This window comes from Sedimentibacter acidaminivorans (assembly GCF_017873955.1).
Lineage (GTDB): Bacteria > Bacillota > Clostridia > Tissierellales > Sedimentibacteraceae > Sedimentibacter > Sedimentibacter acidaminivorans.
The window spans coordinates 57672-115342 of record NZ_JAGGKS010000007.1 but is presented as its reverse complement, the minus strand read 5'-3'; the positions used below and the strand labels follow the sequence as shown (position 1 = coordinate 115342).

Below are 57671 nucleotides of genomic sequence, written 5' to 3'. Positions count from 1 at the left end.
TAGGATTAACAAGTACAATATGAGATTTATCAAAATTTAAATTGCACTCGTATTTTTTAAAAACACCTATTACATAGCAATTTTCCTTAGCTCCTATACGATTAATTTGTTTATCATTTACTTCTATTTTGATATTATTATTTTCACAAATTTCAAAAATATTTAGCGAACTAGAATCTACTTTATAATTAGAACTCACTAAAATTTTAATTACATCACTAGGTCTGGTACTGATTAGTTCTATTGTTGGAAACATACCAAATGTATATGAATATTCAAAAGATTTTTTATATGTTTTTAAAGATATTTCCATAATTAAGACTATCTCCTTGTTTTTATTTACATTATAATATTATACTCAGTTATTTTCAAATTTTATTTTTAATCATTTCATTTTTATATATTTTTTTCCTAAAAAATTTGTGTATATATATTGTTTTAAAATCACATAATAGATTTATACAATTATGATATAATCCTTATTTATTAAGGATGATATTTATTAATTGATACATTTAATAGCATTAAAGGAGGTTTTATAATGGCAAATTTAACAGAGAAAGAGTTATCTGCATTAGAAGACTTATTAAGTCTTGAGGAAGCAAATGTAAAAAAATACAACATGTTAACTAGTCACGTCCAAGACACAGCATTACAACAAAAACTTCAAAACATATCCAATACACACCAACAACACTTCAATACTTTATTTAATCATTTGAACTAGGAGGTAAGTATGAATTTAAACTTAAATAATAATAATATGGCTAGTAATAGTAGTTATGGAGAAAAAGAAGTCCTCAACGAAGCATTATCAACAGAAAAATCATCAACAGGAACTTATAACACATTTGTTAACGAATGTGCCAATCCTCAATTAAGAAGTGATTTAATGCAAATTCTAAACAACACCCACAAAATGCAAGCAGATATTTTCAATGAAATTCAAAGCAAAGGCATGTATCAACTATGTCAAGCACAGCAACAAAAGATATCTCAAGCAAAACAAAAATACTCTCAACAAGTAAAATAATGTTATAATCCTCACAAACAAGCTGAATTCAAACTCAGCTTGTTTTTAAAATAACCCTATTGATTTAAATATTAATATAAAACCAAAAATAGTAAAAGCACTTAACGTTGTACTAACAAAAACAATTTGTCCGGCTAATTCATCATTTGAATTGTATTGTTGTGCCATAATAAAACTTGAAACCGCAACAGGAGATGCTACCATCGCTAGTAAAGCCCCCAGTTCAACACCCCTAAATCCTAACAAAATTGCTATAGAAAAAACAACTATTGGAATCAAAACAAGCTTACCAAAACATACAACTAAAACATTTTTTAAATTTTTATATAATTTTCCTATTCTAAATTCTCCTCCAAGAAGCATCAAAGCAAGTGAAGTTGCAATTTTAGAAATATCATAAATTGTTTTTTCTAATGAGGATGGAAGCTTTATATTTAATAAAGAAAATACAATTCCTAAAAGAGAACCCACTATCATGGGATTTTTCATAATACTAATAATTGTACTTTTAATTTCTATTTTATCTTTTGAATAAATATCAAGAACTATAACTGCGAAAAAGTTATACATAGGAACAACTACTGCTATAAGCATTGATGTAATTCCTGCACCAACGTCTCCAAAAATATTTGTGCAAATGGGAATTCCAAAAAGAACAAAATTACTCCTAAATAAACCTTGTATCAATACACCCCTGTTTCTATTGTTCTTTTCAAATCTAGGCACAATTATAAAAAGTAATGCAATAGTTATTAAAACTATAGCAACTGCAAATATAACAAGTTTTCCATTAAAAGAATACGATAAATCAGTACTATAAATGTTATAAAATAATAATGTTGGTAACAAAACCTTAAAAACAAAGGAATTAGCTGGTTTAAGGAATTTGTCATCAAATATATTAATTTTTCTTAAAAAAACTCCTAGACACATAATTAAAAACATTGGTAAAACTACGTTAATCGAGAATATTAAATTTTCCACGTCACTATCCTTTCATGCTTAATCTGTCAAATATAAATATATAAGTTTAATAGTATTCTCAATACCATCAATATGGGTTCTCTCCATGCCATGAGAAGCATTAACTCCAGGTCCTATTAATCCACCCTTTACGTTATTCCCACCTTTAAGCGATGCTGAAACATCTGAGCTATACATGGGATATATATCAACTGCATACCCTAGTTTATTTATTTTTGCAATTTCTATAAGTTTACTAGTTATATCATAATCATATGGACCAGAACCATCTTTAGGGCAAATGGAAACCTCTCTTTCTGTACATGCTAAATCAAGACCTACACATCCCATGTCAATTCCTATCAATTCATCTATATCTTCAGGAATATTTGAACATCCATGCCCAACTTCTTCATAGGTAGAAATAATTATTTTCACTTTATAATTTGGCTTTTCATTAAGTCTTTTGAAAACTTCAATTATGCTAAGTGCACAAGCAGTTCCTGCCTTGTTATCTAAATATCTTGATTTTACAAACCCCGACTTAGTTATCTGAAATTTAGGTTCAACTGAAATAAAATCACCTGTCATTATGTTAAGTTTTTCAACTTCACTTTTATTACTAACAATTTCATCTAACCTGACCATCATATTTTCTTCTATTCTTTCCTTTTTTGCTGCATCAGGATAAACATGAATTGATGGTGAATTACAAAGGATAGTACCTGTGTATATTTTGCCACATCTTGTATGTATGTTGCAGTACTCTCCATCAAGAGTTGAAAAAATATTACCTCCTATAGTAGATATCCTTAAAGTTCCATCACTATTTACAGATCTAACCATAGCACCTAACGTATCTACATGAACTGGAATTCCAACGCAATAACTGTTATCTTTTCCTTCAATTTCTAGAATTAAGTTTCCTTTATTATTTTTTTCAAACTTACATCCAAGATTTTTAGATATGGATTCTATGTGACCAACAATATTTTTACAATAACCAGATGGACTTGGTATATTTATTATTTCTTCTAATGTATTAATTGTAAATTCTCTATTTAATTTAACCATTATAAATCCCCCAATTTCATTATCTTTGTTTATTATACTACCATGCGCATAATTTGCACAGTACTTTATTGTTTTCATTTGCAATATTCTTTTCATAGATATATAATAATAATAATAATTAAAATGTATATTGGAGGGTAATATATGGAAAATTTAAAATTAAAAGATTTCTTGGATTATAAGTATTTATCAGGATTAGAATTATCTCCTAATAAAAAGTTTGGTGCTTTTGTTGTTAATTCATCTGATTATGATGAAAATAAATACTTATCCAATATTTGGATTTATAATTGTCTTTCAAATGTATACAAAAAACTTACAACAATGAATAATGAAAAAAACTTTATATGGCTAAATAATGATATTCTTTTATTTCCTAGTACTAGAGATGAAAAATTAAAAGAGAAGATTAAAGAGGGTGAGCAATGGACATCTTATTATTCAATTAATATCAACGGCGGGGAAGCTGAAGAATACATGAGAATACCAATGGTAGTATCTGATATTCAAATTATAGCAGAAGACAAATTTTTAATAACTGCAATTTACGACCACTATGGAATTAATTTACATTCACTTATAGGTGATGAAAAAACAAAAGCTATCGATATTATAAAAGAAAATAAGGACTATGAGGTTTTGGATGAAATCCCATTTTGGTCTAATGGAGAAGGTTTCACTAATAAAAAAAGAAACAGACTTTATCTTTATGACAAAGGAACTAACAGTTTAACTCCTATATCTAAGCAATTTGAAAATATAACCTTATGTAGTGTAAGAGATGGAGTGGCTCTTTACATATCAGAAAATTTCACCAACAAAAAAGAGCAAACTACAGGACTTTTCATGTATGATTTATATTCTAAAGAAGCTACTTGTGTAATTGAAGATGGTGAATACAGCATTGACTTTGCTGAATTCATAGGAGATAACATAGTATTTTGCGGTTCTCTCATGGACAAATTTGGTATAAATCAAAATTGTAACATTTATAAAATTGAAAATGGTGATATAAAACTTTTACTTGAACATGATTTTGGTATGCATAATTCAGTAGGCTCTGATTGTAGATTAAGCGGCGGAAAAGATGTGAGAATCTACAATAACTCTATATATTTTGTTTCCACTGAATCAAAAAGTTCTTTTATTAAAAAATTATCACTTGATGGAACAGTCGAAAAATTAACTAAAGACAATGGCTCAGTAGATTGTTTTGATATTTGCGATGATGGAATATTGTTTATAGGACTTAGAGGAAATAAACTTCAAGAATTATATACTTTAAAAGCAGGTATAGAAACTCAAATGACAAAATTTAATGAAATAATTATAGAAACAAAAAATATAATTAAACCTGAATTTATTGAGTTTATAAATGACAACAACACAATCGAAGGATTTATATTAAAACCTGTTGATTATGATAAAAACAAAATGTATCCTGGTATTTTAAACATACATGGAGGCCCTAAAACAGTGTATGGCTCTGTTTTCTTTCATGAAATGCAATATTGGGCTAATGAAGGTTACTTCGTATTTTTCTGTAATCCACGCGGTAGTGATGGCAGAGGTGATGAATTTGCAGATATTAGAGGAAAATATGGCACAATTGATTATGATGATTTAATGAAGTTTACTGATTTAATTCTAGAAAAATATCCTCAAATTGATCCTACACGTATAGGTGTGACTGGTGGTTCATATGGTGGATTCATGACAAATTGGATAATTGGTCATACTGATAGATTTAAATGTGCTGCTTCTCAAAGGAGTATAGCAAATTGGATTTCAAAATTTGGTACAACTGATATTGGTTATTATTTCAATACAGACCAAAATCAATCTTCTCCTTGGGATAATGTAGAAAAAATGTGGTGGCATTCACCTATTAAATATGCTAATCAAGCTGTAACCCCTACATTATTTATTCACTCTGAAGAAGATTATAGATGCTGGTTAGCTGAAGGGCTTCAAATGTTTACTGCACTTAAATATCATGGTGTTGATGCGAGACTTTGTTTATTTAAAGGTGAAAACCATGAACTAAGCCGAAGTGGAAAACCAAAACATAGAGTTAGAAGATTGGAAGAAATAACCAATTGGTTTGAAAAATATTTGAAATAGACATTATTTTAATTGGGGTTTTTCAAAAGCCTGAGGTACGCATACGCGTACCTTTTTATCTACAATATAAAAAATATTTATTTTACATTTTTTAGTATATGTAAAATTTTATAACCGTGTTCTTCTAGTTTTTTCTCTAATTCATCAGTGACAATTGAATTAGTTCTAATTACTACATCACTCTTTCCATCATCATGTCTGTACGTTCCTACATGTGTAATATTAGAATTAAATGATTCAAATATTTCTGCTATATCAGCTAGTGCTCCTGGTACATCTAATGCCTCTACAGTAATTCTACTACCTTCATCCCTAAATCCTAAGAGCTCTATAAACGCATCAAATATATCACTCTCTGTTATAATTCCGACAATTTTATTATTATCTACTACTGGCAATGTACCTATTCTATTCTCTCTCATAATGAGGGCGGCTTCCTCTAATAAAGCATCCGGTGATATAGTTATTGCATTTTTAGTCATTGCATCACTTACCTTAGTTTTAGACAATAAATAATTTAATTCATAAATGCTTAATGTTGTTGCCTTAGTAGGTGATACCTTCTGTAAATCACTATGCGTTAATACTCCAACAACTTTTTCACCATCAACAACGGGTACCCTTTTAAGGTCGTGTTCTCTCATCAATTCAATAACTTCATTTATAGGTGAGTTAAATGCTATAGTATATGGATTTGCAGTCATTCTACTTTTTACATACATGTTATTCGCCTCCTAGATACGCCTTTTGTATTTCATCGCTTTTCGATAGTTCTTCACCTGTTCCACTTAACACAATTGAACCTGTTTCAATTACATATGCTCTATGCGCAATGGACAATGCCATTCTAGCATTTTGTTCTACTAATAATATAGTAGTACCAGTACTATTTATATTTTTGATTATTTCAAATATTTCTCGAACTAAAAGTGGTGCAAGTCCCATTGATGGTTCATCTAAAAGTAGTATTTTAGGTCTAGACATTAATGCCCTACCCATAGCAAGCATTTGTTGCTCACCACCTGACAATGTACCTGCAGTTTGTTTTTTCCTTTTTCCTAAAATCGGAAATAAATCATAAACATGGTCTATATCCTTTTTTATTTCATTTTTATCTTTTCTTAAAAATGCACCTAATTCTAAGTTTTCAAGTACACTCATTTCCGGAAAAATTCTTCTACCTTCAGGAACCTGCGAAACTTTCATTTCTACCCTTTGATGAGCAAGAAGATTAGTTATATTTGTACCTTCAAGAATAATATCACCAGATGTAGCTTTATTTAACCCAGAAATCGTACGAAGTGTAGTAGTTTTTCCTGCTCCATTGGCACCAATTAAAGTAACTATCTCGCCTTTATTTACTGTTAAATTAACATCCTTTAGGGCGTGTATAACTCCATAATGAACATTAAGATTTTTTATTTGAAGCATCGCTTACATCCTCCCCTAAGTAGGCTTCTATAACCCTTTTATTTGCTCTTACTTCAGATGGAATCCCTGAAGCAATCATCATTCCATAATCCAAAACATAAATACGCTCACAGATTTTCATAACCAAAGACATATCATGCTCTATCAACATAACAGTAAGGTCAAATTCTTTCCTAATTTGTGCTATAGTATCTGTAAGATTTTTTGTTTCGTTTGGGTTCATGCCAGCAGCTGGTTCATCTAAAAGTAAAATCGAGGGTTTGGTAGCTAATGCTCTTATTATTTCAAGATGTCTTTGCTCCCCATATGGTAGATTTTTAGCCAATTCCCCTTTTTTATTTGATAAATGAAAAATATCAAGCAATTTGTCTGCTTCCTCTAACATTCGCTCTTCTTCTTTATAAAATTTATTAAACCTAAGAAAAGCAGCTGGTAATTTATAATCTATATTTTGATGCATAGCAATTCTAATATTGTCCATAACTGTTAAGTCTTTAAATAATCTAATATTTTGAAATGTTCTTGCTAATCCTGCTTTGGTTACATTATATGGTTTAAGACCACCCAGTTCTTTGACGCTACCATTTAAATCTAACTTAATGCTACCTGTTGTAGGCACATACACACCTGTAAGCAAATTGAACAAAGTAGTTTTTCCAGCACCATTTGGCCCTATAAGTCCAACTAGCTCTCCCTTTTCAACATACATATTTACATTAGAAACAGCAGTGAGTCCACCAAAGGACTTGGTTAATTTTTCAACTGAAAGTAATGACATATCGGCACCTCCCTACTTTACTTTACTACTTTTTTTACCGAATTTAAACATATCGCTAATTTCTTTTGTACCCATGAGACCTTGAGGTCTAAACAGCATGATAACAACTAAAAGGAGCGCGTAAACAATCATTCTAACTTCTGAATATGATTGTAAAAATGTCGTTAATACTGCAAGAAGTATAGCTGCAATCACTGAACCTGTAACACTTCCCATTCCACCTAATACCACTATTACTAAAATATCAACAGATTTTTGAAAACCGAAAATATTTGGCTTAATAAAATAAAAATATGATGAATAAAGTGCACCTGCAACTCCTGCAAAAAAAGCACCTACAGCAAAAGCCATAACCTTATACCTAGTTGTATTAATTCCCATAGCTTCAGCAGCAATTTCATCTTCTCTAATTGAAATACATGCACGACCTTGTGATGAATTAATAAAATTATTTATCAATAAAATGGAGGCTGTAGTAAAGAAAAACAACCATAACCAATTTGTAAACCTTGGGATTCCATTTAACCCAGCAGCACCATTTGTTATTTCCATATTTAAAAATATAACACGTATTATTTCAGCCATTCCTAATGTAGCAATTGCTAAATAATCTCCTTTAAGTCTAAGGGTTGGTATACCTATTATTATTCCAACAACTGCTGCTGAAATTGCTCCAGAAACTATACCTATTAAAAGTCCAGTAGTAGAATTCATCTGTAAATTAATAATTGCACAAACATAAGCACCTATTGACATAAATCCCGCATGTCCCAAAGAAAACTGTCCTGTAAAACCAGTTACTAAATTCAAGCTAACTGCAAGAATAATATTAATACAAATTGTTGCAATTGTTATTTCATAAAAACTATCTATAATACCTGTTGATATAAGGACTTGAACAACCACATATGTTATTACTATTGCAATCAGAATCATTATGTTCTTTTTTGTTAATACCTTCATAAGCTATACCTTCTCTTTCGTATTCTTTCCAAGAAGACCAGATGGTTTCAGAATCAATATTATAATTAAAAACGCAAAAACGGCTGCATCTCTGTACATAGAATTACCATATCCAGAAACTAAGGTTTCCATAACTCCAATAGACAGTCCACCAATCATTGCACCAGGGATACTTCCAATGCCACCAAAAACTGCTGCAACAAATGCCTTCAGCCCTGGCATTACACCCATTAATGGATCGATTGAATTATAATATATTCCTACTAAAACTCCACCAGCTCCAGCTAATGCTGAACCAATTGCAAATGTAAATGAAATTGTTTTATCAACCTTTATTCCCATAAGCTGAGCAGCATCCTTATCTGCTGAAACAGCACGCATAGATTTTCCAATCTTTGTTTTATTAACAATAAATTGAAGTATTATCATGAGAACAACAGAAGTAACTACAATATATACTTGTTGCATATTAATAACTATATTTCCTAAGTTAATAGCCTTATCTGACAAGAGCTTTGGATAAGACCTAACTTCTGCTCCTACGAAAAACATCATTACGTATTCCAAAAGCAATGATACTCCTATAGCCGTTATTAATACCGCTATCCTAGAAGAATTTCTAAGCGGCTTATACGCTATTCTTTCAACAACTATTCCTAAAACTGCACATGACGCCATTGATATAATAAGTGCTGGAAAAAAACCTAAATTTGCATATGTAGTTACTGCAAATCCAACATATGCACCTATCATATAAACATCACCATGAGCAAAATTAATAAGTTTTATTATTCCATAAACCATTGTATAACCTAAGGCAATTAAGGCATATATACTACCTAACGAAATGCCATTTACCATTTGTTGTAAAAATTGTTCCAAGGCTTTGCACCTCCATAACCTTATAATTTATCAATTTAAACAATTAAGTTAGCAAGACAATTCTCACTAACTTAATTATTATAATATTTCTTCAATTTAAATTTTGAGAATACTGTTATTTTGGATCTACTTTAACGCTTGTTGCTTGTACACCATTTTCCAAACCAATAACCACTATTGACTTAATAGGATTGTGGTCTGCACCCATGCTGAACGAACCCGTTACACCAGCAAAATTTTCTGTTGACGCAAGAGCATCTTTAATTGCAACTGGATCATTAGAACCAGCACGCTTAATTGCATCAGCAATGTATTTTCCAAGGTCATAACCAAGAGCGTTAAATGCATTAGGTTCTGAACCATTTTTTTCAGTATATGATTTAATAAAATCTTGAACCATTGGATCTTGATCTATTGATGAATAATGATTTGAGAAGTATACATCATTCAACGCTTCAGCACCAGCAAGTTCTAATAGTACTGGCGAATCAAAACCATCAGCACCAAGTATTGGAGCTTTGATTCCTAAATCACGAGCTTGTTTAATAACAAGTCCTGCTTCTTGATAATATCCTGGAAGAAAAATAACATCAAAATCTTGTCCTTTAATTTTTGTTAAAATAGCATTAAAATCTTTATCCTTAGCTACATATCCTTCTTGAGCAACTATTGTTCCACCAGAAGCTTCAAAAGTCGAAACGAAATTTTCTGCTAATCCTTCTGCATAATCACTTGATTTATCTTGTATAATAACAGCTTTCTTTGCACTAAGGTTACCTGAAGCAAAATTTGCCATTGTTACACCTTGGAAAGAATCATTGAAGCAAAGACGAAATACATATTCATTAACATTGCCTTTTGCATCAACAGTTACCCCTTCATCAGCAGTTGCTGAAGCAGATATAACTGGAATTTTATTTCCCATAGCTACAGGGATAGTTGCCATAAAATTACCTGAAGTTGCAGGTCCAAGACTAGCAACAACTTTTTCTTTTGTCATAAGTCTAGTTGCTACAGTAGTAGCTTCTGCTGAATCTGATTTATTATCAATCTGTACTGGTACTATTTGCATTCCGTTAATTCCACCAGAAGCGTTAATTTCATCAAACGCCATCATAATACCAGTTACAGATGCTTCTCCATAAGACGCAACATCACCTGATAATTCATAATTTATACCTACCTTAACCTCTTTTGCAGCATTATCAGCATCTGAACTTCCACCATTTGCATCATCTTTACTACATCCAGATAATAATCCCACTACTAATATTGCTGATAGTAATGTTAAAAGAATTTTTTTCATTTTGAATAATACACCACCTTGTTTTTTTGAATTTGAAATTTATATTAATACATTTTTATAATTTTGTCAACAACAATTTAATTAATATTTTCGTTTATCTTTAAATTAAAAATAATTATACGTCAAATATTAAAATTATAAAATTTTATTTATTTATACAATTTAAGCCTTTGTGAAACATACTTATGTACTTATATCAAATACATTTTTGATGTATTGTATAGAAATCAAAAAGCTTCTCAGGAATAACCCAAGAAGCTTTTTGATAATACACGATAGTAAGTATTGAATGTTGGTTACTTATTAGCAGCCACAATCATCATTGTTTCCTAATACACAATATAAAACGATTAAAAGCAAGAAGAAAAATAATAATGAATCTCCTTCCATTCCTCCAATGCCGCCTACTAATCCATTATCTCCCCCACAGAAGCAAGCAAACACTACTAATAAGAGGAAAAACCACAACAAACTATCTCCATTATCTCCATACCCTAATATATTTTGAAACATTTATGTTACCTCCTAATTATTTATTTTCTATATATTATTCTTAACCCCATATAAATGTTACTTGATTATTCATCATTTAATAATTTTAAAATATTTTTTATTTTTTCTACAAAAGAATTATTATCAATTATTGGGTAATTTCGAGGGTTAGAGTTAGTTCTATATATCTTATGATTTTTATTATTGTTTCGATTTCTAAAATTACTTCCATTATGATTTACTTCATTTATATTTTTCAATATATTAATGAAAATATCAGCATTTTTCTTTGTCATGTCATCACTATTTTTAGAAATATACTTAATAATATTTTGAGCTCTATCTAACGGTGGCATATTATCCAACTGCCCTTTGAGATTTTGGTCATACGAGTTATCTTTTATTCTATTAATTCTATATAATATATCTATAACATCTTGCATTTTCAACAAAGAATTTAAGTCTGTTTCTTTTTTATGCAACATAACCACCTCATTTACATTTTAATTTATTATATGACTTAAATTGGTTAATGTAACCATTTTATTTACTTAATTTACCTTACAAACTGTATAAAAATGTATAAAATATTTTGGGTGATTTTTTTAATTTATAAGTTTTTAATTAATAAATTTTATATTTCAGAATTTTTTTCTTATTTGTATTTGTTTTTCTTATACTTTAGTATATAATGTTATTATATGTTTTTATGAAGGAAGGATATTTATATGAGGGTACTACTAAATTCAATATTAATAATTTTAATAGGTTTTTTATCATCTACTTATTCTTTAAAACTATCACCGATTGATTATAAAGGTTCTATTGAGATTGAAACACCTAAAGATACTAGCACATTAAATTTAAACATTGAAAATAATAACAAAATATTATTAAATCCAGAATCTATTGTTATAAAACATATTTCTCAAGAAGTTGAAATTATAAAAAACTACAACAACAATATTTTTACAGCATCAATTTATCAGGATGACAAATTAATGCGTGATAACATTAATGATTTAGAGCTTGTATCAATAACCCCATCAGATACTGAATTTACAATAACTAAAGATAATCCAATGATTACAACTATGGATATAAGTCAAAAAAATTTAGATTTAGATGATGGTACATACAAAATAATATTTTCATCTAATCTAATTAACAATTTAGATAATTCATCTATTTCTATTCAAGTTACTTATGATACAGGTGGGTCTTATGTTTCTGCTTTGAATTCAGCTTTACCTAATACCAAGGGATTAACTTTATACTTTACAACTGAAAATAGAGATATATTAATCCCCGTTACAAGATTTGTTGTTGAAGATAAGTCATTAACAAGAATGGCAATTGAACAACTTCAAAATGGTCCTACAAATATTAATATGAAAACTGTTGTCGGTGATGTATCAAACTGTACATATAACAATGGTAATATATTAATTGATTTACCAAGCAGCTATTTACAATATAACAATTCAAGTACTGAAGGTTTATTGTCATATCAAGCTTTTATTAAATCAATATTTGCAGTTGATAGATATTGGCCTATATACAATATTTCATTCACCGTAGACAGAAAGGAAATAGAAAATTACTTCTATGGAATAAACAATTTAAAAAATCTTCCAAATGAAGAAAATAATTATTTAATTTATTTAGCGTATAAGATAAACGATAGGTATTATTTGTTTGATTCAAAGGTAGACATGAAAAAGTCAGGAATCACAGATAATGATATGTTAGAAATTAAAGCACAAAAATTATTTGATGTATATTCAAATACAGATTTATCTTATGCAAGAAGTCCTGTTCCAAAAAATATAAAACTTCAAAATACAAAAATTGAAGGAAGCACTTTAATACTAGATTTTAACGATGAGTTTTTAAATTCTTATAAGGGAAAAAATGATTTAAGATCAATGATGGTTGAATCCCTTATATACACATTTACAACTATCCCTACTATTGATAGTCTAAAAATAACAGTAAATAGCAAACCATTGACAAACTTTATCAAGGATAAAGATTTATCAGGAATTTTAATTCCTCCTGAATTTATAAATCCTGAAACTGTTTATTAATTAATTAAATAATTTGATGTATAAATATTTCACAAGGAGGATTTATGAATTGGTTTAGAAATTTTATGATAGGAAGAAATGGTATAGATCAACTTAATATGGGAATTTTAATATTTGGAATGGTAATAACTTTTATAGGTGATATTTTAACTTCATCTATATTAATGCTAACAACATATTTCATATTTGGTATATGCATATTTAGAATGCTTTCCACAAATATTTCTTCTAGAAAAAAGGAAAATTATAAATTTCTTGAATATTGGAACCCAACGCGTTCATGGTTAAAAATAAAATATAATATGGTAAGAGGAAATAAAATATATAAATATTTCAAATGCCCTAACTGTAATAAAATTCTCCGAGCACCAAAAGGAAAAGGAAAAATTATAGTCACATGCCAACAATGTAAAACAAAATTCACAAAAGAAACTTAACAATTGTAATAATTTACATTTTAATTATTAAACTCACCCTGCGATATTTGATATTGCAGGGTGAGCATTTTTATGTGTACTTTTTATCTTTATTTTTACTCATTAATTATTTTATGCCCAATAGAAGTTTTTTTAAATGCTGCAACAAAAATTATTGCTACTATTATTCCAAATATAGACTGGATAATATTTCCTGGTATATCCATGATTGTTGAAATGAAACTTCCAACCATAACAGATCCAACAACATAATACGAAATTATCTGCCATACACTTCCTACCAAGGCGCCTGCAACCCATTTAAATCTACTATTTCCAGGAATCTTCTTTATTATATAACCCATAATCAAAACCATAATTCCTTTGATTATAAAAGTTGGTATTGCATAGTGACTATATCCACCTAGCAAATCAGCTAATGATGCTCCAATGCTACCTGCCCATGCACCATTTTTACTGCCTAATAAAATAACAGCAATAAATATAAAACCATCACCTAAATGAACATATCCGTTTGTTACTACAGATGGAACCTTAATTGTGAAAGTTGCAACGCATATAAGAGCCGCAAGCAATGATGTATAAATCATATTTTTAATTTTTTCATCATTCATATCTCTACCTCTTTCAAATATTTATAACATAAATATTATGTCTAAATTTATTATATATAATTCTGTACCTTTTAAAAGATACAGTTTTACACTTTTTATTAATGTCAGATTTTAAGACAAATAAAAAAGGTAGGATTTACCTACCAATTAAATCATTTTAAAACTGTGCACCCTTTTGTCGACAAAAATTCACAAGCGCTACTCTAATAGTTAGCTCAAACCCAGCTACCTCGCGGCACACAGGATGGTCTACTTACTGCTGCTTCCTTCCGGACCTGACAGGGTTCATAGGATCCTATTGCGCAAGACCAAGCTCTCAACACCACTTGTTAAAGTCAGACCTCACAAATTTAGCCTCTAAAAGGGAATTCCACCTTGCTATAGCGGGTTGCAAGTACAGGGCACCGCTACCTCCCCATGTAGCACAGTATAGCTATGTTAACATAAATCAAACCAACTGTCAATGTCAATTATTTCAAAACTTCTAAGGTTTTTTCCTCCTCGAATTGTTTTGTATATAACATGTAGTAATACCCTCTTTTAGAAATTAAGCTTTTATGTGTGCCTTGTTCTACTATTTTTCCATCTTTAACAACTAATATTATGTCCGCTTTTTTAATCGTTGAAAGCCTATGTGCAATTATAAATGAAGTTCTACCTTTTAACAAATATTCTATTCCATCTTGTATAAGCTTTTCTGTATGAGTATCGATTGACGAAGTAGCTTCATCAAGTACAAATATTTTAGGATCTGCTAATATTGCCCTTGCAAATGATATAAGCTGCTTTTCTCCAGTTGAAAGCCTATCACCGTTTTCACCTACCTCTGATTCGTATCCATGTTCAAGTTTATCAACTATGGTATCTGCTGATACTATTTGTGCAGCCTTTTCAACTTCTTCATCTGAGGCTTCAAGCTTTCCATAACGAATATTTTCTCTAATTGTTCCAGAAAATAAATGTGGATTTTGAAGTACATATCCTAAATTAGAATGTAACCACAGCTGCGACCTCTCTTTATAATTTTTACCATCAATTAATATTTCGCCCTGTGTTGGTTCAAAAAACCTACATGCTAAGTTTACAAGTGTACTCTTTCCAGCACCAGTTTCACCAACTATTGCTACATTAGTCCCTGCTGGAATTTTTAAATTAAAATCTTTTAGAACTTCTTCATCACCATCTGGATATTTAAAAGTTACATTTCTAAATTCTATTTCGCCTTTTATAGTTTCCCAGTTTTCTTTTTTGGGATTAATATTATCTCCATATTTTTCAATTACTTCTTCTGTATCTTTAATTAGCGGTTCCTTTTCTAGCAGTTCCGTTACCCTCTCTATATTTGCCTGCAATGATACAACTTCAGCGAATATCCTTGCAAGCTGTTGGATTGGCTCAAATATACCTATTGCATATGATAAAAAAGCAGATAAAGTACCCAAGAGAATCATATCATTCATTGCTAAATATCCACCTCTTGATAACACTATAGCTGTAGATGCTGAGCCAAAAAATACTATAATGGGAATAAACACCGCATTTAGTCTTGACATTTTTAAAGAATTTAATTCCATCAAATCTGTAACCTTAGTAAAACCATGTAGATTTTTGTCTTCTATTACTAGAGTCTTTGTTGTTCTTGCACCAGTTATTCCTTCGTTAAATTCACCAGTCATTTTAGAATTTATTTTTCTTATTTTTCTATTTGTACTAAGTAATTTTTTTTGAAAATAAACCGTAACAATAGCCATTATTGGAACTACAACAATTACTAAAAGTGCTAGCTTAACATTCAATAATAACATAGTTATAAATACGCCTATAACATAAGTTAATGACCAAAATATATCTACTAACCCCCACGCTATCATCGAACCAATTTTATTTGTATCACTCAATACTCTTGACATAATATATCCAACAGGTGTTGTATTGAAATATGATAAGGATAAAGTTTGTAAATGAGTGAATATTTCTTCTCTTAGGTCATAGCCCATGCGCATTTCAACTATAATTGCAAGTCTTGCAAAAATAACAACCGTCATTACCTGAATAATCAAAGATAAAGAATATATTATAATAAATTTATTTAGTCCTACTGTGGTCATTGGAACTATAAAATTATCAACTGCATGTTTTTGAAACAAAGGCATTAATATATCAATAAATGCAGATACAAGCATAAAAAGAACTATTCCTATCATCATTTTCGTATAAGGCTTAAAAAATCTATTTAACTTGAACCATACCCTTAAATTAAACGAATTCTTACTATTGTCTTCTTCTTCATAATAAGACACAAAATCACCTCATTTCTATTAACTATTAGTTATTAACTCAAACTACTATCATCTGATATATTCATTTGAACATCATATATGCTCTTATAAATCCCACTATGATTAATTAAATCCTCGTGAGTTCCTAAATCCACAACCTTTCCTTTGTCTAAAACTAGAATCATATCAGCTTGCATCAATGTAGTTATTCTATGGGAAATCAATATCGTTGTAGAATTTTTTCTGCTTTCTTTTAATGCTGATCGAATTTTCGAATCAGTTTCAGAGTCAACAGCTGATAGAGAATCATCAAAAACCATTATTGGAGTTTGTTGCAAAAGCATTCTAGCTATTGCAACACGTTGCTTCTGACCTCCTGATAATGTAACACCTCTTTCACCAACAACAGTGTCATATCCCTTTGAAAAGTTCTCTATAGCTTCATCAACATGAGCTATTTCCGAAATATGCTTTATTTCATCTATTTCAGCATCTGGATTTACTATGCTTATATTTTGCTTTATCGTCCTAGAAAACAAAAATGGTTCTTGAAGTACCATTCCTATATTACTTCTCAAATAATCCCTCTTTATTTTTCTTATATCAACCCCACCTATTGTTATAGTACCACTATTTTCTGGCAAATCATACAATCTATTTAATAGGTGCATCAGTGTAGTTTTACCAGACCCAGTACCTCCTAATATAGCAAAAGTGGTACCAGCTTTTATTTTAAAGCTAATGTCACTAACTACAGGAACAGGTCCTTCATACTTAAATGAAACATTTTTAAATTCAATATCTTTATTCATGTCTACAGAAATATTATCAGGCTCATCATCTTCTACAGGTTCATTCAACACTTCACAAATTCTAGTAACTGAAACCTTTGTCTTACTCATTTCACCTAATATACGTCCAAAACTTCTTACTGGCCATGCCAACATTGAATTATATGAAACAAACACCAAGAACTCTCCTAATGTTATAACACCATTTGAAGCTTGAATTACACCAACGCATATAATTGTCATAACTTGAAATCCTGTTACTAAATCTCCTAGTCCCCAATAATATCCCAACTGATATCCTAGTTTAACCCACAAATCGGAAAAGTCCCTATTTTTCTTTGAAAATCTTTCTATTTCATATTTTTCTCTACCAAACGCCCTAACAACTCTAACTCCCGTTAAATTTTCTTGTGCCGCCGAAAAAAGGTCCCCTTCGGCTTCATCTGCTACTAAAAACTTTCTAGATAAAATACCATAAAAGATTGACGAATATATTATAATTATCGGTACAAAAATAAGTACAATTGACGTGAGTTTGAAATTCATAGAAAACATCAATGTTAAAGATACAATTATAAGCATTATTGTTCTAAACATTTCTGCTAATTGAGTAGAAATAAAGTTCCTAACCACCTCAACATCTGACGTTGATCTTTGTATTATATCCCCCGTTTGATTTTTTACATGCCAATGATATGGAAGTTTTTGTATATGTTCGTACAGCCCATTTCGTATATTTTTTATTATTCCTTCCGAACCCTTTGCTATAGTAACCCTTCCAATATAATCACATATGCAAGTAATTACAGCTAAAATCAGCACTGCTACTGCACTAATCCAGATGTTTTCCCTTAATCCTTGTCTACCACCAATTGAATCAATGAGATTCATAATAGGGGAAATAAAATTCATTGGTTTATCCCCAATAACTGAGTCAACTGTAATTCTAATAACTTGTGGGGTTATAAAATTAACAAAAACTCTCAATACAGTTGCAACTGCAGATATAAATAAAAACTTCTTCAAACCATCCGCATACGAAAATAATATTTTATAACTCAATTTATTTTTACCTTTCATTACGTATGCCCCCTTACCAAAAAATCCCAAAGCTTAAATACCTTGGGTTGTATAATATGCATTACTACTAGATCTAATTAGTATTCATTTAAAATGCACTACCTTATTTTTAGATTACTTATTCATTTTATTATACTTTCTAATTACTGTCAAATGAAATATATCTTTCTTCTGGTATTAGTCAATTTAAATAAAAAAACCCTATAATATAGATTAAATGATATCTACAATAGGGTATTAAATGATATATACAGAAAAGCAAAATATATTATTCCTTAATAAGCTTTTCAAAATTTTCACTGTATTTTATTTCTCCATTATTATATACCCACATAGCCTCTGTATCAGGTAAACTGTCAATTAGCTCTTTGCCCTGCTCATAAGGCATGCTAAATATTGCTGTAGAAAGACCATCTGCCTTGCCAGAATCTATACAAATAATCGAAACTGATGCAAAATATTCTGATGGGTACAATGTTTCTTGATTAATTATATGATTGTATCTCTTACCATTTACCGTATAATATCTTTCATAATTTCCACTTGTAACCAAAGATTTATCAGATAAATATACAAGTTTTAAAACATTACTTTCACTTTCCTTATTAGGGTTTTGGATACCTACACTCCATTGTTCGTTTGTATCTGCCTTATTTCCTAATCCTCGAACATTTCCACCCACACTAATTATTGCTGAAACTAATCCTTTTTCCTTTGCTAATCTGCTAACCTGCTCAGTTGCATATCCCTTAGCAATTGCTCCAACATCAAGGCGCATATCAGGATCACTAAGATAAACAGTTGAATTATTTTCATCAACAATAACACTATTTATATCTGTATGCTCTGCTGCGTCTTTTAACTTATCTATAGAAGGCAATTTTGCATTTTCTGGATCTTCTATACCTTCAGTACGATATTCATGCCATATACTTAGTACTGAACCTAGAGCTATATTTGTTTTTCCACTTGTCTCTACATACTCGTCTTTAGCAAATAGTATTAAGTCAATTATTTTTTTATCAACTTTTATTGGCTTTATTCCTGCATTATCATTTATTGTTTTAATATTGTTAATTCCCTCATAATCATTATAAATATCATATAGTTCATGATACTCTTTTAGATCATCATATATTAATTGTGAATATTCTGTAAACTTTTCTTCGCTTTCTGCAAAACCTACAATTGTTGTAACCGTGTCGAATAAAGAAAGAAACTGAGCTTCATAACGAGTTGGTTCCTTTTTATTACAAGCTGATAGATTAAGTAACATTATAATTACAATTAAAATTGCAGCAATTTTTTTTAACAAACTTTTCACCTCAAAAATAAGGGGTAGCAATACTACCCCTCACAATTTATTTATTACTTTGCATTTGCCTGTGCTTTTTTTATTGTTTCTTGGAATTCACCAATTCCTACTGTTACAGAAGCCATTAAATCAGCATCTGTAGTATGACCATCTTCATCTACAGCTATACCTTCAACTTCTTCAACTGTTTTTCCAACAACATATTTTGAGAACGCATCTGATTGTTCAAACCATTCTTTACCGATTTTAGAAGCTTTTTTCATTCCATATTCATCACCTAATTCAACTTTAGATTTTAAAGGTGCTGCTAAATCAGTAGTAATTTTACCTTCTGTAGTGAAATTTATATTGCTTTGAGAAGCTTCAATGCTACAGCTTGTTATTACACCATCAGCATCAAAAGTTGTTGCTGTGTAATAAGTATAAGCTTGAGCTACTCCTTCTGCATCTGCTGCAGCATCTTTAGACTTTGCTATAGAAGTAGAAACTCCTAATCCAAGCTCATCACTTGATTTAGCGCCTAAATCTTGAGCATTAGCAACTGCTTTTTCAATTCCATCTATATATCCACCAATTTTAATTGAAACTGATGCAGCTAAATCAGCATCTGTAGGAACTCCATCTTCTGTTACAGCAATTCCTTTAATTTCTTCAACTGTTTTACCTATTACATAATCAGCTAAAGCATTAGCTTGCTCATTCCACTCTTTTCCTATTTTAGATACTTTGCTAATTCCATATTCAGTACCAAGCTCTTGTTTTGATTTAAACTCACTTGCTTTATCAGTAGTTATTTTACCTTCTGTAGAAAAGTTAATTTTTGTTTGTGCAGTATCTATAGCCGCTTTAACAATTTTTCCTTCATTATCTACAGTAACTGCAACTACTACTGAATCAACTTGTGCTAATCCTTCTTTGTCTGCAGCAGCATCAGTTGATTTTCCAATCGATGATATAACTGCTATACCAGTTTTTACTGAATCATCAGTAGCTGGTGTTTCTGTTGCTGGTGTCTCTGTTGCTGGTGTTTCTGTCGCTGGTGTTTCTGATACTGGCTTTTCTGAACTACATCCAACAAATACAAATAAAGACATAGTTAAAACCAATAATAATACTAATAACTTTTTCATTAAATTCCTCCATAAAATGTTTAATTTTTATATAAATTCGGTTATAACCCGATATATATACATGATTTATAGTACTCTAAAAGACTTATTTAAAATCGCAATTAATCTTCCTTTTTTACTAGGTGTAATTTCTAATTCATTTATTAATCCTAAAGCCTTATTATAATACTTTTTTGATAACAGATGAGTGTAATTAAGACCACCTGACTTTACAACAGCCTTATTAATATCATCTCTTGTTACCTCCTTGTTCCTTGCCTTTTCTTTAAAGCCTAACATATTTTTAAAGGTATAAATAAGTGGTAAAGTTACCACTCCTTGTTCATAATCAGATTGTACAGGTTTTTTGGCGACATCTTCTGTTGTTTCAAAATCCATGCAATCATCAGTTAGTTGAAAAATCATACCAATATATCTTCCAAGCTCTTTATATTTATTTATCTTTACTTTATCTGTTTCACATAAGACAGCCCCTGCATAAAATGAAGCTTCAAACAAAGCAGCGGTTTTACCTGATATTATTTTCAAATATCTATAAACAGATAAATCTAAATTGTAATTGTTAATATGTTGACTTAGTTCACCAACACAAATTTTAGTAATATAATCTGGCATATCTAACTCAAGATAATCTTCTTTATTATTAATTGATGCTGCAAGCTTAAGGGAAACCGCTAGTAAGTAATCACCACATATAACTGCAGTTCTCTTACCATACTTTTTTTGAAGTGTTACGGAGCCTCTTCTCAAATTTGCATTATCTATAATATCATCATGAACTAAAGTTGCAAGATGTAACAATTCTATTGAGGCAGCAAATTTTATTGCATTTGGATGTACTAATCCATCTATATCCTCAGCACATGCAATCAAAGATATAGCGCGTATAAATTTACCATTTGAACCCATCAAATGTTCAGTATAACCTCTAATTACACGAGGAGAGGAAGATAGAACACTATCTACCTCTTTTTTTACTAGTTTTATCGCATCGTCATATTTTATTAACTTTACATTATCAATATTTTCTTTTGTTTTTATATCTTTATTAGTCATTGTAAATATACAGCCTTCTCACAAATGGTATTTGTTTCCATTTCTTTTTAAGGTATGGCATAACATAATAGTCTAAGCCAAATGTTCTACCAGCGCCAATCAAGAGTGCAATTGATGCAAATATCATCCAGAATGTATTTAAATACAATCCAGTTGTACAAACAAACATAACTTGAAGAATTAATGACAATGCAGATGCAGGGAATGTAAATAACCCACCAATTAATGCAAGTCCAATCAATATTTCTGCTACAACTATAGAACCTTGCATAAATATTTGAACTGAATCACTAGGCATAATTAAAGTATCAACAAACCAATTCATAAGTGGTACATTTAATTTAAATGCAAAATCGCTAATTGTTGATTCAGCTAAAGCCTTTCCACTAACAAATATAACTTGGAACAAACCAATAAAATCAAAGTTTAAGATTGCTGTTCCAACCGATTCAGCAACTTGAGACGCTGCTTCAGCTGTAGCTGCACTCACTCCATCAGCTGCCCCAGTAGCACTACCCCCACTAACAATATTATTGTACCATGCATTTGCTCCACCGAAGAATGCAGTCAACATAGGTGAAGTAAACCAACCTTCAACAATTTTCATAACTCCTTCAAAAACCCAAACACAACCAAGCCAAATTCTTAATGCAACAAGTAAAAAACTTGGAGTTCTATTTGAGAAGTGTCCACCTACGAAACTTCTGCAATTTCTTATAGTGAAAAATTCATGTCTAATGTAACTAAATATTTTATTCCATCCCAATACCTGAATAAAGTATACTATATTTATAAAATGTTTTGCAAACATAGCTAGGAAAGACGGAAGTTTAAACATATGGTTTGGAAGTCCAACGCTAGCAACTCCATATCTTCCACCAACACAAACCATAAATCCATGATTTTTATGTTGATATGCATGCATTTCACCGTTCCCTGTGATTACACATTCAATATTGTGTGCTGCAGTTTCTGCACTTTGTTCAGCATTTTCAACTACTTGAGGTACCGGTCTCTCTTCACCTTCACAAATATAGAACATGTTATCTCCAACAACATAAACATGCTCGTCATCAACAGAACGCAAATATTGATCTAACTTAACACGACCTCTTCCACCGCCTTCAAGCTGTTTAGTAACCTTAGTTGTTATATCAGAACCTTCAATTCCAGCTGCCCAAATAACAGTTCCAGTAGTGTGACGAGTTATTTTATCTCCATTTTTAGTTTCGATATAATCTGATCCAACACTTTGAACAAAATTGTTAAGAAGTAAATCAACGCCCATCTTAGTTAATCTCTTCTCAACCTTTTTAGAAAGAGTTTCATCTAGATTTGGTACAGTTCTAGATAATCCATCTGCATTAACAAGTGTTACAAGTTCTCTTTCTATTTCATACTTCTCGCAAAGAATAGGAACATACTCTGCAAGCTCTCCAATCATTTCAACACCAGTAAATCCAGCACCAACAACATGGAAAGTCAATAGTCTTTTCTTTTCTTCTAAATCTGTTTCAACAGCTGCTTTTCTAAACATATCTTGTATATGATCTTTAAGTTTAACTGCATCTTCATATGACCAAAGCATGAAAGCATGGTCCTTAACACCACTAATTCCAAAATCAGTAGGCTTTGAACCAGCAGCTAACACTAAATAATCATAATCATAATTTTGATTTTTACCATTAACTAATTTTTTATCAAATTCAATTGAATTTATTGTATCAAGCTTAACATCAACTTTTCTACCTGCAAAAACTTTTTTTAAACTAATTTTTATACTGTCCTCATCAACACGATTCGCAGCAACCTCATGAAGTTCTGTTAGCATTGTATGAAAAGGATTCTTGTCAATTATTGTAATACTAACATCATTATTTTTCTTAAATTTCTTTGCTAATTTTTTAGCGGTTAGAATTCCTGCATAACCAGCACCTACAACTACAATCTTAGTCCCCATAGCACTCTCCTTATTTTTTAGTGACAATTTTATCAAATTATATTAAATCAATTAAAATTGAAACATTAATCTGAATTTATATATGATTAAAATTTATTATACCCTTTGTTTACCATATATAAACCTTTTATGAAAATTTTATTGTATTACATTTAGTATTAAATCACATATTAATATATAGGTTTTATTTATACTTATATTGCTTAATTGTTAAATTCTAAACTTTTAAAATCAAATTTTTTATTAACCCGTCTGTCGGTTCAGCATTATCAAACTGCATTTACATATTTTAGTAAAAAAATAATTTATTACTATTTTCTATATCCTATTTCATAAGATATTTTATATGCTGCATCTTTTAAAACTTTTATAGATTCAGTTATTTTTTCTTGAGTCATTCTTAAAGATGGACCAGTTACACTTATTGCATATTTAACTGCACCCGAATGGTCAAACACCGGTGCTGCAACACATACTAAGCCCGTCTCATATTGCTCATTGTCAATTGCATATCCTCTATCTTTAGTAACAGCTAGTTCTTTTATAATTTCATTTTTATCAGTTATGGTATTTGGTGTAAACTTTGGTATATCATCTGGTATTATTATATTTTGTTTTTTTAAATCTAAATACGCAAGCATAACTTTACCATCTGCAGTACAAAACGACGGACTTCTCGAACCAATTTTTGTAGATATTCTTACTGAATTATCACATTCTTTTTTATCAATATAAACAACATCATTACAATCTAACACAACAGCATGTACTGTTTCTTCTAAAACTTGACATACCTCTTCAATAATTGGATAACCGATAGCCCTAACGTCTATAGAGCTAACAACTAACTCTCCTAATCCTATTAGATATAATCCAAGCCTATATTTTTGTGTCTTTTCATCCTGTTCTATCAATCCATGTTGTTTTAATGTATTAATAATTCCATGAACGGTGCTTTTATTTAACCCTAGTTCATCAGATATTTCTGAAAGTTTAAGTTCTCTTTTTCTCTCATTAAAACATTTCAATATAGAAATAGCCCTATCCACAGATTGTACCATTATTTCCACCCATTAAATGTATTTTAACAGAATTTTAACATATCTTTGTAATAAAATCAATAACTAATTTTTGGCGATTATTTAAACACAAAAACAAATAATTCACACAAAATTGTGGATTATTTATGCAATTCATTGACATTGACAACTTAATAAAATATAATTAAATATATATATATATAGAAAGGATAATTCTTATGAGCAATCAAATTACAAGAGAAGAAGCTTGGAAGTTATTGAACGAATACAACAAAGAGGACTTTCATATACAACACGCTACAACAGTTGAAGGAGTAATGGAATATTTTGCGAAGCTGCTAGGTTATGAAAACGAAGTAGATTTTTGGGGAATAGTTGGACTTTTACACGACCTTGATTTTGAAATGTATCCCGATGAGCATTGTATTAAGGTTCAAGAAATAATGAGAGAAAAAGGAATTGATGATAAAATTATTCATGCAGTAGCCAGTCATGGTTATGGATTGACCGCTGTTGATGCTAAGCCTGAACACACTATGGAAAAAGTTTTATTTGCTATTGATGAATTAACTGGCCTTATAGGCGCGGTTGCTCTTATGAGACCTTCTAAAAGTGTTTTAGACCTTGAAGTAAAAAGTGTTAAAAAGAAATTTAAATCTGCTAGTTTTGCAGCAGGATGTTCTAGAGAAGTAATTGCTCAAGGAGCAGAAATGCTAGGTTGGGAGCTAGACTATTTATTCGAACAAACAATTCTAGCTATGAGAGAACTAGAAAAAAAAGCAACAGCTAATTAACCATTAGCTGTTCAGATTACTGACAAAGTCAGCAAGATGACAGGCTTTTGACAAAGTTCAATTTCAAGGCGCGAAAAAATGGGCAACCGCAACGTATACGTAATACGTGAGGATTGAACATTTTTGAAGCAACGAAGAAATTGGGGTTTGTCAAAAGCCTGAACAGCTAATTAACCATTAGCTGTTGCTTTTTTCCTAATACCTCTTATTTTGTTTTTCACTATAGTAAATGTTAAACAAGAAATAATTGTAACTGGTATTACTACAGCAAAATAAATAATTAATCTAGTTGTAACAGATAATATTCCTTTATCTGCTGCCAGTATTATCATTGTGGTCAATACAATCGGATGCATTAAATATATATAATATGAACTTTGTCCAAAAACCTTAATAAAACCATACAATTTATGCAATTTTTCTTTTGCAAATAATCCAACAAGATATACAAATAATATCGATACAGTTGAAAACGAAAACCATACAAATGAATAAATTTTCATGTTATAAAAAGAAACTAAAGTATAAGCTAGTCCTATAACTATATATCCAATTATAGCATAAACTTTATATTTCTTAAGCCATGTAGTAAAGTTCTTATACTCAAGTGTAACAAATATACCAAACATATAAAAAAACATATATTTTAAAAATATTCTATCCGATAAATTAAATCTTATATATTCAACACATAGAGAAGTTACAATTGCTGATATTACAAGTAATCTAACTCTATTTTTCGATTTTTTTACTAAATTATAAAATATTGGTCCCATTAAATAAAGTTGAGTTATAATTATTACAAAATACAAATGATATGACATAGTGCCTTGAACAACACTTTTCAAGAAAAATTTAATATCAAAGCCATAAAATCCAAATTTAATATATGCAAAATAATATAACACACACCAAAACAAATACGGAATTAACACCCTTGTTAATCTTTTTTTAATAAATTCAAAATATTTAAACTCTTTGTTTCTATACCCATAAAAGCCTGTAACACCACTTAAAAAAATAAATATTGGCGTTGTAAACTTCAAACTTCTGTTTAAAAGTGTCATTACTATATGAGGGAAACTACCATGAATATAATCCGTAACCCCTGTTGCAGAAATATGAACTATCATTACAGCTAGACAAGCTATAAATCTCATATAATCCAATTCCAACAATTTCTCCCTTTTAATTGTAAGAACATTCAAATCAGATTTCAATTATATCACGTCTCTTTCTAATTATTTAGTTGTATCTTTATGATTTTAACACCTAAAACTAGTTTTTGCAATGGCTATTATTTTGATATAATATAAATAATATAAATTTAATAATATAAATTATTTATATTATATATTAACTAATTACAGTTCTTACCAATATATGCGTCAATGTAATATTTATGCATTAATATTCTTTAATAAGTTGGAAGTTCATTCATTTTATAAATTGTTTTGCAATTTTATTAATAATTTACGTTTTAGCGTATACGTTATGACATATTTGTGGTAAAATAATTACATTGAATTAATGAATACTTATATACGGAGGTGTGCTATGTGCGTAAAAGAAGCTGTAATTAAAAGAATTAATGAACTATGTGCAGAAAAGGGGTTAGCCGTAAATAAATTAGCTAATTTATCAGGTATAACACCATCTACAGTATACAGCGTTTTTGACTCTGATAGAAAAGATGTAGGGATTGTACTAATTAAAAAAATATGTGATGGTCTTGAAATTCCTTTAAACTATTTTTTTAATACCGAAATTTTCAATGCGTTGGATCAAGAACTAATATAAAAAACAGGCGACCTATGGTCGCCTTAAATCATTATGTATTAATAAATATTACCGCTCTTTATTTGTTTTAACAAATATGTATACCTTTTTTCTGTCGCATCTACTTTATGGATAGCATAATCAATTAGGTCTGGATTTGTAACATTTTCAAAAATATTTTTCGCATCTTCCCATTCTTTTCTCGCATTTTCTATACTTCTATATATATCATCTACTGAATCTTCAGTGTCTTGAGATTTGATGCTATTTGCAATGTTCTTTAAATAAAATATTTTATTACCATGAGTATTCATAACAAACAACCTCCTATTCCATTTATATTATTATAGACAGATGATTGTTTTTTATTCATATTTTACTAAATAATCCATAAAATTTATTTTAAATAATTTACAAATAGCCTTTACTATTAATTATCTATTTCCACATTAAAAAGCTACGAGAACTTATATTTATTTGTATATTTTTTAAACATTTTTAAAGAGCAATTAGCTATTAAATCCACAGGGAAATCCACTATATTTATTACTTCTAAAGCCAAGTCATGTTCACCTACTGCTGAATCAGCGTGTGCATCACTCCCTACCACTATTGGTACATTATACTTTTTACACAAATGTAACATCTCTATATCATTTTCTTTAGTATTCCTTCTATAATTATCCGGATTTAAAGAAGAATTATTTAACTCAAGAAGTACATTATTTTCTTTTGCTCCAAGAACAAGCGCTTCAAAATCTACTGGGAAATTACTATCATCTGGATGTCCAATTATATTAACATATGGATTTTTCATAGCATTTAAGTAAGCTCTTGTATTTTCTTCTTTAGTTCCTGGATCTATACAAGGCAAATGTAAACTTGCAATTACAACATCTAATTTCTTTAATATATTATCATTCAAATCCACTGTTCCATCGAAATCCATAATATTAACTTCTGAACCTAATAATAATTCAACACCAAATCTATTTTTTTCAACTGCTCCAAAATTTACAAAATAGAATTCCGAAAAGGCTCCTGTCATTTTAGGTCCATGGTCAGTAATTGCTAAAAGCTCCAACCCTTTTTCTTTTGCAGCAATAACCATCTCTCTTATAGTATTATAAGCGTGACCGCTTGCAATTGTATGTGTATGAGAATCTAAAACAAATTTCATCATTCATATCCTTTCTTAGTAAATAAACCATTTTTACTGTTGTGTTTTATTATAACCTATTATAAAAATAATTTCCAGTATTTAAAAAAAGCAGACAAATATGTCCGCATACATAATTACTCTATTGACTTTTATTATAACTTGTGATAAAATCCACCTGATACGTGTTATTATTTTTAAATACACTTATCCAATTTACTTTTGTATCATATCATAAAAATTAGAATTTGTCAAGTATTTTTAAAATATTTTTTATTGGGGTGATTTTTTGAGTTTTGAATTGACTACTTTTTCTTCTTCTATTATAAAAAAACAAGCAATAAATGAAATCATAAAATGCAATGATTTTACAGAAAATTTTGGTCTTATATTGACGCACAATCAAGCAGTAGAACTTGTTGAAACGCGATCATATGCTCTTAAAGCAAACAGACGAATTGAATTTGGTGGTGGCGTAATTGATAAAATAATTAAGGAATTTTGCAACTCTCCTTATATATCAATGGACAATTATGCTGAAATACTACGAGAACTTGTTGAAATGTTTTACTACTATAAAAATGAAACGCTTGATCTAGTTAGCGATGACGACTTGATAAAATTCATGGGGAAAGCTTTTAACGAGGTATGTCAAGGCTCATTAGAATTACTTTCAAATAGAGAACTTGCAAATATGGCACAAAATATCCGCTTTGGATATAACTCAAATTATAAAGAATCTGAGGATGAGGACAATGATGAAAAAGGGGAATATTGAAAAATATAGTACTATTGATAGAAGTAAACTTAATGAAGAATTCTATTTTCAATCTTTGATTGAAGAAGCTTATCATCATAATATGTTGACCAACTCTGATATTGAATCTATACAATATGGTTGTCTCGAACTACTAGCATATAAGACAGAGAAATATAATAGCGGTGATAGTAGCTCCATTCCTGTTGAAGTTGCTGAAGATATTATGAAATCAAATCTTTATACAATTGGTATTTGGCTTAAATCTTTTCCATATACTGATGATGCTATTAAAGAATTAAAAACTGTCAATATGCATGATTTATATAATCGAGGTAGAAAGCGTATTGCTACAAAGATAAATGCAGCGAAGCATATTTTTATGCTAACATTGAAAAATAAGATTAATACAGACAACTACACTTATAATTCTACAGTAGTTGATGGCATCAAAGGGTTCTTCAAATTATATAACCCAGATTTCGAAGCACACAAAATCCATATTACAGCCGATTATCCTCTATGCAATCAAATAAAAAATTTAGTTGGTATTGAATTCATTGAAAAATATTTGCAATCTATTTATTACGAAAACATGTTTTGTAAATTCTTTTCGCCAAATGATATTCAGTACTTGCTATGCGGATATGAAGAAGACTATAGCGACTTAATATTTAATATTTTTCAACAAGTATTAACAACGGCGATAGGTTGCGAACTAATACATGCTGATGTCACCACTCTTAATATAACCAAAACTCAGCTTGAACTTCTACACACTGTATTGATAAATAAATCCAATGTAGAAATTAATCACCTAATACTTAATGCAAGTAAAAATCTTTATTTTAATCTCAATTTGACAAATATTTCATTACAAAAATATATTGAGAGTTGTTTACCTAGTATTATCCATGCTGTTTGTTTCTCAGTAAAAGAAAATTCATTGAATAGAATATTTATTGTGAAAAAATATCCAGAACACAATTCTCTGATGCAATTTTCTTTTGGTGAAAAGATGGATAATGAATTGTATCGCAAAATAATAGATGAAATAATTCATTGCCGATATTTATCTGATAAATTATCTATTATAAGAAACAAAATTCATTCACTTAGCGATATTGAAGATCTATTACTAGATGCAGAGCTAAACGAAAATGAAATTATGGCTGTGCTTTCTACTTTAGACATAATTGAAATTGCAGCTCTTTCAAAACATCATCCTTATAAACCTGAAGTTGAAGCAATAGAGTATAGTAAATCTGAAATAAAATTACAGTCGTGCCTTTATAAATACATATTGTCTCAAAATCCAATCAAACAAGAAGAAATTAAACAACTAATAAAACAAATAACTACAATTCACTGAGAAATAGTAGATAGTTATTTAATTACATAATTGTAGTTAATCTATGTAGCTATGTGGATATTCTTAACACCTTTTTTAGAATAAGAAATATGGCGCATTTAATATAAACTGTCTGTGTCTTTAATATAGGTAGTAAAATCCAATACATTTACATGAAATTTGCTATATAGATATATAAGATATATAATGCTATACCATCTATATAATTGAATAAATATTACATTTGTATGATACATTACTTCCTTGAAAGTGATTAAAAAGCCATGAACGTGATAATATTTTTTTAAATATATAAAAAAATTCATTGTACATGTTCATTTTTCAGGCATAATAACTCACTCGTAAAATTTACTAATATTTATTCGTATATTTAATAAATATCATTTAAGCAAAATCAGAATAGTAATATTTAATTACAAAAAATTCATGAGAAACATATATTTCTGCGCCTATGGAAGTTTGCTTTTTTAGTGGTGCTTTGACAATTTATTCATACCTCGAAACAAATGATTCAATAGAATAAACCCAATTTAAATGAATTTTGTTAGTCAACATATATTTTTACCTTTACCATAGCTTTATGCTCTTCGTCCCATGATTCAACATCCACAATATTAGGATCATCAAGTGTACCGTTTATTAATTCGTCAATAATTCCAGCAAAATCTATTGTTGTGATATCAATACCCTTACTTTCCATTTCTTTTCGTGCATCATTTGGTATCATTTTAGTCATTTTGCCAGCCATTTCACCAATTGCTGATAATAGGCGTATAGGAATATTAACGTTAACATTAACCGCTTGATTATCGGATGTTACTCTAATCTTAAGATATTTGTAATTATGTTTTGTAGCATGATGTATAACCTCAACTTGTTGTACAGACTCAGGTTCATTTGTCTGCTTGAGCGCTTCTAAAAGTTCCATGCCTTCCGAAGCAGTAATTTGCCCTTTTTCAATCATTTCTAATATTTTTAATTGCTCACTCATTTCTTACCTCCTGAAATTATAAATTTTTAATTTTTTCTGTTGCCTGTTTTGCACTAATTTCACCTCTTGATAGTTGTTCAAGAATTTCTTCCTTAGCAGCTTCCTTTAATTCCTTCTCTTTTGCACTTTCTTTTGTAGTAACTTCAAATCCTAAACCTTTAATAACATTGTCTAATTTACCTCGAACTGTTGGATAAGATATTCCTAATTCTTTTTCAACATCTTTAATATTTCCACGGCATTTGATGAATATCTTTACAAAATCAAGATCATCTTCCGGGAGGCGGCAAAATTCACATGGCTGAAAATCACCTTCAATAGATGTTGAACACTTAGGACATCCCAGTCTAGTTATTGAAAGTTTTTCTCCACATACTGGACATTTACCAGGAGCTTTGTATTTCATTATTTTCACCTTCTTAATTTGTTTTGTTATAAATAATATACACCTGCCTTTTTACAATGTCAATATATAAGTTAAAATAATTAATATATTTATTAATATATTTAATATTATTATTGATTATTTCAATAAGATGCTTGATTTTATTTTATTATAAAATATTTTCTTGATTACTCTTATAATTTAGTTATATTTTCTAATGTTTATGTCAATATAAATAAAGCTACATACTATAATTAGATACAGTACGTAGCTTTATACCAATATTTTATTTTGTGTTATGCAAATATTTTAATATTTTTTTCAACTATACTAAAAAGCAGTATATTATTATTTTATTTGCAAATTCATTAGCATTAAGAGAGCACCATATACGTTTATTTTGCCCCAACCATAGTCACAATCGTATCCTTGTTCTCCTAAATCCACAGCTGACATAGCTATGGCAGTACGTACATCTTTGGGAGTGCTGTCAGGAACCTGAGAAAGCAATCCCGCTATTATTCCTGCGGCACGCGCATTTGCATAGGATGTTCCGGAATACTTTTTAATTGTTCCGTTCAATGATAATGCCATAACGTCCTTACCCTGGGTTACAGCAAACACTCCATTCCTCTGTGAAAAATCTGCTACAGTATCATTATTGTCGATTGCTCCTATTCCTATTACAGTTTCATACTCAGCAGGATAGTATACTTTGTTCGGCTCTCTGACATTATCGTTGCCTACCGCAGCAATAACAACAGCTCCATTTTCCTCGGCATGAGCAACTGCTTTCCTTAGAATCTCACTGTCCTCTGTGGTTCCTGAGCTGATGCATAACACCCTACAACCGTAAATATCTACCGCATCGAGAATTGCTTTTGCTAGAAGTTCTGTACCACCGTTCACAGTTACACCTGAAGAATATCTCGATTGATATACCAAAGGTACCACCTTCGCATCTGGAGCTGTTCACTCTACAGTTTCATCATCCTTTTCAGCTCCCATGATAAGAGATACAATTCTGGTTCCGTGTCCTATTTTATCATCTGTGCCCTGCTCTGGAAAAACATAGTTTATACCTTCCTCAATGTGCTCCCCCAGGTCCGCAGAATATACTTCCATAACTCCTGTATCAATTATAGCAATACAGATGCCAGAACCGCCCGGAGTTACTTCAGTAATGGTATACAATGAATTTATATTTATTACAATTGCCGTTAATATTACAATAAAACCTTTCATTTATCCATTCCTCTATAAAAAATTTAAAGGAATGCACTGCCGCATTCTGGCAGTGCATTTCCTAATTATTTAACATACATATCTATAAATCTTATAATCATAGCCGCTACTTCCGCTCTGGTCGCATTGTCTGAAGGATGTAGTCCTCCATCATCTCCACCTTGCATGATTCCTGCGCTTACTGCCCATTTCATTGCTTCCTCTGCATATGAGGAAACATTTCTATAATCCTTAAACATTTCCATATCCGCTGTTTTTTCAGTTTCTGTATTATATCCCTTTTGTACAGCATATCTGTACAGAAGAACGGATATCTGTTCTCTAGATATGAGTATTTCTGGCAAGAACCTATTACCGTCTGCCCCCTTGACTATGTTTTGTTCTGTTGCCCATGTCACATAAGGAGCATAGTACATATTAGAATCAACATCGACGAACGTCGTTTTTGAATCATGCATATTTGCATTTTCCATTCTACCAAGGACAGTCACGAACATTCCTCTAGTCATACCCAGCTCAGGAGCGAAAAGATTCTCAGTTACACCTTTGAATAATCCCTTTTCTACAACAGCCTTAATATATTCCTGAGCCCAATGACCTTCAACATCAGTGAAAGCATCATAAGGTGATGTTTGTGGCTGTTCCTCAGGTTTAACAGGTTTTGTTCCGCTTGTTCCTCCTGGTCCGCTTGGTCCGTCTCCCCCAGCATCCTTCTGACTTCCTTCATTCTGAACTCCAAATGCGGCGGCTGCCGTCATGCTACCTTTGTCAGAAACCATTAGTTTTCCTATTACCATGCCTCGTGCCCCAGCCGTCATAGTAAGTGTTCCTTCACCATCCACTGAAACACTACCTGAAGCTGCAACTGCATCCCATGAAACCAATGAAGAATTGTTCAAAACAATTTCACTGCCATCTGAAGTTTCAGCCTTTAATATAAGCTGTTTTGTTTCCTGAGAAGTTAAGTCATCTCCTTGTGTCAGAGACTTATTTGTAATATCCGAACCATCAGCGTATAGTTTAAGATTCTGAACCTTTCCCAATGATTTGTTTATAACCGTAATGCTGCGCGATGCAGTATTTCCTACATCATCAGATGCTGAAATTGTTACTTCGTTAGATGCAGCAGTTTTATCAAGATTAACCGTCTGACTGAAACTTCCGTCTTCCTCGCTTACAGATGGTAAATACACTGTTCCATTTATTGTAATTATTGCTTTTAGGTCAGTTATTCCTTTTATTTCAACATTTCCGTTTTCTTCAAAGAAACCTCCGTTAAGTGGAGCCTCCAACAACAATCTTGGTGCCAGTGTATCAACAGCAAAACGCTTCTGCACCAGGACTCCATCTCCTGCAGTATTGGTTCCAATAAATGTGATTATGTGATTGCCGTCTTCTAATCCTTTAAGAGGTATTTCCCAGTCATCTGAATTATTTACGATACCAGCGGCTGATGAGTCACTTTTATCCCCGCCATCAAGTGTCCAAGTTCCGTAAACCTTCTGATCTGACTGTGCACTAAAAGTTATATTGCCACTTTTGTAGGTATCAATGTACACGACTTCGGCTTTACCTTCACTATATGCCACAGCTATACTTTCCGAAGCTGAAATCTCAATACTTGCTCGCTGAGGCTCCGATAATACAACTTCATCGGACATAATCTCTGGAGAATAATATACAAGTACTTTATCTGGATCCGAATTGTCCTCCCTGTAAGTTGAAACCCCTAGCTTATATCCCCTACCAGGTTCCAGCCCCCTTGTAACCACTTCTGTCTTTGTATCTCCATTTTCGTCTTCCGATTCATAGGTATAACTGTATCTTCCTCCCGCTGATAGCTTCTGAGCATCCTTTTTATAGGACATTCCTCCCGCTTCACTGAGAACCCACAAATCATCTTCATTTTTCTCGTAAATATTTATTCTGTATCCATCGAAACTGTCTTTAGGTTCTTCCACATTTGCATCTATCTGATAATCACCGCCGTTTGTTACAAAAATAGATGCAGGAGGCGATGGAAGTTTAGTATTTTCAAAACTGAATATACCCGAAGATACAGCAGTCTCACAAAGTTCTCCTTCCTTTATAGCAGTAACCTTAAGGTGGTAAGTTCCTGTTTCAAGACTGTCTGGAATATCAAAGCCTGTAGTACCTGATTTAATTTCAACCTTATCCTTGGTCTTGTAGATTAAGGTTCCTTCAGTATCATCTGAATTTTTTATAGCCATAAAACTTAATGATTCAAATTCCTCAAGTTGTGACCCAATCCAAGAGGCAGTAATCCTGTCACCAGAGCCTGAAACCTCTGCCGAATCTATACCTGCCATAGGAAGAACATTGTAGAGCAGTAAATCAGCAGGTGCATCAGGTGTATTTATTTTCCATTCTTTGTCATAATCTTCCTCATGGGTAAATGTAACATTCAAGCTTGCCTTTCCTGTTGAGGAGTTATAAGTAAGATTAGCATTTGTTTCACTATTCTCAGTCGCATTTGCATCATATTCTGGATTATACATTTTTATATCATATGCTTGTGAGCTAGAATCGATTATACTTATTTTTTTTGCTATTTCATTTGCTTCATCCTTGGTATCAGCATTGTAGCTGATTGACAATATAGCATCATTTCCACCCTGTCTCGCTCCCAGGTTAAGTACATGTTCACTTTTGTCAGCTTTTGAACTTACTCTTGCAGATGTAACCGAATCCATCAGAGTTACTGGAGAATTTATATTATCCACAAGCTCCGCATTAGCCATAAGCTCAAAGTTGGTTCCCACATGCATGTATAGCACTCTTCCTGTTTCTGGATCAGTATAGACAGGTATATCGTCAACTCCAAGTAGTTCCGGGAATGACGGCTGCGGAGCATCTTTTCCAAGTCCGAAGTCTAAATCTCCGCCCCAGTAGTAGCATATGCCGGCATGAATTCCTATGACCTCTATACCACCCCAAATTTTGTTGGAGTTTGCTCCCAAGTAGACGCTACCAATATGCATTCCTCCTATAAACATCACCTGCTCAGGAATATTAACTGAAGCATTTACATAAAACTCAAAGAAACCGTCACTTTCAACAACTATATAGCCTCCACCCGTAATTATATCAAAAATACTCACACTCATGGATGCCATGAAATAAAACTCCGGATACCAGTCGAATTGAAGCTGTGAATGATTCAGAACCTTAATGTCCGTATCCGTTATTACTCCATTGCTGATTTTTATTCCTATGCCTCGTAGACTTAGAGACAGATCAGCTTTTGCGGAAAATGCCTGCATAATTGACAACTGAGCCGACAATAGTATTTTAAGCGGTGGTATAGAATCAGAGGCAAATATTGTATCGTACAACTTATCGATTCCGCCTCCTCCTCCCTGAAGCCACACTACTCCAAATCCATCAATGTTTACTCCCGGTTTGAAACCCTTTATAAAGAAATACAATTTGTCAGGAACGGGATAGCCGTCCTTGCTCTTTATAATTATTTCAGCCTCAGCCTCGAGAGTTGTAAACTTGCATTTTCCTGCAACCCCAACTTCCCAGTTTCCGATTGTGTTTATGGTAAGTTTTGCAGCCATATTTGGCATTGCCGGAGTATATCCTTGAATCTCAAGCTCGATAGTTGTGTTAAAACCTATATACTCTCCCCCAAAGAGTATGTCTTTAACTTTTATGGCTCCCTGCACCCTATCAGCTTTCTCATCTTGTTTTACCTGATCTTTATTACCCTCCCAAGCACTTCTCATGTGCTCTGAAGTATAAGAATTGTCTTCTAAATGGGCAAGGTTTATTTTATCGAATAAATCCAGCTGGTCAGGAGATTTTTCTGCACTATTTGGGATGAGGAAACAAAGATCTAGTAACGCACCAAAAGCTAATACTCTTCTTATCTCTTTTCCACTATCCTTTATTACACCAAGTTCTCCGTAACGGAAATTAAATATCATTCCGCCTATGGTTTGTGCCGCACCACCTGCACTTGGCCATATTAGGGAAATGCTATTTTTATCCGCCATGGGATCTGGTTTTGTTGGTCGTTTACCATTTTTGTCATATGTAATCAGCTCATAGTCATTACCGTTTACGATTGATGTTAAAGCCGAAATACCACTTTTCCATATGGTGGTTCTTGCTCCTGTGGTATAAAGCTCTGCATCAAAATCCACATTTATTGCCTGATTGTCTTGCCCGTATTTTTCTATGGTAACCGTAACATTGCCGTTTTCCACATCTATACAGTTGTTCACTGTCATTACATTCCTACCATTTCCTGTAGATACGCCTGTGTATTTAAGTATTGTTCCGTCTTCGTCTACTTGATCTGTTGGACTGAACTCACCCTTTAGCTCAATCAGTACTTCTCCCAGATTTGATTTTTCCTTATCATATGCGGACTCACTTCCAAAAGTTTTAATCTCATACTTGGAACCTGCATCCTTCGTTCCCTTCTTCTGCACTATGGCAAGAACGCCGTAGCCATCATTTCTGTACGCCTCATCGTCACTTACAATAATTTTCATGGCTGGAGCGTAAATATCACTTTTCCCAGCATCGGTATAGTCTATTACCAGCTCATAGTTTCCTGTATCCATCTTTTCTGAAAAGACCACATCTATTGTATTTTCCTCAGTATCAATTAAAAACTGCTCCGCTGGTACAATATATGACTTTCCACTTTTAGATTCTGGTTCTGCAATTACCCTATATTCTGATTTATTTTCCAGCATGCTGAAATTGCTTCCAGTCATGAATACATGTCTGGTGCCCTGATTGTATATTATTTCAGGAGATGACCCAGTAAATTTTATTTCAGGCAACTTGCCGTCGCCTCCTGGGCAAAGTATGTAGCACATCCCTTCTCCCAGTAAATTTTCCTCAAGAAGCTGTCCGCTGCCAGTCGGATCCACATTAGGGCTTACATTGTACACTTTGAAATGCACCTTTCTGTAACCCGCCTCTTCTCCCACCGCAGCATTGAACTTCCAAGATATACTCTTTGTTTCATCAACCTTGAAGTCACTTACTTCCTTTGTATAAGGATCTGCATAGCTTACCTGCGTCTGAAGAACCCCATCATCATCGAGAGGCTTTATTCCCGTCTGACAGTACACAGCCACCTTAACATTCTCATATCTCACTGATGTATCAGATATATAGTTTTCAATATATGTCTGAATTTTAAAATCACCAGGATTTCCGCCATCAACCTGACCTTCGTAATTCTTTTTGTCAGGAGACAGAGTCATTGACGGAGGAGCTGTCAAATTCACTGCAACTGTACTTTTATTTGAAACTTTTTCATTGGAATACACACCGTAATATGTAGCCACTGTTCCTGATAACTCACTGCTGACCATCCCAATATCATAGTACAGTGCATAAGCACTGTCTGCTGTAAGATACTTCTTGTTGTTTGGATTTGTGAAGGTCATTTCTGGATCAGGCGTAAAGTCAAATACGCTAGAAGCTAGGTTGTTCCAGTGACCAAAAGCAACTTTTTCAGGAACACACTCTTGTTCATTAACTGATGCATTTACTGTATAAGCCAGTATAGTAGGATTATTTACATCATCATAAGCGAAAAAAGTTTTTTCATACAACTTGCCGTCAGAATTGGAATACTGTGCTTCCTTCTCTACTCTTGTATAAGTGTTGTCATTTCCCGACATCTCATATATGGCAAAATCCTGATACCCCAGAGCCGTGTCCATAAGTATTCTGGCACTAATATCAGCAGGAGCTCCTGTAGTTTCCGCCGTATATGATATATATGCCATACCATGATTGTTTGAGCCTGTATTAGAAAGCTCTATCCTCTGGGTAAATTTAAGATCATCAACTCCCCAAGTTGCGGTTATGCCTGCTACATCCTGTGTCACCGTAACTGCCTGATCTGTCAGTCCAAGAAAACTATACTTTCCACCAAATATATAATCCTTCGTGTCTCCATTTCTTTCCACTCTGAAGGATGTAAAGGAAGTATTGTCATTATCGCTGGGAAATAAAAGATTTTTGTTATTATCGTCCTTGTTCAGCTTATCTCCCTCTGCGGTACGTATATTGAACGCTCCGTTTTCAGCTGAAACAGAAACCTCCAAAAATCCGTTGTTCAATATATATGCATCTGGTGCATGTATCTGTTCCGCCACAGCGCTGAGGGGTAAATACCCCATCAGCATTGTAAGCACTAAGACTATAGATATTGCACGTTTAAAACATTGTTTCATATTTTTACCTCCTTACTTCTGAATATAGACATAAGTTATATAATCCTTTCTGTCCTGCGCACGTACATAGATTGTATAGAAGCCCGTACCCGGCAGAGTAAAGCTGTCGGTCTCAGCCTTCACAGCTCTTGTTTTCATTTGTCCTGGAGTTTTCAGCCCTTCTTTCCAGAATACAGTACTTGGCTCTTCATTTATGCCATATACAGGCAAATTCTCTATTGTAAGTGTTATATCTCCCGTATTAAGAACCATTGTGCCTTCAGACTCCGCACCTTCTCCATTTATAAGCAGATTAAGTGAATCTTTTCCGTACACTCTCAGAATTCTATATGATGATGTCTTATTTCCAGAGGTATCTGCAACTTCATATGTCACCTTATATTTGCCAGGCGACATGCTATCTGATATGTTTATGGATATATCTTGCCAGTCGGCTATGGATATAACAAAATCAGTAACAGCCCCATCTTTATTATCACTAACAACAACTCCGCTCTTGAGCTTACTCAATATATCTTCTGCTATGCTTCCTTCTCGTACAGATACTACTGGTGATGCAAACAGTATGGTCGGTGGCACTCTATCAGGTAGCAAAACATTGAGATAATTGTATATCTTGGTTCCTCTTACACCGTCAACTGCTTCCACAACATAGAAGGCTGTATCTTCAGATGGTGTAAATTCAAATTTTAACCACTTATTTTTCTCGGTATCTACGGCACTTCCTCCGTTGAATTTAACTTTTCCATTCTTACTGAGTTTAACGTAAAATTCAATGCTTCCTGTACTACCCAGTTCAAGCTTTCCTGCGTTATCCACCGCTCCATCATCACTAGCTGTTGTATTGAAATAAACCTTCATGTTTTCTTTGTCAATCTGGTCTACTTTAACGGTATGTACAACAGAGTTTCCTGCTTCGTCAGTAAAATGCATGTCATAAGATCCATTAGCAGTAAATGTATATGTAAACTCTTTGCCGAAGTCTACAGTATTTCCCGAGGAATTTTCAGCCATAAAAACATCCTTATCCGTTGTGAAGGTATACCTTATGCTCTGTTTGTCATCAGCAAGCACAAAGCTGTTTGCCACATTGAACTCTTTCCTATCTATACACACAACATCCCCAATATTAAATAACGCATCCTTACCGTTATAAGACTTAAAATAAAGGTCAATATCTGCATTTTCATGATATGTTACAACAGCTCCGCTTTGAATAAAGCTTATTTCAACTTTTGAGTTTTCAACCTCATTAGTTGTTCCCTTATAATATGCCTTTACATCCTGTACAGTTTTGTTGAACTTAATCTGTGCATTAATATCCTTATTGGTGTGCAACTCAGGTGGAGGATAAATTGCATCTTCTTTTCCCTGTCCTTCACCTACAGGTGTCCATTTAACCGATAAAACCTGAGGAGGTGATACATCCAGCCAATCAACTGGTGCCTCTGTACTGTTGATGTTTCCGACCTGATCCTTGTAATAAAATAGAAATTCCTCATTATCTTTGTATTTGTGATAATACTTTCCATCATAATTTCCAAGGGAAGTATCCTTTTCAACCCCTGTAACGTTGGTTGCAATTATTTCTTCATCGTTATCTGGTATTAGGTATCCTACTGTTGAGAAGAAAGTTTCTGCCACATATTCTACCTCAGCGGATGGTCTTACATTATCCACCTTATCAAAATTCATAAGAGGCAGCGATGTTACATTGCCCTTTTCATCAACAAGATATATTATAAATTCAGCATTTTCGTCTATCATTACCGCTCTGTCATTTACAGTAACTCCTGTTATGGTATCACTGACATCATCATATGCGGGAACAAATGACTGTTCTTTCAGTATCATCTTAACCTTACTTGAATCAGCCACATTGAATATCATCATATATCCCTGGGCAGCTGGAAGGCTTTCAATAGCTTTCTCAATGCTTTCGCTACTGTTTAAGCTGTCCCTTTGCTGATTCATGTAATCAAGCTTGGAATACAGTACAACATTGTATTCAGGAGGTGCTTCGTCCTTTTCCATCACAACCACATCATAATCTAGATTAACCGTTATAGAACCATGGTTTTTAGCTAAATCTTCGTATTCAAAAGTATAGCTGTCTCCTGCCTTAGCTCCATCGGTAAAGGTGTAAGTAAGCGGACCATTTGTTCCCGTGAGCAGTTCATTGCAGTATATCCCTGCCACTACAATGTCTGTGGTGAACGCTTCATCTCCCATCGGCTTTCCTCCAGTATAATAAATATACGGCTCAACCGATTCTATAACACGGTCAATATTAGATATTATCATACTCCTGTCCTTTGTCTTTCCCTTGTTTTCTATGGTCAATATCATACTTCCGTTATCTGTCATTGTAATAATAGCTGACTTTCCGCCTTCTTCAATCGTACCTTCCAGAGAAGTATTTCCTTGAGCTCCAGCAATTGTGCCATTGAAACCAGTTATAACCGCTGTGCTGTCCCCTGGTATTTCTACTGCTACGGTAACATCATTTTGAGTCGGCTGTGTATCTGAATATTTTATATAAGTATTGAAATCACCAAAAGCTGTAACATTTACACTTTCTATAGAATTGTTTCCGAACAAATCCATATATGAAATACTACATTCACCATCAGAATATATGGCGGCTGAATCCGTATCTGCTGAAAACTGAGGATTACTGTTATCCGGTACGGTTACCAGTACTGGAGCAGTAAAACTAAGTCTCACCTTATCATCAGATGTCAGAGATGCCCCGTCAAACTCAGGTTTAATGTTTTTTGCACTGAAATCAATATAAGTTCCTTCTACTGGGTCACCGAAATATTCATATGATTCTCCCGTTTCACCGTCGGTATAGCTTTCATTCTTATATACTGGGGACATATTTCCCGCCTGATCAGAGCCGCTGAAGGTTAGCCTTGCACTATAGTTATCTGCAGCTCCATAACTGTCATCATACTTAAATGCTCCCCATATTTCCACAGTCTTTTTAAAAGTATTATTAAGCTTATCCTCAGAAAGCACGGTATCTGTTTTATATATTCCTGCTCTAGCATCTTCTGGAGATGCAGCTATCCACTGTCCTGTACCGTTATCTGAAAGCGGTACCTCCACAGATACGAGCCCCGGTTCGCCTGAATTTGAATTAAGCACAGCGGAATAATTTTCATCAAAGCTTAAATAAAGCTTTCCATCCGTAAGATCATGATCGTCCTCAATCTTAACCTTTACATGGAATTCATTATCGGGATCACTGGAAATTTTTTCCGACTTAAGATTTGGCTCTTCATTATCAATCCAGTCAATCTCTAATTTTTTGATTTCCACATTTCCTGCCATATCTGATACATAGAAATAATATTTGTCATTTCTACTTATGGTAACAGGCTCCATGTTTTCTTCAATTTTTTCTTCCGAGAAGCTACAGTTAAATGTTCTTGCACCATTTATAGCAATCACATTTTCGGCACTTACCGTAACAGAAGAGACCCATCCTCCTTCTTTGCTGCTATCGGTTACCAGTTCAAACTCCGGTCTACTGTCTGCAGTTGTAATGTTAAATTGCCTTACAGATGTCAATTCACCATTTGAGAGGCAAAGCTGGTAACATATGGTATTGACTTTATTGTTTATTATTGGCAGGCAGGATATTTCGCCATTCATATAACTGCTTTCGTTAAGTTCTTCCTCACTATCAACTATATTTAAATTTATGTCTCTTCCATATGTTCTCATTGTCTGCCACTTAGCATACTCTGGAGCATTTCCGTCAACCATACTTCCGGCATTCCATATTCTTATCCCTCCTTTGGACAAGTCGGAATGATTGCTTAAATTAATTTCTTTAATTATGTCGTCATGATAATCATGATACCACAGTCTACTTCCAGGCAGCTCTCCCTCAACTTTTGCATCTATGAGAATATCTCTTATACCTTCATACCCGTCCGAATTCGGAGCACTTCCTATAAGTATGCTATATGTGTCAGAATAAATCCGATTATTATACGCATATTCGCCTTTTTCATCTTTAATACCTATACTATAATGATTAAGTCCTTCATCCTCAATGGTAAATCCGTTCACAAACATATCACTAAAGTAAATCTTTTCTACATCATTGGAATTTAGTGACTTTAAGGAAACTTCAAGTGCATAAAATCCTGTACTGTCAGTAATACCATCGGATATGACAAAAACTTGCTCATTCCCAGTAGCCACAGGCTTGCTTTTTATCAGAGGCGTCAGCTCATTTATATTTTTGTATCTTCCTCCGTCTGAAAAAGTCAGACCATTATTAAAACTTCCGGAATTACTAACTCCGTGCTCTGTATAATACAAAGCCACATATGTTTCATCGCTGTCAAAGTCAATTTCTTTTACTCCCCATGATGGCACCTCTGGATTGCACAATGTAAATAGTATTCGAGCACCGTCCAGATTTTTCATGTACTTGGCAGCACCCCCAAGAACATAATCTTCATCTCTCCATAGAAGTCCCTCTGTTCCATCAGACTGGATAGTCTTTCCAAATTCAACATCCATAGTTTTTTTTGTAAAATCCCTGCCTGATGGTGCCAATGAAACGTTGAACTCCTGAACATTGATATTTCCCTCTATTCTTGTAATAGGAAATGTCACATCTACTATCTCATAGCCCTGTCCTTCGATACCCGACGGAGTCGTAGGTTCTCCTCCGGGATATGTTCCTTTATAGTAAAAACTTTCTTCCGGATGTGGACCATACATGATGTAATCCGCAAGATATATCCCATCTGCTTCATCAAGATAAAATGCCGTGCTGTTTCCGCAGCCGTGCTCATTAAAGTCCACATTAATCGGCAACTGTTCTTTATCTTTGTAGCCCCACACATTTCTCAACTGCGGTGTATACCCATATGCTGTTATAAATGTTACATCTATTTTTCCGTAATATGTCGAATTTCTTCCGTTATACGAATAATTAGGCAAAGGGTTGAGCATCGAACCTAAAAAATATAAGTCGTCATTGTTCAATTCCTCGCTGTCAAGCAAGTAGCTTCCATTATCTCCAAAGGTTACATCAGCCTTATACCATTTGGAATATGATGAAACCACAGGGTCTGTCCTTGGGAAACCACTATCTTCCTCTAGAACCCTAAGAGCATAAAAAAGATCATTTCTTCCGTCTTTAGTATCCAGTAAATAATCATCCATACTGGATATTGCTGTAACAAAATATTCTTCTTCTTTTTCAGGGTTTTTAATCATGATTACAGATGTTGCTGGAAGACCATTTAAACTGGTACTGTCTCCTGAATAGGGCTGTAAATCCATACCTATCTCTATGGTTTTGGACGGTATATCCAGACCATTTTTTATCTCTATATTTGGATTTGACTTTGTAAAATCAATTATGCATGGTATTCTCAGATTTTCAGACATATTACCTTTTTTATCCGCCGTTCTAATAATAAGGTCAAGGGCTTCTATCTCGCCACCTCCAAACTCATCACTTTCAATCTTTATTTTCAGAGATTCGCTTGTTGACCCATTTTCCATCTCTCCAGTAAAATTTTCCCATCCTTCAGAGGGTTCCTCATCCTTTTCCACCCACTGATATTCAACATCATTTGGATTGGTACCTGAAGAATCCTTCATAATAGCGGAAACGGATATTGTTCCCTCGTCATTAAGTGAATTGAAATCCTGTCTGTAGCCCCCATAGATTATTTCAGGACCCACAAGGTCGGCTGAATAGTCCATTACAAAGCTGTTTCTGCCCTTGTTTTGGGCATAGTCTCCTGGCAATACAACTATTTCAGAATCGACCATGTTGTATTTTACTCCGTCCAAAAGCTTGATATGTATATAGTTTCCTCCTTCCACCTGATTGAAGGACAATGTGCTTAAGCTATCAGCTTCGTTGCTGGTAACTCCTGTTATATATTGTGAATCAGATGGTTTTTCATTTGAAGCAGATACATAGTATTCAAAATTAAATGTTGCATCCGCATCTTCGTCAAGCCATGCAAAGCTTCCCGTCATTCCGTTAGTGCCGCTGGCATATTCGTTGTTTGAACTGATATTATCAACATCATTTATACTTATAGGAAAATAAAATTCTTTTTTATTCTGATTATCGTAAAACACCGGTGTGTATTTTCCATCATTCTCGCTCACAGCTGTTTTTACTTCTGGCAGCTGTGTATCAAGATATTGCTGCTGGGATGCTGCTGGAATGTCCGAAGTACTGCTACTAATGACATTTTTTCTGTAATCGGCAGTATCGTTTGGAAATTCAACCTCAGTTATTTTAAGCGGAGAAATATCTCCGTTCAGCACCATATTTTCCGTTATTTCCAAGGGTTCAAAAATAATTTTGGATACTTTTATTCCATTAACTCCATCATCTATTTCTTCAAGAGACGCTCCTTTTAATTTGACTGGAATTCCTCCCTCTTGTGCATTTAGAAACGCAGTAACCTTATCAACACCCTCAGGTATACTCAGTTGCTCGCTGAACTTCGCGCTGAAAGTCAGAATATCACCTATTCCTGCAAATACTGCACTTCGGTCTATATCTTCTGGCCAGTCCTCAGCCTGAGAGCTCTGATTGCTTTCTGCTGATATTCTAGCACCGCTTATATCCACAGACATAATCCTCGGAGCAACATTATCCAAGAAGCATTTAGTTGACATTTCCTTGTTGCTTTGCTGCCAGTTGACAGGATTTCCCGACATATCAGTAATAATGGAAGAAGTTTTTGTTAGCTCTTCAACTTGAGCCAGGCTTCCTGTCATTGTTATATTTGTTCCGTTTTTCCCCAGCAGAACAAGAGGAAACTTATTTGCCCCACCAATGTTGTTAACCCAATCCTGATTATTTGAAATTCCTGAAACATAGACATTTATTGGTTTATCTGATAGATTTTCCGGAACATTGAATCTAAATGACATTCTTTTTCCCGTAACTTCAACAAGTCTGCCCTTAATCTCCTCTGTGTTTATCTGGACATTACTTTCGATGCCCTTAATTATCAAATTCAGCATAATGCTCTCCAATGGAACTTCATCATTGGCAAAACGAATAGGTTCATCAAAATTAAGATTTATATAACCTGTTTCGTTCGCCTTGAAACCATTAGTCTCCGCTTCTCCACCAAGGGTCCTGCTTGCCGTAATGCTTGTTACCTTAGGGTTAACCTTGTCAATAAGACCTATTGACACGTTGGAAACCTTAGAACTGCCGCATTTGCACCCCAATCCAGTAAAATAAAGTTGAAATCCCAAAAAATTATTTATTTTAAGCTTAGATGTTTCATGTAAATAAACAGCACTATCATCAGGGGCGTCCCAAGCGCTTACCAAGTGCATCAAACCATTAACTCCATACTGATTCTTATGATCAATAGTTGCAGAGGCTCGGTCAAGAATTTTGTTTCCATGTCTCTTATAATTTCTGTGATAATCTGCTGTTAAATTAGCAGAGAAATCCATATACACCTGTCCGCTTGAAAATAAATTTGCGACACCTTCATTGCCATAGGTAGGCTCATAAACAGAATATGTTCCACCGCTATATGTTTTCTTTACCTCTTTCTGATAGTTCCAATCATAATAAGCTTTCCAGAAATCCCCGTTCTCTTTATGCATCATACTGGTATTATAGCTTAATGTACTGTCTGCACCCTTTATATTATTTTCTGACGTTCTTGTAAATTTGTACACAAGATTAAAATTGTCATCTACCTTACGCAGATACGTTCTTCTAAACTGATCGTTTTCGGAATTGATTTTGTTCATTACACCTACAACCGGTTTCTTTATTTCATATTTAACAGCATCAGATCCATTTTCCGATGCAAATGATGAAATTGGAAACATGGAGATAATCATAGCCATAGCTGTGAGCAAAGCAATTCCTCTTTTTTTAGTTTGCATTAACTCTCCCTCCTTGATATAAATTCATATTGAATTTTCCCTCTATCTTTTAAATACATAAAAAAATATATTATTATATAACTCTATATTATTCTTTAAAATGGAAAAAAAACATAGCCCCTAAGGGCTATATTTTGTATTACTACTTACATAAAATTGTTTAACAGCAGTTCAGGCTTTAAGTCTAAAGTCTGAACTGCTTGAGTTCATCACGTTTTTTTATATTAAGCTTTACAAAAACCTTTTTTAAAGTATTTTTAACCGTATAAACAGAAATAAAAAGTTTTTCAGCTATATCGGCATTACTCATACCTTCAGCAGCAAGTGATGAAATTTCCTGTTCTCTTGGGGTAAGGTTGTATTTATCTCTGTTCAACTGCTGATTAATACAACTGACACCAAACTCCTGCTTTTTCGCCAACTCCAGAATCTTTCTCGCGCTTTCCTGATATTCATTAATCAACGAAACTCTTTCCATAAGAGGCACTATTTCTTTTCCCATCTCAGCAAAAGGCATATAAACCTTGTCTGGCATAGCTATATCAAGAGCACGCTTTATATATTTCTGTGCTTCTCCAAACATTCCTAGTTCATGATTCAGCAATCCAAGAATTATAAATATGTATAGCTTTGGAAACAGGAAGTTAAGTTTCTCCGCCAATGAAAGATATGCCTCCGCAAAACCCCATATCTCTGACCGTTTGTTTACGCCTCCCTCTACCCAAAGATATTTGAGATGAATAACATGAGCAAAAGAAGTTGCCACCTCATAAAGACTTGAAGAAATGGAGCGAAAGTCTGTAATCCACAGCTTAACATCATCAGTTTTTCCTCTTAAAACAGACAGGAAACCTAGGCAGAGATCCCCAACATATTGGATACGATGCTCAGTCGCTACGTTAATGGTATTCTGTATTTCCTCCATCGCCTGCAAATATGCCTTAGTATCTCCTCTGAATATAGCGATTCTCGCTAGTTGCAGATAGGCGCACAGCACTATGCTATCCTGCCTGTGGATATTTGCCATATAAATGGTTTTGTAGCACAGGGATTCAGATGAAATATCATCTCCCTGCATAAATAATGCCTCCGCACTCATGGCCTCTCCCGCTCCGCTGCCGTGACCACCTGCAAGCTTGTTGTAATAAGGAATGCATTCGTTCATTATCTTCATTTCCTCAGAAAGTTGTCCGCTTCTTCCCCAAAACATATATAAAACTGATGGCGCACCGAATGTCCATGCATGATTTGCCACTATTAATTTCGAAGGTCCTCCAAGTATTTTATATGCCTCCCTATGCATTATACTCATTTCATAAATATCGTTAAATTTTGTAAATGACATAAGAAGAATAAACTCACCTTTGAGCATCATTCGTATATCCGGCTCCAAAGCATACTCAAGGTTCAGTATGTCACTTATAATACTGCACATACGACTAAAATATTCGATTTTACCTAGTAAAAACAATTCAAAAGCGAACACAAAAAGTAGCTGAGGGTATTTATACAAAATCTTGGATGGAGTGCTTTCTATCACATTCATCATGAACATGTCAGAATCTTTACCCATATAATTTGTCAAATCTTTTCCTTTAAGGGGAAGCTTCATCAGCTGTTCGTAATTTTCAGCCTTATAAAAAAAGCCCGCAGCTTGATAATATTGCTTTTCTACAACACAAGCCAGTCCCGCGCGCTCATACAGCATACTCTTTTCTTCTGCGGAGCAGTTGCATTCAACTCTGTGAAGCAGGTATTCTTTCAGCAAACTTTGCATAACATATCCTCTAAGATTTTCCTCATATCGGACCATATTATTATATTTAATAAGTTTACGTGCATAATCAGGAAATTTGTCTTTTTCAAGAATTACGCAAATTTGCCCGACAGAAAACGATTCAAATATTGAAAGTGACTGCAGAAGAGACTGCTCTCTTGATGTCATTCGGTTCCATATAGTTCTTTCTATTAAATCGTTAATTCCCCCGCATATGCTGAATTTTCCTTCTACTTTATACTCTGTACAGTACATATTTAAGGCTGCTATCCATCCTTCCGTTATAGAGTGAATTTCACCACTTTTCTCAAGAGTCATAGAAACACCATTATGAAGAAATAATTGTTGAACATCATTTTTATCAAATAAAAATATCCTACTTCCAATATACCTAATTAGAGGCACATCAACAAACATCTCTTCTGTTACGGAAGTAGGATGTGAAATTATAATAAAATGCAAAGATAAGTTATTGTGATGTGTAAGCGCCTCTAGGAATTTAATCGGCATATCCTTTTGTATAAGATGATAATCATCTATAACAAACACAGTTTCCTGCTTGCAACTTATATCCTGTATATTAATCATTACATGGGCAAGATTATCATCATTTGGCAGACCTAGCAATGACAGCTTATGAGCAGTATGAGAATCAATATTTTTCATCATTAAACAAATACCATTCCAGGCAGCCTGAGCAGATTCTCCAAGACAAGTATACCAAAAATTTTTGACTTCTCCTTTTATGAAATAATCAAGATACTCCCTTACCGCCATGGTTTTTCCAAACCCTGAAGGAGCTTCGATAAGTGTGACCGGGCTTTCCATAGATTTATCAAGTTCAATTATTATTCGCTGCGGTATATATAAACTTTTACATCTTTTACGTCTGGATGCCATAGTTATTGTACTTCCTCTATATAGATTTATTTTAGATAATTATATCATTTATGCAATTATTTCTCAATAATAAAGGGGCAAAAGTCTATAGTATAATCTATTCTACTAAAATATACTCCGGAGTGTACAGTATATTTCCATTTTTATCACTAATTTCTATAATACTTCCATTACTCCACTCAGGACGTATATTCACAGATTTGCCTTTACTGTCAATTTCATATAACATCACAACATATTTATAATTTATACCATATTTATCTTGAACATTTACACATAACATAAATTTATCGTTAGCGTTAAGTTCTATACTATCATTTACAGGAATATCCATATGATCTGACAATTCTACTTCTTGCTCACTTACAATCGTTCCATTTAAATACTTACCGAGACTTGCTTTTATTGGGCTGTTATTTTGAGAGTTTCCAAAATTCAAACTAATATCCCCATCAAATTTATATATACCTGAACTATATGACTCTTTACCACTAAACCCTCCAAATATATCTAAGAGATATTTGTACTGTAACTTAGAATATTCTTCGATTGATTCAATTTTTTGAATTCCATTTTGTTCTAAAATAATCTTTAGCTTAAAATCATCAAATATATACACGTCAAATGTGCATTTAAATGATGTGCCTTTCTTTTGCATAGGAATATTTTTATTATTTAATTGCAAAGTAGCAGTTAATTCATCTGAATACTCTTTAGGGGTTATAGTCAATGTAACTGGAACAGTATAATTATTTGGATTTAATTCACCTCTAATTTGAACATCATAGCTGTCAAGAACACTTGCTTGTTTTTTAAGCTTTGCATCAACATTTGTATAAATATTGTTTATATTATTTTCTAAGTTATTTATTTCATGTTCATTTTGTTGCATTTGCCTTTCAATTGAATTCTTAACGTTATTTAATTTGAACAAAGTAAAAACATTTAACAATACAAGCAAAATTATTATACTTTCTAAATTCTTTATTTTCATTTTTCCTCCGATAATTATAATTACGATTGTTTATGCTTCAAAAATAAATTATCTATGGCATAAGCAACCCCAGACTCATCATTCGAACGAGTAATAAATTTCGAGTGAGCCTTTATATCTTCCACTGCATTTTCCATAGCTACTGGAAATCCCACAGCTTCGAACATTTCAAGGTCATTGTAATTATCGCCAAAAGCTATTACTTCCTTTAAATCAATTTTTAATTCTTCTGATAATTTTTTGATAGCATCACCCTTAGAAACTCCAGAAGCCATTATATCTAGCAATCCTTTTGCAGATGTAACTACAGCAAGCTCTGTCACATCAGAAAAGTGTCTAGCAATTGAATCCTTTCGTTCATCATCTTTTTCAATTATAAGTACTTTAAAAATATCTTTTTCTAATAATTTATCTATTTCAGCATACTCTATATAATCTATCGGTATACGAAATTCCTGCGATAATGATGAGTTTAGGTTTTCATAATACTTTGCCCTTTGATTCTCGCTGTTTGAATATACCATATCTATTGTATATACTAAAAAATTCACTGCATTTTCAAAACAATATTTTATTACTTTTTCAGCGGTTTCCTTATCAATTAGCTTTTTATAAATAACTTCATCTGTTTCAATTTTTTTTACTAGCCCACCGTTACAACATATTATATGTCCCTTCAATTCAAGCTGTTTTATATATGATTTCATCATCAAATCAGTTCTACCTGATGCTATAATAACTTCTATCCCCATTTCCTGTAATTTCTTTAATGCACTTTCATTTTCTATTGATATTAAACCATCTGAGTTTAATAAAGTTCCATCCATATCACAAACACACCACTTACATTTCATTATCTCACTTTTCCTTTCTGTATCTTTATTAGCTACACACTAATACTACGTTAACTACATAACTGTCATTCCAGCATCTACCAATTTATTTGTAACCAACTTCAACTTCCATAATGGGCAAAGTCTTTAAGTTGATTTTATATTTATTTTTTTATCATGAAAGTTTACCATTCTTATTCAATTTCTATTTTGCTTAATTTTTTTTTAATATAGCCTTTATAATATATAAAAATCATTAAAGCAAAAGATAAAATATATGTATACCACATATATTGAATTGAAGCAAAAAACAATATTTTTCTTAATATCACCGATATTAGACCCATTATTGGTAGATAATACATTTGTGATAAGAAGCCAATTATATTAATCAAATATCTTTTTAAAATAATCTCTTGAATTAAAACTAAAATTATACTAACAATCGCAAAACTATTGCCAATCAAAATAGATTGTTTCATGTTTTCAACATAATCATAAGATTTATATCCTATAAAAAACCAATATAAAACAAATACAATACTAAAAATAAAAATTCTAATACCATACCAGTTTAACTTTGTTATTAAATAATTAAGTAAATAACCTATTACAAATGGTGATATGGAAAATAGAAATAATTTTAATTTATTCATATAACTCACTCCTTAATTTTATGATTAAAAAATACTTGCTTTTATCCTATAATCTATTTAAATTTTCCCCTTTTTCTATTTATATTAAACTTATGGGTGTTAATATACTATTGAAAAATAACATAATAGTATTGTACATTAGTTAGAATAAAATTACAAATAATTCCGCTAAAATGTCATCTTGAATTTTGTCTAATTCTTTTACACAACAGATATATTATCGTAATAAAATTTATTGTTTTTGCCTTGCGTTAAACTCAAATTTTCTCAACTGTGTTGCTACACAATATAAAAGTCGAGAAAGCAATTCTTCATAGCTTACTCGACTTTTATCATCTTTTTACACTTTTAATATTCACATAGAAAGATTCCTATTTTAAGTAATATATATTTTATAAATTCTTCTGCTTAAATATATAAAATTGTCGAAATACTCTTCTATATCACAAAAACTTTAATTTATTGCTTCACCATCTATTACATCTCTTGGATGAGGAGGTATATCAATTCTTTCCTCTATATCTGGTACAGCCCCAAGTTGTGAAACTTCAATCATATTAATCTCATAGTCGGATGTTGTGTTTGGGAACAAGCGTATATTATATAAATTAGTAGCAAAATATCCAAAAGCATCTACTCTTAAATTGTATGTAGAAAAGCCATATTCTGGTCCTACTATTTGAGTTCCTAATTCATATGCCATAGGCAATTCTATTCTTATGGGGTTTATTGTAGTTATTAAATGCATAATCGGAACATCTCTACGCATACCATCAGTTACATAGATTGTTATAGTTGAATTAGGTACCGGAGCTTTATCACTTTGTCTAACAATATTAAGTCTCATGAATCCTGTATTGTTTGCATTCCCATTTTCTAGCGTACTAGCATAAAAACCAGGATACATATTTGTATGAGGATATAAATTAAAACATTGTTTCATATACAAGTCGTTTAATTGTTGTTGATTTTTATTATACATTATACACGACTCCTTTATTAGAATTAAATAATCAATACTATCCATTATATGCGATTTAAGTTTTTTTGTTAAAATTCATCAGATCTTTATCTTTTCCATATCTAATTTATCATTATAAATTTCTACTGTTATTCTTTTATCTGAAGAAATAAAGATCAGAAAACCATTATATGATAATTTGTGCAACATTTCTTTTAAAATGTTATAATAAGTGCTATACAAAACTATTTACTCTAATGAACTTATAGTAAATAGTTATAAAACAAAAAATATTTATCCGATAGGAAGGTGAGAATAATGAGCAATCCTTGGGAAAAAGTTTCTCTCGAAGATTATGAGAATCACATGAAATTATCAACAGTACAGCAATTGCAGAAATTAAACGAAATTATGAAATCACAAATACATAAATATAAAATTGAAACAATTGCCCTTTTAGGTATAGCGGGTGGGAATGGTTTGGAGCATATAGATAGTTCAAATATTAAGATAGTTTATGGTATTGATATAAATCAAAATTATTTAGATGTATGTAAAGAAAAATACAAAAATCTAAATAATTGTCTTATACTCAAAAAATTAGATTTATCTAACATAGCAAATGATTTACCAGTGGCAGATATTATAATAGCAAACTTGTTTATTGAATATATTGGCATTGATATGTTTGTAAAACAATTATCAAAAAATTTTCCACCATATGTGTCATGTGTAATTCAAAAAAATCCTGATATTAATTTTGTATCAGACTCACCTTATGTAGAAGCATTAAATGAAATTTCATCATTGCATAGAGATATAAAAAAAGGTTCTCTTATAAAGGCTATGAGTACAATAGGTTACACATTGATTTTTTCTGATGAGCATTTATTACCAAATATGAAAAAATTTATTAGATTGGATTTCACAAATAACTAAAGTAGATTAGTACAATCTACATGATATTCTTTTATTGCTCTTTTTTAGAAAAGGCATATTAGACATAAACCTTATTCCTAATTCCTATTTAAATATACTAATTTCTATTACAAAAAATCAGCCCCAGTACTATTCTCAATAATTTTGCATATAATTATATGAACAAAATCTTTATTCAGTTTTAATATCAGTCCAGAATAAACACATAAAGTATTCATCAGCATATGTTCCATTTTCATATTTCAATGCATGTTTTTTTGTACCATAAATCTCAAAACCAAAACTTCTATACATTGAGATAGCACGACTATTTTGAGTAACAACTTCAAGCTCAAGTTGTTCAACACCCTTTTCTTTGCACCAATTAATACATTCCTGCATCATTATTTTCCCAATTCCTTTGTTCCAATAATCCTTTAACACTGCAATACCCATTCCTGCTCTGTGGAGATACCTTTTTTTATTTTGAATTAATCCAACTGAACAATTTGCTATGATTCTATCGTTTATTTCTCCAAGTAGAAAATGACTATTCTCATCATTCATATTATTCCTAATAAATTCACTTTCTTGTTCCAATGTAAAATCAAATTCACCAGGTTCACGTGCTAAGAATTTTGTTTCTTTATCAACAACCTGCATTTGATTTATTAACTCTTTAGCATCACCTACTTCTGGAATTCGTACAGTAAGTTTTTGACCATCTTTTAATATGTAGTCCTTCCTATAAAGTTCCATGGAATCCTCCTCGTTTTAAATTAATTAGTATATTATATTAATAATACTTTTCTGACGTAATTTATTACTGTTGTAATGCAAAGTTTGAAAATTGAGAAGCTATAATTAGTTAACTATTGTATTATTTCATATTGTACTTTTACTTCAGAAAGCAATGATGTTATTAATCTTTCATCATTACTTTTAACTGTTAATTGTGTAATATATTCTTTAATCTCATCAGGATTTAAAATAACTGTTTCCGAAACATATTCATCAGGTATTATATTATAATAAGGATACCAGTTTTCTGCATCTTTATCTTTTGTAAAATGATATTTGAGCTTTACAGTTTCTTTACTTTTATTTATAGCTTGAGTTTTATATGTCAGTAATTTTTTTGTAGGATTATTTGCATCCGGAGTCTCAATTTTTATAGTAGCATAATCTAAATTTAACGGCAGATAATCACGAACATTAATAATTTTATAAGCTAAAAATAATATTATTATAATTAAATAAAATATAAATCTTTTGGATTTTTTTGCTCTTCCCATGACTGTTTTCACAACTCCTTTTAATTTAATTTGTTTATATTCGGCCGTATATATTACTGTTTCGACTCAACATTAGAATATTGTTCACTATTAATTTAAAATATTTCGCAAAATCTACTTACTCATATTAATTCACATTTCTTTTAATAGATTCTCACTAATATTAGTATCCAGGTCCATGAAAAACTTCCATAAATTTCTGATAAATCTCGTCAGATGCAGCAATTATTCTGCCATCTGCAAATTCCACAGAAAATTGATTCATTTCTTTATTAATAAGCGTAAATGGTGCTATTTCATTTATAACGAGAAGAAAAGAAGCATTTTGAGAGTAAGTAATTTTTGCAGTGATTAGTTGATTGATATTTGAGTAAAATGGAATCTTCAATTGTTCTTTATATTTATCCATATAAGATTGCTAATTTTAATAATTGGTTATTCAGATTCATTATCAAATATCCAATCTTCAACTTTCTTAATTAATATAGGTTGAATCAGAGGGTATGTCCAATCTATCGTCAAATCATCAGACAAATATACCTTTTCCATTTCTGATTCTGGTAGTTTTTCAAAAGTTTTAATATCTGCATAATACAGCATACCATACATTTCTTCACCACTATTATTAACTCTATTTTTTCCAATAACCGAATAGACGCAAACTGAATTTAGGTTAAATTCACATGCTCCCGTTTCCTCAAATAATTCTCTCTTAGCAGTATCAATAATTTTTTCGTTTTCCTCTCTATGACCACCTGCAACCTCATAGGTATTACGTTGCCTATGCTTGCAAAAAACCCATTTCCCATTATGCCTTGCAACAATAACAGCAAACTTTAATAAACTATCTTCAACATTTTCATAAAATTTCACTTCTAACACATTAACCTCCAATAATCATACCTTTAATTAAAGATTATTGTCACTTGACAATATTATTTGTTTGAAATAATTAAGACTCCAGCACAATGAGATATTATTATATAATCAATGAAATATACATCATTTAAATGTTGTATGATTTCTTCTGCTACAAGATAAATTTCTTCATTGTCCCAATACTGTTTGTATTTTTCTTTACCCTTTTCTAATTCCCTTCTTGTTTTAAAAGCAACATCCCCTATAAGTATCTTTCCTTTGTCATTTAGCAGTGTTAAAAGTAATTTTACGAAATTAATTTTTTCTTTATCTGTTAAATGATGAATTGCATATGTACTAATTATATAATCAAAATGATGATTTCTAATATTCCTGCCTATTATTAATTGGTTCGTTTCTTATAATACTGTTGTTTGAATAAGAAGGTTGTGAACTAACACACACAACATTTGAATATTGTAAATTATTATTGTTTATTAATTTCAGTTTTAGATTAGTAATATCAATAAAATCTTCAAATACAGATTATGCTCATTTTACTTATTTTTTACCTGCCCTACAATTACTCCTGTGCAGATAACAAGTGTAATGCAAATATAAGTACCCATTCCCAATATACGACTTGTATCTCTATCTAATCCATTAACAATAACACTAAATGTTTCTGAAAAAACAATCCCAATAACCGCGACTACAATTCCTATTAAAAAGATTTTTCCAATTGATTTCAAAATATTGCCCTCCACTCATTATATAAATAATCTTTGCTGCACATAATTTTACATAAGAAAATTGTTATTAGAGATTAAATTTTTTAAATCTCTATCCAGTATCTTTCTATATATACATTATCAGGCTCACAATAAATTGTACTTTCAGATATTCCGCCATTAACTACTGTTTCGACGGAAAATCAGAATAGTGCGACGTATTAAAATGATACTTCTTTGAATATTTGATTAATTATGTTTTAGTTTTTCGC

General features: G+C 32.0%; 47 protein-coding genes, 1 other RNA gene and 1 pseudogene (2 of these 49 cut by a window edge). 10 read left to right on the top strand and 39 right to left on the bottom strand.

The features are described from left to right. Positions 1-313, bottom strand: partial view of a TrmH family RNA methyltransferase gene (locus J2Z76_RS11970; RefSeq protein ID WP_209512298.1) — the 5' end (the start) only. It extends 410 nt beyond the left edge of the window; 313 of the gene's 723 nt are visible here — the first part of the coding sequence; the start codon lies at positions 311-313; its stop codon lies off the left edge, out of view. A 228-nt stretch (positions 314-541) separates the two neighbouring features. On the opposite strand from J2Z76_RS11970, the gene J2Z76_RS11965 reads away from it, so the two are divergent. After that, entirely contained in the window at positions 542-727 is a 186-nt protein-coding gene (locus J2Z76_RS11965) for a hypothetical protein (protein ID WP_209512297.1), read from the top strand. A 9-nt stretch (positions 728-736) separates the two neighbouring features. Beyond that, positions 737-1033, top strand: a complete 297-nt coding sequence (locus J2Z76_RS11960; RefSeq protein WP_245210440.1) for a spore coat protein — start codon at positions 737-739, stop codon at positions 1031-1033. Positions 1034-1078: 45 nt separating this feature from the next. On the opposite strand, the gene J2Z76_RS16995 is transcribed toward J2Z76_RS11960, so the two are convergent. Together J2Z76_RS16995 and J2Z76_RS11950 are read right to left on the bottom strand one after the other, a co-directional pair. After that, positions 1079-2017, bottom strand: coding sequence for an AEC family transporter (locus tag J2Z76_RS16995; protein WP_209512296.1), 939 nt, complete (start codon positions 2015-2017; stop codon positions 1079-1081). Between the two features lie 18 nt (positions 2018-2035). Continuing rightward, positions 2036-3070 (bottom strand): M42 family metallopeptidase, encoded by a 1035-nt coding sequence (locus J2Z76_RS11950; protein WP_209512407.1) that lies wholly within the window; start codon positions 3068-3070, stop codon positions 2036-2038. 144 nt (positions 3071-3214) lie between these two features. Here J2Z76_RS11950 and J2Z76_RS11945 point away from each other — a divergent pair, with 144 nt between their 5' ends. Continuing rightward, the gene (locus J2Z76_RS11945) at positions 3215-5194 is read left to right on the top strand and encodes an alpha/beta hydrolase family protein (RefSeq protein ID WP_209512295.1); all 1980 of its coding nucleotides are present in this window, start codon (positions 3215-3217) and stop codon (positions 5192-5194) included. Positions 5195-5271: 77 nt separating this feature from the next. Here J2Z76_RS11945 and J2Z76_RS11940 read toward each other — a convergent pair whose 3' ends face one another. The 8 genes from J2Z76_RS11940 to J2Z76_RS11905 all read right to left on the bottom strand — a co-directional run bounded on the left by J2Z76_RS11940 (position 5272) and on the right by J2Z76_RS11905 (position 11531). Then, entirely contained in the window at positions 5272-5916 is a 645-nt protein-coding gene (locus J2Z76_RS11940) for a CBS and ACT domain-containing protein (RefSeq protein ID WP_209512294.1), read from the bottom strand. Position 5917: 1 nt separating this feature from the next. Next, positions 5918-6625, bottom strand: a complete 708-nt coding sequence (locus J2Z76_RS11935; protein WP_209512293.1) for an ABC transporter ATP-binding protein — start codon at positions 6623-6625, stop codon at positions 5918-5920. Then, complete coding sequence (locus J2Z76_RS11930) at positions 6603-7403, bottom strand: ABC transporter ATP-binding protein (protein ID WP_209512292.1); 801 nt, start codon at positions 7401-7403, stop codon at positions 6603-6605. Before J2Z76_RS11930 ends, J2Z76_RS11935 begins: the two co-directional genes overlap by 23 nt. A 12-nt stretch (positions 7404-7415) precedes the next feature. Further along, the gene (locus tag J2Z76_RS11925; RefSeq protein WP_209512291.1) at positions 7416-8366 is read right to left on the bottom strand and encodes a branched-chain amino acid ABC transporter permease; all 951 of its coding nucleotides are present in this window, start codon (positions 8364-8366) and stop codon (positions 7416-7418) included. Between the two features lie 3 nt (positions 8367-8369). After that, a complete protein-coding gene (locus tag J2Z76_RS11920) occupies positions 8370-9248 on the bottom strand; it encodes a branched-chain amino acid ABC transporter permease (RefSeq protein ID WP_209512290.1) in 879 nt (292 codons plus the stop codon). A 115-nt stretch (positions 9249-9363) separates the two neighbouring features. After that, the gene (locus J2Z76_RS11915) at positions 9364-10554 is read right to left on the bottom strand and encodes an ABC transporter substrate-binding protein (protein WP_209512289.1); all 1191 of its coding nucleotides are present in this window, start codon (positions 10552-10554) and stop codon (positions 9364-9366) included. Between the two features lie 303 nt (positions 10555-10857). Further along, complete coding sequence (locus J2Z76_RS11910) at positions 10858-11067, bottom strand: hypothetical protein (protein ID WP_209512288.1); 210 nt, start codon at positions 11065-11067, stop codon at positions 10858-10860. 65 nt (positions 11068-11132) lie between these two features. Further along, a complete protein-coding gene (locus tag J2Z76_RS11905; RefSeq protein WP_209512287.1) occupies positions 11133-11531 on the bottom strand; it encodes a hypothetical protein in 399 nt (132 codons plus the stop codon). Between the two features lie 243 nt (positions 11532-11774). Here J2Z76_RS11905 and J2Z76_RS11900 point away from each other — a divergent pair, with 243 nt between their 5' ends. Continuing rightward, entirely contained in the window at positions 11775-13136 is a 1362-nt protein-coding gene (locus J2Z76_RS11900) for a GerMN domain-containing protein (protein WP_209512286.1), read from the top strand. 44 nt (positions 13137-13180) lie between these two features. Then, a complete protein-coding gene (locus tag J2Z76_RS11895; RefSeq protein ID WP_209512285.1) occupies positions 13181-13573 on the top strand; it encodes a hypothetical protein in 393 nt (130 codons plus the stop codon). 95 nt (positions 13574-13668) lie between these two features. On the opposite strand, the gene J2Z76_RS11890 is transcribed toward J2Z76_RS11895, so the two are convergent. The 9 genes from J2Z76_RS11890 to J2Z76_RS11850 all read right to left on the bottom strand — a co-directional run bounded on the left by J2Z76_RS11890 (position 13669) and on the right by J2Z76_RS11850 (position 24859). Next, positions 13669-14187, bottom strand: a complete 519-nt coding sequence (locus tag J2Z76_RS11890; protein WP_209512284.1) for an ECF transporter S component — start codon at positions 14185-14187, stop codon at positions 13669-13671. 163 nt (positions 14188-14350) lie between these two features. After that, positions 14351-14615, bottom strand: an RNA gene (gene ffs / locus J2Z76_RS11885) — signal recognition particle sRNA large type. 42 nt (positions 14616-14657) lie between these two features. Further along, positions 14658-16487 carry an ABC transporter ATP-binding protein gene (locus tag J2Z76_RS11880; RefSeq protein ID WP_209512283.1) on the bottom strand — a complete coding sequence of 610 codons (1830 nt, stop codon included), beginning with the start codon at positions 16485-16487 and terminating at the stop codon, positions 14658-14660. Between the two features lie 32 nt (positions 16488-16519). Continuing rightward, positions 16520-18337: an ABC transporter ATP-binding protein gene (locus J2Z76_RS11875; RefSeq protein WP_209512282.1), complete on the bottom strand. Its 1818-nt coding sequence runs from the start codon at positions 18335-18337 to the stop codon at positions 16520-16522. A gap of 268 nt (positions 18338-18605) precedes the next feature. Next, entirely contained in the window at positions 18606-19661 is a 1056-nt protein-coding gene (locus J2Z76_RS11870; RefSeq protein WP_342455042.1) for an FAD:protein FMN transferase, read from the bottom strand. 44 nt (positions 19662-19705) lie between these two features. Further along, entirely contained in the window at positions 19706-20782 is a 1077-nt protein-coding gene (locus tag J2Z76_RS11865; protein WP_209512281.1) for a hypothetical protein, read from the bottom strand. A gap of 66 nt (positions 20783-20848) precedes the next feature. Beyond that, positions 20849-21838 (bottom strand): polyprenyl synthetase family protein, encoded by a 990-nt coding sequence (locus tag J2Z76_RS11860; RefSeq protein WP_209512280.1) that lies wholly within the window; start codon positions 21836-21838, stop codon positions 20849-20851. Then, positions 21831-23798 (bottom strand): NAD(P)/FAD-dependent oxidoreductase, encoded by a 1968-nt coding sequence (locus J2Z76_RS11855; protein ID WP_209512279.1) that lies wholly within the window; start codon positions 23796-23798, stop codon positions 21831-21833. The genes J2Z76_RS11860 and J2Z76_RS11855 overlap by 8 nt, the downstream gene beginning before the upstream one ends. A gap of 311 nt (positions 23799-24109) precedes the next feature. Beyond that, entirely contained in the window at positions 24110-24859 is a 750-nt protein-coding gene (locus tag J2Z76_RS11850) for an IclR family transcriptional regulator (RefSeq protein ID WP_209512278.1), read from the bottom strand. Between the two features lie 197 nt (positions 24860-25056). Here J2Z76_RS11850 and J2Z76_RS11845 point away from each other — a divergent pair, with 197 nt between their 5' ends. Then, complete coding sequence (locus J2Z76_RS11845; protein WP_209512277.1) at positions 25057-25632, top strand: hydrolase; 576 nt, start codon at positions 25057-25059, stop codon at positions 25630-25632. A 170-nt stretch (positions 25633-25802) separates the two neighbouring features. On the opposite strand, the gene J2Z76_RS11840 is transcribed toward J2Z76_RS11845, so the two are convergent. Then, positions 25803-26807, bottom strand: coding sequence for an acyltransferase (locus J2Z76_RS11840; protein WP_209512276.1), 1005 nt, complete (start codon positions 26805-26807; stop codon positions 25803-25805). Positions 26808-27189: 382 nt separating this feature from the next. Between J2Z76_RS11840 and J2Z76_RS11835 the strand changes: the two genes are divergently transcribed. Next, on the top strand, positions 27190-27432 hold the full coding sequence (locus J2Z76_RS11835; RefSeq protein ID WP_209512275.1) for a helix-turn-helix domain-containing protein: 243 nt from the start codon (positions 27190-27192) through the stop codon (positions 27430-27432). A gap of 38 nt (positions 27433-27470) precedes the next feature. On the opposite strand, the gene J2Z76_RS11830 is transcribed toward J2Z76_RS11835, so the two are convergent. Beyond that, positions 27471-27725 carry a YaaL family protein gene (locus J2Z76_RS11830; RefSeq protein ID WP_209512274.1) on the bottom strand — a complete coding sequence of 85 codons (255 nt, stop codon included), beginning with the start codon at positions 27723-27725 and terminating at the stop codon, positions 27471-27473. Between the two features lie 143 nt (positions 27726-27868). Beyond that, positions 27869-28591, bottom strand: a complete 723-nt coding sequence (locus J2Z76_RS11825; RefSeq protein WP_209512273.1) for a phosphatase — start codon at positions 28589-28591, stop codon at positions 27869-27871. 268 nt (positions 28592-28859) lie between these two features. Here J2Z76_RS11825 and J2Z76_RS11820 point away from each other — a divergent pair, with 268 nt between their 5' ends. Further along, complete coding sequence (locus J2Z76_RS11820) at positions 28860-29348, top strand: DUF6323 family protein (protein ID WP_209512272.1); 489 nt, start codon at positions 28860-28862, stop codon at positions 29346-29348. Further along, positions 29329-30699, top strand: a complete 1371-nt coding sequence (locus J2Z76_RS11815) for a DUF6179 domain-containing protein (protein WP_209512271.1) — start codon at positions 29329-29331, stop codon at positions 30697-30699. The genes J2Z76_RS11820 and J2Z76_RS11815 overlap by 20 nt, the downstream gene beginning before the upstream one ends. 544 nt (positions 30700-31243) lie before the next feature. Here J2Z76_RS11815 and J2Z76_RS11810 read toward each other — a convergent pair. The 10 genes and pseudogenes from J2Z76_RS11810 to J2Z76_RS11760 form a co-directional block, all read right to left on the bottom strand. After that, positions 31244-31690, bottom strand: a complete 447-nt coding sequence (locus J2Z76_RS11810; RefSeq protein WP_209512270.1) for an SHOCT-like domain-containing protein — start codon at positions 31688-31690, stop codon at positions 31244-31246. Between the two features lie 16 nt (positions 31691-31706). Further along, positions 31707-32096: a DUF2089 domain-containing protein gene (locus J2Z76_RS11805; RefSeq protein WP_209512269.1), complete on the bottom strand. Its 390-nt coding sequence runs from the start codon at positions 32094-32096 to the stop codon at positions 31707-31709. 327 nt (positions 32097-32423) lie between these two features. After that, positions 32424-33320, bottom strand: a pseudogene (locus tag J2Z76_RS11800) (S8 family peptidase). A 65-nt stretch (positions 33321-33385) separates the two neighbouring features. After that, entirely contained in the window at positions 33386-39553 is a 6168-nt protein-coding gene (locus J2Z76_RS11790) for an S-layer homology domain-containing protein (protein ID WP_209512266.1), read from the bottom strand. A gap of 12 nt (positions 39554-39565) precedes the next feature. Beyond that, positions 39566-47476 carry a hypothetical protein gene (locus J2Z76_RS11785; RefSeq protein WP_209512265.1) on the bottom strand — a complete coding sequence of 2637 codons (7911 nt, stop codon included), beginning with the start codon at positions 47474-47476 and terminating at the stop codon, positions 39566-39568. Between the two features lie 184 nt (positions 47477-47660). Continuing rightward, entirely contained in the window at positions 47661-50153 is a 2493-nt protein-coding gene (locus J2Z76_RS11780; protein WP_209512264.1) for a LuxR family transcriptional regulator, read from the bottom strand. 97 nt (positions 50154-50250) lie between these two features. After that, a complete protein-coding gene (locus J2Z76_RS11775; protein WP_209512263.1) occupies positions 50251-51147 on the bottom strand; it encodes a hypothetical protein in 897 nt (298 codons plus the stop codon). A 20-nt stretch (positions 51148-51167) separates the two neighbouring features. Further along, positions 51168-52001: a Cof-type HAD-IIB family hydrolase gene (locus J2Z76_RS11770; RefSeq protein WP_245210439.1), complete on the bottom strand. Its 834-nt coding sequence runs from the start codon at positions 51999-52001 to the stop codon at positions 51168-51170. 173 nt (positions 52002-52174) lie between these two features. Beyond that, positions 52175-52636 carry a hypothetical protein gene (locus J2Z76_RS11765; protein ID WP_209512262.1) on the bottom strand — a complete coding sequence of 154 codons (462 nt, stop codon included), beginning with the start codon at positions 52634-52636 and terminating at the stop codon, positions 52175-52177. Between the two features lie 454 nt (positions 52637-53090). After that, positions 53091-53618, bottom strand: a complete 528-nt coding sequence (locus tag J2Z76_RS11760) for a hypothetical protein (RefSeq protein ID WP_209512261.1) — start codon at positions 53616-53618, stop codon at positions 53091-53093. Positions 53619-53915: 297 nt separating this feature from the next. On the opposite strand from J2Z76_RS11760, the gene J2Z76_RS11755 reads away from it, so the two are divergent. Further along, a complete protein-coding gene (locus J2Z76_RS11755) occupies positions 53916-54536 on the top strand; it encodes a class I SAM-dependent methyltransferase (protein WP_209512260.1) in 621 nt (206 codons plus the stop codon). Between the two features lie 171 nt (positions 54537-54707). On the opposite strand, the gene J2Z76_RS11750 is transcribed toward J2Z76_RS11755, so the two are convergent. The 6 genes from J2Z76_RS11750 to J2Z76_RS11725 all read right to left on the bottom strand — a co-directional run. Next, entirely contained in the window at positions 54708-55274 is a 567-nt protein-coding gene (locus J2Z76_RS11750) for a GNAT family N-acetyltransferase (RefSeq protein ID WP_209512259.1), read from the bottom strand. A 113-nt stretch (positions 55275-55387) separates the two neighbouring features. Beyond that, positions 55388-55810: a hypothetical protein gene (locus J2Z76_RS11745; protein WP_209512258.1), complete on the bottom strand. Its 423-nt coding sequence runs from the start codon at positions 55808-55810 to the stop codon at positions 55388-55390. 163 nt (positions 55811-55973) lie between these two features. Next, positions 55974-56198 (bottom strand): hypothetical protein, encoded by a 225-nt coding sequence (locus J2Z76_RS11740; protein ID WP_209512257.1) that lies wholly within the window; start codon positions 56196-56198, stop codon positions 55974-55976. Positions 56199-56245: 47 nt separating this feature from the next. Further along, positions 56246-56692 carry an NUDIX hydrolase gene (locus tag J2Z76_RS11735; RefSeq protein ID WP_209512256.1) on the bottom strand — a complete coding sequence of 149 codons (447 nt, stop codon included), beginning with the start codon at positions 56690-56692 and terminating at the stop codon, positions 56246-56248. Between the two features lie 533 nt (positions 56693-57225). Further along, a complete protein-coding gene (locus J2Z76_RS11730) occupies positions 57226-57420 on the bottom strand; it encodes a hypothetical protein (RefSeq protein ID WP_209512255.1) in 195 nt (64 codons plus the stop codon). Positions 57421-57648: 228 nt separating this feature from the next. Next, positions 57649-57671 carry the end of a hypothetical protein gene (locus tag J2Z76_RS11725; RefSeq protein ID WP_209512254.1) on the bottom strand. 817 nt of this gene lie beyond the right edge of the window, so only the last 23 of its 840 coding nucleotides appear in the window; the start codon falls outside the window, past its right edge — the gene reads right to left on this strand; the stop codon is at positions 57649-57651.

Coding starts and splice junctions, on each gene's coding strand:
- J2Z76_RS11935 (WP_209512293.1), bottom strand. CDS start 6,625: ATGCTTCAAATAAAAAATCTTAATGTTCATTATGGAGTTATACACGCC.
- J2Z76_RS11875 (WP_209512282.1), bottom strand. CDS start 18,337: ATGAAAGGTAAAAATAAATTGAGTTATAAAATATTATTTTCGTATGCG.
- J2Z76_RS11830 (WP_209512274.1), bottom strand. CDS start 27,725: ATGAATACTCATGGTAATAAAATATTTTATTTAAAGAACATTGCAAAT.
- J2Z76_RS11915 (WP_209512289.1), bottom strand. CDS start 10,554: ATGAAAAAAATTCTTTTAACATTACTATCAGCAATATTAGTAGTGGGA.
- J2Z76_RS11765 (WP_209512262.1), bottom strand. CDS start 52,636: ATGAATAAATTAAAATTATTTCTATTTTCCATATCACCATTTGTAATA.
- J2Z76_RS11770 (WP_245210439.1), bottom strand. CDS start 52,001: ATGAAATGTAAGTGGTGTGTTTGTGATATGGATGGAACTTTATTAAAC.
- J2Z76_RS11925 (WP_209512291.1), bottom strand. CDS start 8,366: ATGAAGGTATTAACAAAAAAGAACATAATGATTCTGATTGCAATAGTA.
- J2Z76_RS11760 (WP_209512261.1), bottom strand. CDS start 53,618: ATGTATAATAAAAATCAACAACAATTAAACGACTTGTATATGAAACAA.
- J2Z76_RS11745 (WP_209512258.1), bottom strand. CDS start 55,810: ATGGGAAGAGCAAAAAAATCCAAAAGATTTATATTTTATTTAATTATA.
- J2Z76_RS11905 (WP_209512287.1), bottom strand. CDS start 11,531: ATGTTGCATAAAAAAGAAACAGACTTAAATTCTTTGTTGAAAATGCAA.
- J2Z76_RS11965 (WP_209512297.1), top strand. CDS start 542: ATGGCAAATTTAACAGAGAAAGAGTTATCTGCATTAGAAGACTTATTA.
- J2Z76_RS11815 (WP_209512271.1), top strand. CDS start 29,329: ATGAAAAAGGGGAATATTGAAAAATATAGTACTATTGATAGAAGTAAA.
- J2Z76_RS11950 (WP_209512407.1), bottom strand. CDS start 3,070: ATGGTTAAATTAAATAGAGAATTTACAATTAATACATTAGAAGAAATA.
- J2Z76_RS11890 (WP_209512284.1), bottom strand. CDS start 14,187: ATGAATGATGAAAAAATTAAAAATATGATTTATACATCATTGCTTGCG.
- J2Z76_RS11790 (WP_209512266.1), bottom strand. CDS start 39,553: ATGAAACAATGTTTTAAACGTGCAATATCTATAGTCTTAGTGCTTACA.
- J2Z76_RS11805 (WP_209512269.1), bottom strand. CDS start 32,096: ATGAAATACAAAGCTCCTGGTAAATGTCCAGTATGTGGAGAAAAACTT.
- J2Z76_RS11835 (WP_209512275.1), top strand. CDS start 27,190: ATGTGCGTAAAAGAAGCTGTAATTAAAAGAATTAATGAACTATGTGCA.
- J2Z76_RS11855 (WP_209512279.1), bottom strand. CDS start 23,798: ATGGGGACTAAGATTGTAGTTGTAGGTGCTGGTTATGCAGGAATTCTA.
- J2Z76_RS11960 (WP_245210440.1), top strand. CDS start 737: ATGAATTTAAACTTAAATAATAATAATATGGCTAGTAATAGTAGTTAT.
- J2Z76_RS11930 (WP_209512292.1), bottom strand. CDS start 7,403: ATGTCATTACTTTCAGTTGAAAAATTAACCAAGTCCTTTGGTGGACTC.
- J2Z76_RS11785 (WP_209512265.1), bottom strand. CDS start 47,476: ATGCAAACTAAAAAAAGAGGAATTGCTTTGCTCACAGCTATGGCTATG.
- J2Z76_RS11780 (WP_209512264.1), bottom strand. CDS start 50,153: ATGGCATCCAGACGTAAAAGATGTAAAAGTTTATATATACCGCAGCGA.
- J2Z76_RS11750 (WP_209512259.1), bottom strand. CDS start 55,274: ATGGAACTTTATAGGAAGGACTACATATTAAAAGATGGTCAAAAACTT.
- J2Z76_RS11895 (WP_209512285.1), top strand. CDS start 13,181: ATGAATTGGTTTAGAAATTTTATGATAGGAAGAAATGGTATAGATCAA.
- J2Z76_RS11900 (WP_209512286.1), top strand. CDS start 11,775: ATGAGGGTACTACTAAATTCAATATTAATAATTTTAATAGGTTTTTTA.
- J2Z76_RS11945 (WP_209512295.1), top strand. CDS start 3,215: ATGGAAAATTTAAAATTAAAAGATTTCTTGGATTATAAGTATTTATCA.
- J2Z76_RS11845 (WP_209512277.1), top strand. CDS start 25,057: ATGAGCAATCAAATTACAAGAGAAGAAGCTTGGAAGTTATTGAACGAA.
- J2Z76_RS11810 (WP_209512270.1), bottom strand. CDS start 31,690: ATGAGTGAGCAATTAAAAATATTAGAAATGATTGAAAAAGGGCAAATT.
- J2Z76_RS11850 (WP_209512278.1), bottom strand. CDS start 24,859: ATGGTACAATCTGTGGATAGGGCTATTTCTATATTGAAATGTTTTAAT.
- J2Z76_RS11940 (WP_209512294.1), bottom strand. CDS start 5,916: ATGTATGTAAAAAGTAGAATGACTGCAAATCCATATACTATAGCATTT.
- J2Z76_RS11775 (WP_209512263.1), bottom strand. CDS start 51,147: ATGAAAATAAAGAATTTAGAAAGTATAATAATTTTGCTTGTATTGTTA.
- J2Z76_RS11755 (WP_209512260.1), top strand. CDS start 53,916: ATGAGCAATCCTTGGGAAAAAGTTTCTCTCGAAGATTATGAGAATCAC.
- J2Z76_RS11910 (WP_209512288.1), bottom strand. CDS start 11,067: ATGTTTCAAAATATATTAGGGTATGGAGATAATGGAGATAGTTTGTTG.
- J2Z76_RS11865 (WP_209512281.1), bottom strand. CDS start 20,782: ATGAAAAAGTTATTAGTATTATTATTGGTTTTAACTATGTCTTTATTT.
- J2Z76_RS11825 (WP_209512273.1), bottom strand. CDS start 28,591: ATGAAATTTGTTTTAGATTCTCATACACATACAATTGCAAGCGGTCAC.
- J2Z76_RS11860 (WP_209512280.1), bottom strand. CDS start 21,838: ATGACTAATAAAGATATAAAAACAAAAGAAAATATTGATAATGTAAAG.